This window comes from Paenibacillus sp. CMM36 (assembly GCF_053570945.1).
The window spans coordinates 1-57671 of the sequence record NZ_JBSEDY010000021.1 but is presented as its reverse complement, the minus strand read 5'-3'; the positions used below and the strand labels follow the sequence as shown (position 1 = coordinate 57671).

At 44.6% G+C, this 57671-nt stretch carries 36 protein-coding genes and 1 pseudogene (1 of these 37 running past the window's edge); 31 read left to right on the top strand and 6 right to left on the bottom strand.

The genetic code is table 11. The annotated features are described in order from the left end of the window. Together ACWA2B_RS25425 and ACWA2B_RS25420 are read right to left on the bottom strand one after the other, a co-directional pair. A protein-coding gene (locus tag ACWA2B_RS25425; protein ID WP_029518500.1) for an alpha-galactosidase crosses the window boundary here: on the bottom strand, positions 1–363 show its start. It extends 1914 nt beyond the left edge of the window; the window shows 363 of its 2277 coding nt (coding positions 1–363); the start codon lies at positions 361–363; its stop codon lies beyond the left edge, outside the window. Positions 364–446: 83 nt separating this feature from the next. Then, positions 447–1433 carry a LacI family DNA-binding transcriptional regulator gene (locus ACWA2B_RS25420; RefSeq protein ID WP_209950343.1) on the bottom strand — a complete coding sequence of 329 codons (987 nt, stop codon included), beginning with the start codon at positions 1431–1433 and terminating at the stop codon, positions 447–449. Positions 1434–1610: 177 nt separating this feature from the next. On the opposite strand from ACWA2B_RS25420, the gene ACWA2B_RS25415 reads away from it, so the two are divergent. The 16 genes from ACWA2B_RS25415 (at position 1611) to ACWA2B_RS25340 (ending at position 20920) form a co-directional block, all read left to right on the top strand. Then, complete coding sequence (locus tag ACWA2B_RS25415; RefSeq protein ID WP_449292778.1) at positions 1611–3419, top strand: cache domain-containing sensor histidine kinase; 1809 nt, start codon at positions 1611–1613, stop codon at positions 3417–3419. Continuing rightward, positions 3412–4518 (top strand): response regulator transcription factor, encoded by a 1107-nt coding sequence (locus ACWA2B_RS25410; RefSeq protein WP_029518497.1) that lies wholly within the window; start codon positions 3412–3414, stop codon positions 4516–4518. The genes ACWA2B_RS25415 and ACWA2B_RS25410 overlap by 8 nt, the downstream gene beginning before the upstream one ends. A gap of 199 nt (positions 4519–4717) precedes the next feature. Then, positions 4718–6019 carry an ABC transporter substrate-binding protein gene (locus ACWA2B_RS25405; protein ID WP_342446484.1) on the top strand — a complete coding sequence of 434 codons (1302 nt, stop codon included), beginning with the start codon at positions 4718–4720 and terminating at the stop codon, positions 6017–6019. A gap of 79 nt (positions 6020–6098) precedes the next feature. Continuing rightward, positions 6099–6977, top strand: a complete 879-nt coding sequence (locus ACWA2B_RS25400) for a carbohydrate ABC transporter permease (RefSeq protein WP_029518495.1) — start codon at positions 6099–6101, stop codon at positions 6975–6977. A 28-nt stretch (positions 6978–7005) separates the two neighbouring features. Further along, positions 7006–7848, top strand: a complete 843-nt coding sequence (locus ACWA2B_RS25395) for a carbohydrate ABC transporter permease (RefSeq protein ID WP_029518494.1) — start codon at positions 7006–7008, stop codon at positions 7846–7848. Between the two features lie 491 nt (positions 7849–8339). Next, entirely contained in the window at positions 8340–9041 is a 702-nt protein-coding gene (locus tag ACWA2B_RS25390; RefSeq protein WP_069011312.1) for a response regulator transcription factor, read from the top strand. After that, on the top strand, positions 9038–10024 hold the full coding sequence (locus ACWA2B_RS25385) for a sensor histidine kinase (RefSeq protein WP_449292777.1): 987 nt from the start codon (positions 9038–9040) through the stop codon (positions 10022–10024). Before ACWA2B_RS25390 ends, ACWA2B_RS25385 begins: the two co-directional genes overlap by 4 nt. 100 nt (positions 10025–10124) lie before the next feature. Next, a complete protein-coding gene (locus tag ACWA2B_RS25380; protein WP_029518491.1) occupies positions 10125–10904 on the top strand; it encodes an ABC transporter ATP-binding protein in 780 nt (259 codons plus the stop codon). Then, a complete protein-coding gene (locus tag ACWA2B_RS25375; protein ID WP_449292776.1) occupies positions 10870–12882 on the top strand; it encodes an ABC transporter permease in 2013 nt (670 codons plus the stop codon). Before ACWA2B_RS25380 ends, ACWA2B_RS25375 begins: the two co-directional genes overlap by 35 nt. A 183-nt stretch (positions 12883–13065) precedes the next feature. Continuing rightward, the gene (locus ACWA2B_RS25370) at positions 13066–14175 is read left to right on the top strand and encodes a TolC family protein (protein WP_449292775.1); all 1110 of its coding nucleotides are present in this window, start codon (positions 13066–13068) and stop codon (positions 14173–14175) included. Positions 14176–14210: 35 nt separating this feature from the next. Further along, the gene (locus ACWA2B_RS25365; RefSeq protein ID WP_449292774.1) at positions 14211–15671 is read left to right on the top strand and encodes an efflux RND transporter periplasmic adaptor subunit; all 1461 of its coding nucleotides are present in this window, start codon (positions 14211–14213) and stop codon (positions 15669–15671) included. Beyond that, positions 15668–16405 carry an ABC transporter ATP-binding protein gene (locus tag ACWA2B_RS25360; RefSeq protein ID WP_039274993.1) on the top strand — a complete coding sequence of 246 codons (738 nt, stop codon included), beginning with the start codon at positions 15668–15670 and terminating at the stop codon, positions 16403–16405. Before ACWA2B_RS25365 ends, ACWA2B_RS25360 begins: the two co-directional genes overlap by 4 nt. Beyond that, the gene (locus ACWA2B_RS25355; protein WP_341040505.1) at positions 16402–17616 is read left to right on the top strand and encodes an ABC transporter permease; all 1215 of its coding nucleotides are present in this window, start codon (positions 16402–16404) and stop codon (positions 17614–17616) included. Before ACWA2B_RS25360 ends, ACWA2B_RS25355 begins: the two co-directional genes overlap by 4 nt. Before the next feature lie 66 nt (positions 17617–17682). Then, positions 17683–18624, top strand: coding sequence for a polysaccharide deacetylase family protein (locus ACWA2B_RS25350; RefSeq protein ID WP_342435116.1), 942 nt, complete (start codon positions 17683–17685; stop codon positions 18622–18624). A 40-nt stretch (positions 18625–18664) separates the two neighbouring features. Next, entirely contained in the window at positions 18665–19141 is a 477-nt protein-coding gene (locus ACWA2B_RS25345) for an RNA polymerase sigma factor (RefSeq protein WP_449292773.1), read from the top strand. A 177-nt stretch (positions 19142–19318) separates the two neighbouring features. After that, entirely contained in the window at positions 19319–20920 is a 1602-nt protein-coding gene (locus ACWA2B_RS25340; protein ID WP_029518483.1) for an alpha-amylase family glycosyl hydrolase, read from the top strand. Between the two features lie 243 nt (positions 20921–21163). Here the strand turns inward: ACWA2B_RS25340 and ACWA2B_RS25335 are convergent, their stop codons facing one another. The 4 genes from ACWA2B_RS25335 to ACWA2B_RS25320 all read right to left on the bottom strand — a co-directional run bounded on the left by ACWA2B_RS25335 (position 21164) and on the right by ACWA2B_RS25320 (position 25702). Then, a complete protein-coding gene (locus ACWA2B_RS25335) occupies positions 21164–21946 on the bottom strand; it encodes an HAD family hydrolase (RefSeq protein WP_340932183.1) in 783 nt (260 codons plus the stop codon). A gap of 30 nt (positions 21947–21976) precedes the next feature. Then, positions 21977–23026 (bottom strand): 2-amino-2-deoxy-D-mannitol dehydrogenase GutB1, encoded by a 1050-nt coding sequence (gutB1, locus tag ACWA2B_RS25330; protein ID WP_029518481.1) that lies wholly within the window; start codon positions 23024–23026, stop codon positions 21977–21979. A 34-nt stretch (positions 23027–23060) separates the two neighbouring features. Further along, positions 23061–24329 carry an aspartate aminotransferase family protein gene (locus ACWA2B_RS25325; protein ID WP_238438022.1) on the bottom strand — a complete coding sequence of 423 codons (1269 nt, stop codon included), beginning with the start codon at positions 24327–24329 and terminating at the stop codon, positions 23061–23063. Between the two features lie 164 nt (positions 24330–24493). Then, positions 24494–25702 (bottom strand): MFS transporter, encoded by a 1209-nt coding sequence (locus ACWA2B_RS25320; protein ID WP_029518479.1) that lies wholly within the window; start codon positions 25700–25702, stop codon positions 24494–24496. Positions 25703–26212: 510 nt separating this feature from the next. Here ACWA2B_RS25320 and ACWA2B_RS25315 point away from each other — a divergent pair. The 15 genes and pseudogenes from ACWA2B_RS25315 to ACWA2B_RS25245 all read left to right on the top strand — a co-directional run. After that, on the top strand, positions 26213–27121 hold the full coding sequence (locus ACWA2B_RS25315; protein ID WP_029518478.1) for an AraC family transcriptional regulator: 909 nt from the start codon (positions 26213–26215) through the stop codon (positions 27119–27121). 115 nt (positions 27122–27236) lie between these two features. Further along, the gene (locus ACWA2B_RS25310; protein WP_039275006.1) at positions 27237–28301 is read left to right on the top strand and encodes a Gfo/Idh/MocA family protein; all 1065 of its coding nucleotides are present in this window, start codon (positions 27237–27239) and stop codon (positions 28299–28301) included. A gap of 634 nt (positions 28302–28935) precedes the next feature. Next, on the top strand, positions 28936–29964 hold the full coding sequence (locus ACWA2B_RS25305) for a helix-turn-helix transcriptional regulator (RefSeq protein WP_069011330.1): 1029 nt from the start codon (positions 28936–28938) through the stop codon (positions 29962–29964). Positions 29965–30099: 135 nt separating this feature from the next. Next, positions 30100–30894, top strand: coding sequence for an SDR family NAD(P)-dependent oxidoreductase (locus ACWA2B_RS25300; RefSeq protein WP_069011331.1), 795 nt, complete (start codon positions 30100–30102; stop codon positions 30892–30894). Between the two features lie 92 nt (positions 30895–30986). After that, positions 30987–31289, top strand: a complete 303-nt coding sequence (locus ACWA2B_RS25295; RefSeq protein WP_029518474.1) for a putative quinol monooxygenase — start codon at positions 30987–30989, stop codon at positions 31287–31289. 638 nt (positions 31290–31927) lie between these two features. Next, complete coding sequence (locus ACWA2B_RS25290; RefSeq protein ID WP_449292781.1) at positions 31928–32410, top strand: GNAT family N-acetyltransferase; 483 nt, start codon at positions 31928–31930, stop codon at positions 32408–32410. Positions 32411–32578: 168 nt separating this feature from the next. Then, positions 32579–33346 (top strand): S-layer homology domain-containing protein, encoded by a 768-nt coding sequence (locus tag ACWA2B_RS25285; RefSeq protein WP_449292772.1) that lies wholly within the window; start codon positions 32579–32581, stop codon positions 33344–33346. 1005 nt (positions 33347–34351) lie between these two features. After that, positions 34352–35572 carry an ACP S-malonyltransferase gene (gene fabD, locus ACWA2B_RS25280; protein ID WP_318628383.1) on the top strand — a complete coding sequence of 407 codons (1221 nt, stop codon included), beginning with the start codon at positions 34352–34354 and terminating at the stop codon, positions 35570–35572. Then, positions 35547–37013 (top strand): AMP-binding protein, encoded by a 1467-nt coding sequence (locus ACWA2B_RS25275; protein WP_449292771.1) that lies wholly within the window; start codon positions 35547–35549, stop codon positions 37011–37013. Before fabD ends, ACWA2B_RS25275 begins: the two co-directional genes overlap by 26 nt. Then, positions 36976–38154, top strand: coding sequence for a beta-ketoacyl synthase N-terminal-like domain-containing protein (locus tag ACWA2B_RS25270; RefSeq protein ID WP_318628385.1), 1179 nt, complete (start codon positions 36976–36978; stop codon positions 38152–38154). The genes ACWA2B_RS25275 and ACWA2B_RS25270 overlap by 38 nt, the downstream gene beginning before the upstream one ends. A gap of 4 nt (positions 38155–38158) precedes the next feature. Continuing rightward, positions 38159–38560 carry a hypothetical protein gene (locus ACWA2B_RS25265; RefSeq protein ID WP_449292770.1) on the top strand — a complete coding sequence of 134 codons (402 nt, stop codon included), beginning with the start codon at positions 38159–38161 and terminating at the stop codon, positions 38558–38560. A 542-nt stretch (positions 38561–39102) separates the two neighbouring features. Then, positions 39103–46540 (top strand): annotated as a pseudogene (locus tag ACWA2B_RS25260) (amino acid adenylation domain-containing protein); the annotation flags it as partial. Between the two features lie 6 nt (positions 46541–46546). Next, a complete protein-coding gene (locus ACWA2B_RS25255) occupies positions 46547–48010 on the top strand; it encodes a condensation domain-containing protein (protein ID WP_449292780.1) in 1464 nt (487 codons plus the stop codon). A 23-nt stretch (positions 48011–48033) separates the two neighbouring features. Further along, the gene (locus ACWA2B_RS25250; protein WP_449292769.1) at positions 48034–52659 is read left to right on the top strand and encodes an amino acid adenylation domain-containing protein; all 4626 of its coding nucleotides are present in this window, start codon (positions 48034–48036) and stop codon (positions 52657–52659) included. 31 nt (positions 52660–52690) lie between these two features. Next, positions 52691–57671: amino acid adenylation domain-containing protein (locus ACWA2B_RS25245; protein ID WP_449292768.1), on the top strand; the 4981-nt coding region annotated here is incomplete at its 3' end.

Sequence of the window (57671 nt, the reverse complement as noted above, 5' to 3'; positions counted from 1 at the left end):
AGGAAGTCCCTCGAGCTTGGGTTTACCTGGTTCAATACGGTAACCACTATATTTTAGCTCAGTAGTTCGAGTACCGTCCGCAAGTGCAACCTGGTAAGCCGGTTGACGAAAGTCGCTTGTTCCATACTGGGGGTATTCCTGAGGAAGCGTGTCCAAAGAAATTATACGACTGGAAGAAACGGGAGTGGGAGAGAAGGAGCAACGCTCCCTAAGTTCCAATATACTTGCGAGACTTTGGTCATGATGAAGTTGAGCTCCCCAATAGACATGTGCGGGATATCCTTCTACAAGCTGGATAATATAGCTGCAATCCTTGGACTGCAAATGAAACAAACCAAGCGCTTCGTTAACATGAATGTTCATGATATTCACTCCTCAGGGGTTATCATATTGATTGTTTTACGAAAGGATATTAATCAATGACAATAAGACTCTCAAGTACTAATTTAGCCTTTTTTGCATGAGCTTTCTCGAATGACAAGCTTAGTCCCGATCACGCTATACGCAGGTGGTTCACGCCCCTCAAACCGTTCAGAGAGCAGTTGCACGGCAGCCTTTCCCATCTGTTCGGGATATGCACGGATAGTGGTTAGCGGAGGCTGCACGAAGGCTGCCATCTCAATGTCGTCGAAGCCAACAACAGCCATATCCTCTGGTACTTTGACTCCAAGTCCATGAAGGGCGCGGAGGGCACCAATAGCGAGCGGATCGCTTGCGACGAAGCAGGCTGTCGGTCGTTCCTGTTGGGCTAGGAGTTCGTTCATCATGAGATAACCATCCGCGGTACTCCAGGAACCTATACGGACGAATTGAGGATTGTACAACCCTTGTTCCCGCATGAATCGTTCAAAATAATGCGCCCTTCGCTCACCGTCGCTCTTACCGCCGATAAATCCGATTTGTCGATGGCCAAGCTCAAGTAGATGTCCGAGTGCCTGATCAACAGCTTGTCTGAAATGAAGTCGTACAGAATCATACTCCAACTGTTCATGGTACTGGTCGACAAGGACAATGGTGTTCTTGTCAGGATGAAGCTTGAATACCTCTTCAGGATCAACGCCGCCCACAACAATCAGACCATCCGCCTTCTGTAAGGTGCCGATGGACGAGCGGCCTCGCAAGGTCTGGCCCAACGTCAGGCCAAGCTCTTCACAGCGCAGTTCGATTCCACGGCGGATCGAGGCGTAATAAGGATCGTCTCTTTCCTCCTCAATAGAACACCACAGCAGGAGGGAGACCGTTTTCCCGGCCCGTTCCGTATTCTGCTTTAATTGCCTCAGCCGGGTAGGCTTATACCCGAGTTGCTCGGCAACCAAAAAAATTCTGTTTTTGGTGTCTGAGCTTACGGACAGTGACAGATCGTTATTTAAAACCCTTGAAACGGTTGCGGCAGACACACCCGCTTCGCGGGCAATGTCTTTAATGGTTGCCAAAAGAGCTCACACCTTTTTAGTTAATAATTTTACTAAAAATCGACTTTATCCTAACACATCTCTAAAGTACTTTCAAGATGGACGGTTGAATTTTTTAAACTTTATTTTTGATCTACTACTGTAGAGATTGTTTGTGTTAACATGATGAATATTCTCTTGATGACGGAGGGGTTCTAGTTGAATATTCTGTCACTAGCTCGTAAGTGGTTTGGTCGACTTCGCTTTAAGAGCAAGGTTATAACGGTATTTCTTCCGCTAATTATTATTTCTCTGCTTATTCTTGGACTGTTGTCCAACCAACTTTTCAGCCGTTCTTTGATAGATCAAACCACCAGCAATGTGGTCGATGAGTCTCAGCTTATCTTGTCTAGGACCGATTACATTTTCAGGAGTGTGGAAACGGCGGCCAATATTATGGTCACAAATATTAACCGGATGTACGATTCAAACGGCGCCAAACCTGATACTGCCATGGAGCCTATCCAATTTGGAAACTTGATGCAGAGCCGACTATCCATTGATTTGTCAATCTTTCGTGAGGTGGATGCCGCTGTATTCATTGATAACGAAGGGACAATTTTCGCCTCTTATACTGAAAGCGGGAATGATTACAAGATCTATAGCATGCTTAAGCGGGTAAGGGAATCTGAAAGTTATGGACAGGCCCTCTGGTTTGATATGGAGAAGAGGGATTTCCTAACACCAGATCCGAGCTCTCCCGTTTTGACGCTGGGGAAGACGGTCATTAATATAGACACCGGCGAACCATATGGAACGCTTTTTCTGTTAGTGAAGGAAGAAGGTTTGTCCGATTACTTTCGTTCCAGCGATCCAGATGCGCCTAAATCTTATTATTTTTTAGATAACGAAATGCGCGTGGCTGTGGCAGAAGACAATGAGATGCTGATGAATCCGGTGAATCCGCAGTTGGGTGAGGCCATCCAACGTTGTGCCCCTAATGCATCCCATGGAACGTGTTCATTCGAGTATGAGCGCAACCTGATAACGGTCACTGATTATAACCGTATGGAATGGAAGTTGGTCAATATTGTTTCTCTTAGCCTGCTTACAGCTGATGTCCGGCAAAATGTTAGATTGTCGCTATTAATCGGCGTGTTATGCCTTGTTTTTTCCTGGCTGGGTGCCAGCTTTCTGTCCAGAATGGTCGTTAGTCCTCTCGAACAATTGACTAAGGCCATGCGAAAAGTAGTAACTGGTGATTTGCAACCTGTTGCGACAGTCCGTACTGAAGATGAAATCGGTACCATTGCGGAAGCGTTTAACTTTATGGTAAGACGGGTTCGGGAACTGCTGGATGAGGTAAGGCAGGAACAGAACCGTAAGCGTGAATATGAGCTTGCACTGATAAGCGCCCAAATTAAACCGCATTTTCTGTACAACACTTTGGATACCATTTATGCACTCAATGAGTTAGATCGTAATGAGGAGGCTAGAGATACTACAAAAGCGCTGGCAGATTTTTATCGAATGGTGCTGAACAAGGGACGGGAACTAATCACTTTAGAAAAGGAAGCTCAGATTACTGATGATTACCTGACGATTCTGCAAATCCGTTATCCCGATGTGTTTCGCTATGAAGTGGATATTCCTCCCGAGTTTGAAGGTACACCGATCCCGAAGCTCTCGCTTCAGCCGCTTGTCGAGAATTCGATTTACCATGGCCTTAAGAAGAAAGGAACAAAAGGTTTTATCCGCATTTTTGCCTTTAGACAGGGCGATAAGGTGGTCGTTAGAGTGGAGGACAACGGTGTGGGGATGAACGAAATACAGGTTCAGACCATTATGTCCAGACATTTGCCGGAAGAAGGAATACGATCAATCGGCACCTACAGCGTTCAGCAGCGGCTGAGCCTGTATTTTGGCGAGGAGTATGGGATATCCGTGCAAAGTGTGCTCACGAAGGGAACAACTGTTGACCTGTCGCTGCCGATGCTGCCAAAGGGGAGTGAACACCAAAATGTATAAAGTGATGATTGTCGATGATGAACCGCTGTTCCGAGACTTTCTGCGTATGAAGATAGATTGGGAAATTCATGGTTTTCGGGTTTGCTGCGAAGCAAGGAACGGACAGGAAGCACTTCAGGAAGCCGAGCGGCATCAGCCACATCTCGCCCTCGTAGATATCAATATGCCCTTCATTGACGGAATTGAATTAGCCAAGAGGTTGAAAGTCAAGTTCGAACGCATCGTTATTGTATTCATATCTGGACATAACGAATTTGAATACCTACAGAAGGCGGTTCGAACCGGAGTACAGGATTATTTGTTGAAGCCGTTCAATGCAGAAGAAATGCTCTCGATGTTGGAACGCATTAAGCCGAAGCTACCGGTGCTTCCACAGGAGAGCGAAAGTGCAGAGTTAAGGGGACAGGGCGGCGAAGTGTTGCATAGCAGAGCAGGTATGCCTGATTTGGGCCATCTACGCGATGCGGTTGTGCTTGACCTCCGAATGAAAGACAGTGAAACGCTAGAGGAGGTCCGTAAGGCAATCCGTCAGCTTAGTAAATATAAATGGGGAGACGAATACGCAGATGCGATGCTTATGGGAATCGTATCTTTAGCCCTTTCCTTTGCCAGTGAACGAGGCATTCCTTATGACCGGCTATGGGAAAATGGAGGAGACAATTCTCCTTACGAACGGCTGCGAGAGTTAGATTCCTGGGAGGCTGCTGAAGGTTGGATGCTCGCTCTATACCGCAAGCTGATCCAGCTGATGGAGAATATGCGTCCTACGAAGGCTTCCAATTTATTTGTGGCGGCGATCAACTATATTGAGGAACATTATGCAGACTCAGAGCTGTCTGCTGAGCAGGTTTCGTGCGGAGTATTCGTCGATCCCAGCTACCTGCGCCGCGTATTTCGCAAGGAGTCTGGCTTTTCCATAGTGGATCATATTACACACATCCGAATGAAGAAGGCTAAGGAGCTTTTGCTGAAAGGAAATCGGAAGCTGTCAGAAATCGCTGAAAGTGTAGGATACAGTGACCCCAATTATTTTGGCAAATGCTTCAAGAAACGCTTTGGCATGACACCCACTGAATATGAGCAACTCAAAAAAAGGTAGCGCCTGTCCTGCGAGGCAGGACAACTTTGATTTAAGCCTGGCGGTTTTCCTATATACGGAGAACCGCTGCTCTATTTGTCCCGTTTTTTACTGGTTATGCCCGTTTTATTCCTTAATCAAGAATAGAAGCGGCAGTATACTGTAGTCATGCAAATGAAAGCGTAAACATAAAACACACTGCATGAGGGGGATTAAGCAAATGAAAAAAACTTACAAAAGTTGGAGTGCAGCTTTGCTAGTGCTCACTATGTCGATTGGATTGGTTGCTTGTGGGGAAGATAACTCGACCTCTTCCAAGAGCGAGGCAGGGGACGGTACGATCAAATTAAAGGTGTATGCACAACATTTTGATGACGATACCATAAAGCCGTTCGATTATGCGGTGGAAGAGCTTAAAAAGAAGATGCCAAACGTAGAAATTGAACTGGATCCTGCCGTACAGGACGGAGGACAGAAGCTTAAAACCTATGCGGCAACGGGCAATATGCCGGATGTCTATTTAGCGGATTGGGCTGTCCTGCAAACTTTCGCAAAATCGAAAAATGTTGAGGTGCTGGACAGCTATGACACAACGGCCGAATTCAAGAAGAATCTTAACCCGGGTGTTGAATCGCGTTTGATAGCTCCAGACAATCATGTGTATGCTTATCCCGAAACCGGCATTGAATTCCAAATGATCTATTACAACAAGTCGATTTTCGAGAAGGTAGGAATTAAAACACCGCTTAAGACGATTGACCAGATGGCCGATGCAGCGAAAAAGTTGAAAGCTGCTGGTTACGTACCTATGTCAATTTTTGCCAAAGAAAAATGGATCACGACCGCTTTCTATAATGGGCTGGTTACAAGGGAGCAGCCGCGTGGGTTCGGAGCACTTGATGAGAAGGGTGTAAAAGCATTGCCGGAAGCATTCGTAACAGCGGCACAGCAGATGAAGCAACTGCAAACAGCCGGATTATTCGATGCAAACGCGACGAACACCAATTATGATCAGGCTTCGTCCCTGTTTTATCAGGGCAAAGCTGCCATGTTCGTGAATGGACAATGGGAAATTTACAGCTCACAGGAAAAGCTGGGCGACCAGGTCGACTGGATGTACTGGCCTGCAAAGGATGAAGCAACCTACGAGAAATCCAAATATTTCATTGACGGCTCAGGTTCTCCACAGGGCTACGCAGTATCATCGAGTAGCAAAAATAAGGAAACAGCCGTAAAGGTAGCGGCATTCCTTGCCACAAAGTCAGCCGAATACAGATACACTCAACTTGGAAGCCCAATTGTTTCGCAGAAAGTGGATAAGCCAATCGCCTCCAATGTTCCAGCAATGATGCAGCGAGTTGTCAAAGAGTTGCTGCCAAATGCGCAGGAATATGCTCAACTTCTGAGTAGTACAAAAATTCAGAACACTATTAATGACAATACTCAGAATTTGATGGTAGACAACTTTTCTGAAAACGATTTTGTGAACAATCTGAATAGCACATTGGATAAAGAAAACTGAGAATTCAGGAACTCGGCTGCCCTTGGCGGCATAAGTCGCTAGGGGATGCTATTCCGAAGATAAGGGGTGGAAGCAAGACATGAATAAATATTTGGGGAACAAACCGGCACTCGCACTGTTTCTCCTCCCTGCTTTGATACTGTATAGCGTGATTTTGATATATCCCGTTCTGCAAACCGTTCTTCGCAGCTTTTATGATTGGGATGGCCTGAGTACGCTGACCTTTTCGGGACTGAGTAATTATCGGGAACTGTTCTCCGATCCTCTACTTGCTACTTCGCTTAAGAACGGATTAATATTTGCCATTGTTCTGGCGGTCTTTCAGATCGGGCTGGGAACACTATTAGCGCTAATCTGTGCTGACCCGCGCACACGCGGGCGAAAAATACTGAAAACGTCTTATTTTATCCCAGTTGTCCTATCGGTAACCGTGGTGTGCCAGCTGTGGATCGCAATCTATGACCCAACTAACGGATTGATCAACCGACTGTTTGATCTCTTGAACATCCCGTACCAGCAAAATTGGCTGAGCTCCCCGACAGCATCGATTATTGCCATTGCCTTCGTTAATGCCTGGCAGTTTATGGGTTATCAATTCGCGTTGTTATATGCGGGAGTTAAGTCAATACCCGAAGACTACTTTGAAGCCGCTACGATTGACGGTTGCAGTAAATGGAGAGCGCACTGGCATGTCACGCTTCCACTGATGAGGGAAACGTACAAATTCTGCTTCATTATTGCGATTACATCTGGAATAGGGGCCTTTGTGCAGATGCTGATTATGACAAACGGAGGGCCCGGCACTACAAACTATACATTGACATTCATGATTTACCGCTATGCTTTTATGGAAAGCAATTATGGGTATGCGTGTGCTGTATCCGTGCTGCTTGTACTAATCTCACTACTGGCAACTGTAGTTATCAATAAGCTGTTCGACCGCGGACAAACCGCCTGATAAGGCGTGTATTGAAAAGGAGAACGAAATGAGTAAAACTGCTTTGAGCAAGTTCAGACAAGCTGTTCTGCAGATACCGCTGTGGTTGTATTTTATTGTTTCGGTCTACCCGTTGTTCTGGATGGTTTCCTACTCGTTCAAGAACAACGATGAGATCTTTGTCTCTAACCCATTTGGACTGCCAACGCATTTTCGTTACGAAAATTACATCAATGCGTGGACGCAATTTAATATTCCCCGTTACTTTCTGAACAGTCTGGTCGTATCAACGATTTCGACTTTGTTCATTCTTTTGCTGGCTCTGATGTTTGCCTTCGCAGTGGCTCGTATGAGATGGAGGTTTCGTTCAGCTGTCCGGACTTATATGATCATAGGAATGTTTATGCCACTGCAGGTTATCATGATACCGCTGGCGATTCTGGTTCGCGATTTTCATCTTACGAATACGTACGGAGCTCTTATTCTTCCTTATATCGCAATTGGGCTTCCTTTCTCGTCAATGATTTTCTATGGATTCCTAACAGCAATTCCTAAGGAGATTGAAGAGGCGGCATGCATGGATGGAGCTAATATTTATAGACTGTTCCTGAAAATCATTATGCCACTTGCATTGCCTGCAATTGCGACGGTAGCCATTTTTCAATTCTTGAACAACTGGAATGAGTTCACTTTGGCCTATATTCTAATTTCTGATGAAAATATGAAAACATTGCCTCTAGGCTTACTTTTCTTCCAGGGTTCCTACAGTACGGATTGGGGAGCCATGGGAGCTGTTATGACTATGGCCTCCTTACCGATGGTACTTGTCTACCTGTTCTTGAGTGAACAAGTGGAGCGGGCGATGACGGTAGGTTCTGCTGTAAAAGGGTAGAAAGGATAAAATGCCCGGCTAGAGAATCAGAAAAAGATTCTCTAGCCGGGCATTTTTGATATGTCCATACGTTAATTCAATCCGACGATGGTTTGTGGCTAATCAGAAACCTTACAGTAAAATAAAGGTTTTTGTAAGTTTAAACTGTTGTTCGTTATGTAGAAGCTGTTATGCTGGTAAACAGCTAGGCAAGGAAAGAAGTGAAGCAGACTTTGAAAGATCCAAAGCAAAGTTTCCATGAAACATTAAAAAATCGTAAAAGAACTATTATAACAGTCACAGTTATCGTTATTATAATTATATTGTTAATCACTCTGGTGCTCGGCACCATGTATATAATTCGGGATTCAATATACACCACCATGAAAAACTCCTAATCATCTACAACCAAAGGGGGTTAGATTGTTGTTATTGCTTGAACGATCAAATAAAGGCATTATATAGAGAAATCAGTTGTTAAAAATTCAAGCACTAAGAAGGTAGAAAACACGATGCAGAAGATATTAATAGTAGAGGATGACCCTCAAATCAGCTCCTTGCTCCAATCCTATCTTGAGAAATATGGTTATCAAGGAATTATTGTTTCAAATTTTGATCAAGTTCTGGCTATCTTTGAAGAGGTAAAGCCTGATTTGGTACTACTTGATGTGAATCTACCTCGTTTTGATGGATTTTATTGGTGCAGGCAAATACGGACTCAGTCTACATGCCCCATCCTTTTTGTGTCTGCACGTGATGATAAAATGGATCAGGTCATTGCTTTGCAAAACGGAGCAGATGATTACATTACGAAACCATTTTATCCCGAAGTACTACTGGCCAAAGTAGAAAGTAATTTACGGCGTGCCTATGGTTCCTATGCCGTTGCTCCACCATCACGATCCTTAACGGTGTCAGGCTTGACTTTGTATCCCGACATTATGGAACTTGTATACCATGACAAGCAGGTAGAGATGAGTCATAAAGAAGCGGCCCTCCTGGAGCTATTGATGACATATCCTAAGCAGGTTGTAGGGAGAGTTCATATCTTAGAGGCTTTATGGGATGATGACCAATATGTAGGGGAGAACACACTGAATGTTTATGTCACACGTGTCCGCAAAAAACTGAGCGAGCTGGGACTAGGGGATATCATAGAGACGGTTCGAGGGGCTGGCTATCGGCTTCACTTGACTGAGGAGGAAGAACGGTGAAGCTTTTTTGGCGCGACCATTTTTCGCTGGTCATTTTTAATATCATCCAACTTTTTCTTGTGTTAAGTATCTATTGGATGGATGGTTACCGTAACTGGTCGACGGCCCTATATTCCGTCTTTTTTGGGTCCATCCTATTGGGGGTCTATTTGCTGTTCCGGTTCGTTATGTATTCTGGTTTATATCGCATATTATCCACTACAAACATTAAAGATTTAGATGAGCTTATTCAGATGAAGGTACTTAATCCGTTAGCCGCTTCTTTACAACATTTGCTTTTACAATATTATCGATTGTATCAGTCCCGAATTCATCAGTTAGAGCATCAGCAGCGCGATCATATTACGTTTATCAATCAGTGGGTTCATCAGATGAAAACTCCTCTTTCTGTTATTCATTTAATTCTCAAAGGAAGAATAGACCCCGAATCGGATCAGATTCACGATGAGATTGATCGAATGGGAAAAGGACTGGACATGATTTTGTATATGTCACGATTGGAATCCTTTGAACCTGACTTTCATGTGGAGCCTGTTGTATTACGAAAGCTAGTTAGTGATGTGATTTATGATAACAAAAGATTATTGATCCGCAACGAAATTTATCCTTCCAATGAAGTGGACGAGCAGTTGAGTGTGATTACCGATGCCAAATGGCTAAGATTTATCATTAATCAATTGGTGACTAATGCGATAAAGTACTCTTCAGGTCATACTCACAGTCTGAAGCTGATGTCTGACGTAAGAGAGCATGTCATTGTGTTGGAAGTAAAGGATGAGGGGATTGGTATCCCTAAAAAAGACATAGAACGGGTATTTGAGGCTTATTACACAGGTGAAAATGGGCGGAAGTATCGTGAATCAACCGGGATGGGACTCTATTTGGTGTCTGAAATCTGCAAAAGACTGAATCATGATATTCAATTGAAATCGACGGTTGGTAAAGGGACGACGGTTCAAATCCTGTTTTCCATTGGCAAATGAGAAACCTTACAACACATTTAAGGTTTTTGTAATGTTAATCGGTCGCTTCACTTATCTGGATGGATTATGATCATAGCATAGGAAAAGAAAGGAATGAACGATGGAGATTGTACGAATGGACCAAGTTACCAAAATATACTATGGCAAGGTTCCCTACCGAGCTCTTAACAATATCCATTTAACGATCAAACAAGGCGAGTTTGTTGGTATTATGGGGCCGTCTGGTAGTGGGAAGACTACATTATTAAATATGATTTCGACCATTGATATGCCGACTTCTGGCGAGGTTAGCATTAAAGGAGAAAATCCACATCTGCTCAAGAAGGATAAGCTGGCTTTATTTCGCCGCAAAGAACTGGGCCTTGTATTTCAAGATTATAATTTGCTGGAAACCCTCACTTTGGGAGAAAACATACTGTTTCCTCTGATGCTGAATAAAAAAGGGTTAAAGGAAATGGAGCACAAACTGGAAGAGGTAGCGAAAAAACTGGATATTACAGATGTTTTGGACAAACGGCCTTATGAGGTATCGGGGGGACAAAAACAACGTGCAGCCATAGGCAGGGCTATGATTCATTCTCCTTCGCTCCTGCTTGCAGATGAACCAACCGGAAATCTCGATTCCAAGTCTTCGCGTGTTGTAATGGAAATGCTGAGCCTTGTCCACCGTGTAGACTATTCTACAATTGTGCTGGTAACACACGGCGCCTTGGAAGCCAGCTATTGCGACCGGGTAATTTTTATTAAAGATGGTGAGTTATATAATGAAATCCGTCGTAGTCATAGTCAGCAAATATTTTTTCAGGAAATCATAGATATGCTCTCCTTTTTGGGGGGAAGTAGACATGCACATGAGCTTTCGTCTGTTAGCATGGAATAATCTCAAACGCAATGCGCGTGCTTACGTTCCTTATTATTTAAGCAGCTCCTTGATGATTACGATATTTTTCGTATATGCGGTATTTATTTTTCACCCGGATGTCTCGAATGTAATCACAGCAACTAATGTAAAAAAGGGATTACAGGTTGCGGATCTGTTGATTTTTGTATTTTCCTTTTTTTTCGTATTATACACAAATAATATCTTTGTTGCTGCACGTAAGAAAGAATTGGGTATACTCACCATTTTAGGAGTAAGTCATAGGCAAATTTATTTTTTGATAGCTATTGAAAATCTAATTATAGGCTTTTTATCATTGGTTACTGGTATGATTGGGGGATTTGTTTCAGCGAAGTTTTTTCTGCTTTTGGGCTCCAAAATCACAGGAATATATTTAAGATTTTATTTTCCCTGGAAGGCACTGGCTTTTACAGGAATCGGCTTTATGTTTTTGTTTATATTGATCTCACTTGTGTCTGTTTTCTTTATCCGACGTTTTAAACTACAGCAGCTTTTTAGCAAGGCTCCTCAGCTCAACAAAGAACCTAAAGCTTTTTGGAGTCTGTCCATTCTTGCCATAGTATTAATCGGAGCGGCTGTATATTTAATGAAGCTTGATTTTTCACCCTACATTTATCTGGCACCGTATCGTTTAGGGACCCTTTCCTTTTATATATTGCACTATTCGGTTGGAGACACCTTTAAATATACAATTATAATGGGATCTCTGGGTATTTACTTATTTTATACTCAATCATGTGTATTATTCATTCAATTGCTTAGAGCTAACAGGAAATGGTCTTGGAGCGGATCGCGTTTGTTATGGTTATCTGAGATCACATATAAAATGAGGAATAATGCCGGGCTTTTTTCATTGATTACCCTCATTTCTATCATTTCCTGTGTAGGAGCAGCATCAACTTTTGACTCCATGCAGCAGCAAAAAAGATTTCTTAGGGAGCAGTCTTATTCATTTGCATTTACTTCTGATGTTGTAAGTTCTAACGAGCTTGAAAAAGAGATTGACCAAAATCTGTATACGGCTGGGGTGGATTATGGGAAAGGTGAAGTGTTAGTCTTCCCTTTTCGGGAACAGATTGCACCAGTGATGAAACAATCCAACTATGAAGCACTTGCTTCCAAGTTTAAGAAGCTAAAACAGGTTCCTACGCTTCGGGAGAATCAAGGTTTTTTCATTATCGATCCAAACGAGATGTCTCTCGAAGAAAAGAAAACCTTTTTTGAAAAAAAGCTAACTTACAAGCAAGGGAAATCTCATATGATGAATCTTGAGATTATGGATACTAAGACAATAGATCATAACCTGAAGTTTGATGGAAATATCGTCTCTGAACTAGGAAGGCTACTTGTTGTTTCTGATCGAACTTACGGCTATTTAATTGAACATCGGTATTTCAATGATCCGTTGGCATATAAATCTACTTATTATTTTGTGCCCAAATGGAAGATTGGCCAGCTTTCCTTAGAAACTTCTGAAACTCAACAAGAGGTATGGTTGTATTCCGTGTTGGCCAACAAGGTGAATAAAGGAGTGCTTAACTCTAGGGCCGTAGACTATTTGACATCGGAAATGGATCTGGTTATTAGTGAATTTATTGGTGGATTTATCGCCATTATTATGTTGGCAAGCACGGTAAGCCTGCTGTATTTCAGATTGTATGTAGATCTTCAGCGGGATGAGGAAATATACCGAGCTTTATCGAAAATTGGACTAAACTCAAGGGAAATGAGACAAGCTGCCTCCAGACAAATTGCATTTCTATTTCTTTTACCATTAGTCGTATCATCTATAGGAATAGTGCTTTGTTTAGTGATGTCAGAACCGTCTGGAATATATGGATTACCCGTTCATCTTACGCTGATTCAGATTATGCTGTGCTTCTGGTCCATCCAGTTTCTTTCCTTTCTTATTGTACGTTCCCTGTATCTTCGTCAATTAGATTTAAAGATACTGTAAGGAAGGATAAGTTGTGTGTAAAAATTTGCAGAAGGGTAGGATGAAGTTCCTCCTTTCTGGAATTTTGCACTGAAAAGAAGATAAAGTCTCAAGTGGGATACAGAAGAAAACACATAATTCGTATAACAACGTAATTGTAAACTATATTTAAATCGATACCATATTTTTAAAGTGGGGATATCTATGAAAAAACGTATGTTCATTTTATTGCTGCTCGCCTTGTCGGCCAGTTCTTTATCAGAGTCCTTTGTTCAAGCAGAGGAGGCACAGCAGCAGGTTACCAAAGCAAGTGTGAAATTAACATTGAGTCAAGCCCAGCAGTGGGCACGATCCAATAGTTTTAGCTTGAAGGAAGCCCAGCAAACGATAGATCGCAACCGGATTATGCTGAAAAATGCAGGCAAGAATCTGGATTTCATTCCGGCAGGTCAAGGCAACGGTGAAGAAGATGCGGCTAGTAGTTCAGCATGGAAGGGGTATGCCTCATCGACAGTTTCTTATTTGGAATCCAAAAAGCAAATCGAACTTGCCCAGGATCAGACAGACTACACTGCCATGAAAAACTATTATGACGTACTTCTGGCTGATAACAAAGTCAAGAGTAGTGAGGATGCACTTTCGCTCGCGCTATTGGAGGAAAAAGCTGCTGAAGCGAAGGCTAACCGTGGAAAAATTTCTCCAGGTGATCGAAGTACGATTATTCAGACTCGTATAGAGGCTCAAAAAAATGTAGACATTGCAAAAGCTGCGCTGCAAAAAGCGCTAGATTCGCTTAATACACAAATGGGGCAGTCCCAAGGAAATTTATATGAACTGGTGGACCGACCCGTTTACCGGAAGATGGATAACACGAATCTGGATACGCTGGTGACGCGTGCCATCTCGGCGAGTCCTTCAGTATGGAGACAGGAAGAGGCAGTCAAGCTAGCAAAAATGGAAATTAAATATTACACATGGAATTCGGGAACGGATGACTATGAAATTAAGCAGATTGATATAGATTCAGCAGAAGGTGGACTGGAAAATACCAAGGATCAACTAGCAGAAACACTGAAGAGTATGTACTTTAACTTACAGCAAAATGAAGAACAATACGAGCAAATGCGAAGTAATCTACAGAACCTTAATAAAGTGTTGGACATTTCTCGCAAAAGAAAGGAACGTGGATTTGCTACGGGCACGGAGGTCGCCACGAATCAGTTGAAAGTAAAGCAAATCGAACGGAATATGGATGAACTCATTGTTCAAATGACGCTGCTGCAACATGCTTTAAACAAGCCGTGGAGTGTATAGGATTTAGCAAAAATACAATTTAAGGGGATATAACATTGTCGGAAACAGAAAAGAAAGATAAAGATTCATTACAAGTATTAAGAAAAAAAAGAAGAGTGAAAAGGAGCATAGGTATTCTGATCTTGCTCATTATAGCGGGAATTGGCGGTACGCTCTACATGAAAAGGGGTCAGGAAAAGCCTGTGGAGGCTCCGGCGAATCAGGTCGTACAGGTACAGAAAGCTAACATAACCGAGTCGCTTAGCGTGACTGGAACCGTTCAGGCTTCCAAGGAAGTAAATATTAATTTTACAAATGTCGAGGGTGCCAAGCTCGTCGCTGTCAATGTCAAAGCAGGAGATAGCGTCAAGGCAGGTCAGGTTCTAGCACGATTAGATGATTCGGACGCTAGGCTGCAAATTAAGGATGCCGAATCCAATGTCGCGGTTGCAAGAGCCAAGCTGGAAGAAGCCAAGCGCGGACCCAAAACGAATGATATCGAGCTCCAGAAAGCAAATGTCTTAAAGGCACAGATGGCGATTAAAACAGCCAAAAACGGGATGGAATTAGAGGAAGCTGCTGCGCAAAAGGAGGCAGCCAAGGTGACTTTGGATAAAGCCCAGAAGGATTATGATGACCAGGCTTATCTGGTTCAGAATGATGCGGCAGCAGAAAGTGACCTGGCGACAGCCAAGCAAAATCTGGATAAGGCAAAACTGGATATGAGCAATGCAGAGCTGCAGTACAAGAAGGCACAGACCAAGCAAACTGAGGCGATCGAAGAGGCGGAAATGGGCTATAAAACAGCATTAATACAATTAAAGGCTGCACAGTCCCCACCTGAAGCTTCCAACATCCAATCTGCACAAGCTTCTTTATTGCAGGCTGAGACGGCATTAGAGCAGAAGAAAAGTGTTCTAAGTAAATTACAGGTTACGGCGCCGTGGGACGGGATTATTTTGAAGGTCAACGGCGATGTGGGCACTAGTCCTACTGCACCTTTTATTGTCATGAATAACTCCAACACAGGGGTTATGAAGGTTCTTGCCAAGGTGAACGAAAGTGATATTGCTAAATTAAAGACCGGACTTCAGGCGACAATGCACTCGAATTCATTCCCGGACAAACAATTTAAAGGCGAAGTACGCTTTGTTTCTCCAGAGCCGGTGACGGAAGCCAATGTGACTACATACAAAATTGAATTGTCTTTAGATAGCCAAAACATAAGGCTGCAACCGGGGATGAATATGGATGTATCTCTACTGTTAGCTGAACACAAAAATGCGCTGTCTGTGCCATTGTTTGCCTTGAGGTCTGAAGGCGGTGTGGATGGAGTATATGTGGCGAAGAACACAGCGAATCCGGCCGATTATGAGTTTAGACCCGTGAAACTGGGCGTCTATACAGCGGATCAGGCCGAAATCAAGTCCGGTGTCAAGGAAGGTGAAACCATTGTGATTCCTCCTCAGAACAGCAGTGCTGACCCGAATGGCAGTGGAGGGGGGCAGACACAATGAGTGAAACTCAATCCAATAACACTGTTATTGAAATTAAAGAGCTGAAAAAAAGGTATGAAGTAGGCGGTCAGGAGATTCAGGCTCTACGAAGTGTGAACTTATCTATTAACGAAGGTGAATTTGTTGCTATCATGGGGCCCTCTGGTTCAGGCAAGTCCACCATGATGAATGTTATTGGTTGCCTGGATCATCCGGATACCGGTAAATACTATCTGGATGGTTACTCCATATTGGATGCTCGTGAGAACGAACTTTCAGAGATTAGAAATCAGAAGCTAGGATTTGTGTTTCAGAAATTCTATCTCCTGCCTCGTACTACAGCTTTAGCAAATGTGGAGCTGCCTATGATGTATGCAGGTGTTCCTGCCAAGGAGCGTCGGGAAAGAGCTATAGAGGCGCTTCGGATGGTGGGTCTTGCAGAACGGATGTATAACAAGCCTAACGAGCTTTCTGGCGGTCAGCAGCAGCGGGTTTCCATCGCCCGAGCTTTGGTGAATCATCCGGTCATTCTGCTGGCAGATGAGCCTACGGGTGCACTGGACACGAAGACGAGCATCGAGATTATGGAGCTGTTCCAAGGCTTGAATGAGCAAGGAAAAACCATTGTCCTGGTTACTCATGAACTGGAAGTAGCGGAATATGCCAAACGATTGATCAGCTTTCGGGATGGTAACATTGAGCGAGATGAGCCTATTGCAAATAGACGAATTTCATCAAGGGTGGTAAGTCTATGAATCTGATGGAAACGATCCGTGTATCGATGAACAGCTTAACTACCAACAAGATGCGCTCATTTTTAACGATACTCGGTATTATTATCGGGGTGGCAGCGGTGATTGCCATTATGGCCATCGGGAATGGCTCAAAGGCCAGTATTAAGGAGGAAATCAATAAGTTAGGAAATAACGTACTTTTGGTTGCTCCCGTCATGCCAATGACTGAGGAAGAAATAAATCAGGATACCTTGCCCTCATTTACGTGGACAGATGTCGAGGCATTGGAACAAAAGAGTTCGATTGCAGCAATGATGCCCCGTATTTCAAGCAGTTCAAAAGCTGCATGGGGGCGATATAACTATAATGCAACCATTGTAGGGACATCTGCTTCATTTTATAAGGCCAAAAAGTTTTCCTTTGCCGAGGGCAGAACATTTACCAACGATGAGATGGATAAACGTAGGAATGTTGCCATTCTGGAAAGCCAAGCGGTTGTGCGTCTTTTTGGTGGAGATACCAAAGGCGTATTGGGACGAACGTTTCAAATCAAACAGATCCCTTTCAAAGTAATCGGAGTATTGAATTCTCAGCCTGTTACGAATTTAAGCTACAGTACAAATGATCAAATCTACATCCCGGCTACAACCATGATGAACCGTTTGGGTGAGAAAAACATTACTGGTCTGGAGGTATCCGCCAAGTCACCAGGCTTGATGGGTCAGGCTCAATCAGACATATTGGAAAGCTTGCGTGTGACGCATCAGCTAAAACCTTCGGAACCGGATCAATTTCAAGTAATGAGTCTGTCCGAAGCAGCAGGTGCAGCATCCGGTGTAGATAATATCATGACCAGCTTGCTGGGAGGTGTAGCTGCGATCTCACTTGTGGTAGGGGGAATCGGAATTATGAATATTATGATGGTGTCGGTTATAGAGCGCACGAAAGAAATTGGTATTCGAAAAGCTATTGGTGCCAAGCCAAGAGATATTATGATTCAATTCCTGTCCGAAGCGGTCATTTTTGGTCTGCTAGGGGGGATGCTCGGGGTTGTTACAGGCGTAGGCGCCTCCAAAATAATCGAAGCAACAGCACACATGACCATTGAATTTACAATCTCGCCGATCCTATATTCGTTTCTTAGCTCTGCAGGTACAGGCATTCTATTTGGGGTATATCCGGCTTATAAAGCAGCAAGATTAAAACCAATAGATGCATTGAGATACGAATAATTGAATGGGCACATGGTCGCAACATAAAACGTGAACTGCTTCTAGATTTTTGGAGGAATATATACTATGGAAAAAAGCTATGTGCAAAATAGAACCAGAGCTCATCGAATGAAGAGGAAGAGAAGAAGACTACTGTTTATTATTCTCATTTGTATGGTTCTAATGATTATAAAACTCTTTGACATCTTTAGTAGTAAACCACAGCCAGTAAAAACGATTGAATATGCAGAAAAAATAGAATCAGTATCAACCGACAAACTAAATAACAAATCCAAAGGGAGCGAATCTTCTCTACAAAATGTTTCGGGTGTTGAAGATGCAGCATTTGTTGAAAAGTACTTAAATCAGCAAATGCAAGGGCAGCGACCTGAGGGGATTGACGGTAAAAAAGTAGTCTATTTATCTTTTGATGATGGTCCATCGGTTACCGTAACGCCTAAAATATTAGATATTCTTAAAAAAGAAAGTGTGAAAGCAACGTTTTTTGTGGTAGGAAAAGCAGTAGAGGAAAATGAAGTGACTAAAAAAATAACAAAAAGATTGGTTAAGGAAGGACATGCGATCGGAAATCATACCTACTCACATGACTACAGTTATTTGTATCCGAATCAGACTGTGAATTCGAGCAGTTTTATGAATGATATTGAAAAAACAAATCAAGTTTTAAAGCAAATATTGGGGCAGAATTTTTCCACAAGAGCGATTCGATTTCCAGGCGGCCACATGACATGGCAGAGAAATGATCCCGATGGTATGGAAGTACTGGACAAAGCACTACAGGATAAGGATTACCATCAGATTGACTGGAATGTGTTACCTAAAGATGCAGAGGGTGCACGTAAGAATGCTGAGCAATTAATTAGTGAATTCATGAGAAATATTGGGACTAGAGAAAAAGCAGTGGTACTCATGCATGACACTTATGGGAAGGAAGAAACAGCCAAAGCCTTGCCTGAAATCATAAGATATTTAAAAAAGCAGGGATATGAATTTAAGACTATCAAGTAACGTACCGATTTCAATCAAAGCAGAAGGGATACGCAATAATATGGATGTTAAAGATCTGGAGGATCTATATTTATCTTGCAAATCAGACCTCTTTGGCTATCTATTGAGGATATTGCATAACAAACAGGATGCTGAAGATTTGTTGCATGAGTGTTTTATTCGGTTTATAAGAGCTTCGCCTGACTTGCCCCAAGATCGTATTCGGTTTTACCTTTTGAGAATTGCCAAAAATTTAGCTATAGATTTAATGAGAAAACGAAAAAAGATGGAGGAATACATTTTACGTAAGGGGCTGCTCCACTATCACTGGGATATCCTTGATTTTGAAATTCAGGAGGAGGTCAATCAAATTCTCTTGATGGCAAGTAATACCGAGCAAAGAACGGTACTTGAATTGCGATTAGTCCAAGGATACTCCATAAAGGAAACGGCTAGAATTTTAAACAAGAGTGAGAATGCAGTGAAGTCTTCGCTTCACAGAGCTTCCCAACGTATTAAATTGAGATATATTTCTTGAACTGATTGGATGAAAAGAGGAGTAGACATAGAGTCTGCTCCTCTTTTCGCTCAATACAGAGATAAAACAATAAGATCGATATTTTCCACCATAATAGATAATAAATATCCCCTTTTTTTGGATTGTTTCTATTTATAATGAAAGCGCACCCATAACAATCAAAGGAGCTGATTTGTTTTGACACGTAACAAACGCTTAAGAAGATTGTCCACCGCCATGTTAACGGTGCCTATGCTCACGATGTTCGCTTCAAGCGCAATGGCAGAGCAGGAATCGAACGGACATAAGCCTCCGGTTTCTACTGGAAGCGGCGTATTTTATGAAATTTATATCAATTCTTTTTATGATTCGAATGGAGACGGACATGGTGATTTGAAAGGAATCACACAAAAGCTTGATTACTTAAACGATGGAAAACCCCATTCGGGTAGGGATTTGCAGGTCAGCGGCCTCTGGCTTATGCCCCTAAATCCATCTCCAAGCTACCATAAATATGATGCAACTGATTACTATCAGGTGGACCCACAGTATGGGAGTCTAAATGATTTCCGCACCTTGATGAAAGCAGCGGACCGAAAGGGCGTTAAGGTGATCATGGACCTTGTTATCAATCATTCAAGCAGCGAGCATCCATGGTTCAAGGAGGCCAGTGCCAACCCGCAAAGCAAATTCCACGACTATTACGTATGGGCGGATGAGAACACAGATTTGGAAGAAAAGGGCTCGTGGGGTCAGCAGGTATGGCATAAGAATCCGAATGGCGAAGGGTATTTCTACAGTACGTTCTGGTCGGGCATGCCGGATCTGAACTTTGACAATCCCGAAGTCCGCAAAGAAATGATCAAAGTCGGCAAGTATTGGCTGCAGCAAGGTGCAGACGGGTTCCGACTTGACGCGGCGATGCATATTTTTAGAGGACAGACGAAAGATGGTGCGGATAAGAACATTGCCTGGTGGAGTGAATTTCGTTCCGAGATGGAGAAGGTAAATCCAAATGTATATCTGGCAGGAGAGGTATGGGACAAACCGGAGACCATAGCTCCTTATTACGGACAGCTCCACTCCTTGTTTAATTTTGACCTGGGCGGAACGATTTTGAAGTCCGTGAAAAACGGCCGAGATCAGGGTATCGCGGCATTCGCCGAGAAAACGCTGCAACTGTACAAATCATATAATAAGGCGGCACTCGATGCTCCGTTCCTGAGCAACCATGACCAGACTCGTGTCATGAGCGAGCTAGGCGGGGATGTGCGAAAAGCCAAGCTGGCCGCTTCCATTCTTTTAACGCTTCCGGGTCAGCCGTTCCTCTATTATGGCGAAGAAATTGGTATGAAGGGAGAGAAGCCTGATGAGTTTCTTCGTGAGCCTATGCGCTGGTACAAGGGAGAGGGCCCTGGTCAAACGACATGGGAGAAACCCAAATACAACAAAGGCGAGGTATCAGTGGAAGCGCAGCTGAGAGACGATGATTCCCTGCTGGAAAGCTATCGCACACTCATCCGTCTGAGGGAAAAACATGAAGCTTTACGCAGCGACAGTCTGCAACCTATACAAGCAGGCTCTGCCAGCGTGACCGCATTTAAACGTACTTCAGGCAAAGAAGCACTGTATGTATATCATAACCTGTCTGGAGAGCCGGTTACCTTGCAGATGAAAGATTCCGATAAGGGTAAATGGAAAGTGGTCTTCTCCACCTCAAAGGATGTGAAGGTGAAGAAAGGAACAGTTAAAATTCCGGCTTACAGTTCTCTGATTACCGAAGAAGACAGAAAGAGCTGAATATACGCAAAATTACCGTTCAGATGAAGCAGGGCATATATCGTTGAATCCAGTTTGGGGTGTTAACAGCACCCCTTTTTTCTATTGAACCGGAAACGTACGTGTTCTAACTATACCGATTTGACGTAAAGCACGCCCCTTAGAGTACACACAGGGAAGGAAAAATGACATTCTCCAGTGTATATTCCAAGGGGCATTATTTAATACCCTCAATCATAGTAAAGATCGGACGATTCCATATGATTATAAAGGGGGTATGCCTTCCGGTATGTTTCGACTCTTGCTCTTGGCAAGCAACTGCTCATCAAACGGCAAATTCTCTTTGATCGCCCACAGATCGTCATAGCTGAGAATACAGCGATCAGCTCTGGACAGATCCTGCCGGCCGGAGCCGGGGTTATGGAAGCCGATACAGTACATTCCTGCACTTTTGGCTGCCTGGACCCCGTTATGTGAATCCTCAATAACGAAGCAATGGGCCGGTGCAATGCCTAGCTGCTCGGCGGCGTATAAGAAGATGTCCGGTGCCGGCTTACCCTGCAGTACCTCTTCACCGGTGATTCGAATGTCAAAGTAACGGCCAAGTCCTGTCTTTTCCATAATGAGATCAATCAGCGCCCGCGGAGAGGAAGAGGCCACCGCGACCGGAATCCCTTTCTCTTGCAGCCAGTCCAGCCACCGCTCCAGTCCATCGATCGCCGCAAGGCCCTCGTGTGCAATCATTGTCTGCATCACATTTTTTCGGTGATAGGACAAGGCCTCTTCCACCGTATTGGTGAGCTGATGCCTGTCCAGCACTTGACGCCACATGGATTCGAGTGTCACTCCGACATAGGTGTGATGCTCTTCTTCCGTCATGGGCGCACCGAAATGGGCAAAGGAGCTGCGTTCGACCTCAAAGTAGATCGGTTCGCTGTCTACTAACACCCCGTCCATGTCGAAAATGACCGCTTTGACTGGAACGGACGCGGATAGGTCTCCTGTACATTCATTATTCGTCGGTGTAACATGATGGATGCTCGTCATGTCCATTCTCCCCCTTGTTAGTAGCTAAATTTAGTTGTCGGAGCCACTAGATTGCAGCACAATCTTGATCGCCTGAGACGAGGGCTGAAGTGTCCGCTCGCTGATATTGCATCCAAGCGTCTTAAAGGCTTCATGGTAGTCATCCAGCGGATACGAGTGGGTAATGATTTTTTTGGCGGGAATGATTTGCTGCTCAATCAGGTAATGCGCCGTGGAGAACGTGCCCAGAGAATCAATCGAACCGATGATTTTAAGGCTACGGTCAACTACCTCTTTCGGATTAAACGAGCTTATCCCATCTCTCAGCCCCACCAGCATCAAATACCCGCCGCTCGCAAGCTGGCTTAGTACCTCAGTGCCGACCACTCCTGTGGTGTCCACAATCATGTCCACCTGATTTTTTAACGGAGCCAGCTTATGAATGGCCGATTCCAGTGTGGCGTGCGCGGACCACCGTTCGGGGGCAATAGAATCCGCTATGGCGAGCCGTTCCTCCGAGATGTCAACAAGGCAACCAGTTACGCCTTTCGAAGCAAGAGCATAGCTGTACAGAATCCCGATCGGACCTGCGCCTATAATAACGGTTGTGAAGTTCGGCAGCAGGTTAATCTGGTTGATTCCGGTCAGCATACAGCTCAGCGGCTCGGTCAGCGTCGCTTCTTCGTAGCTGATATGGTCCTTCAACTTGTACAAAAAACGGTCCTCAGTCACATAATAATCGGTGAACGTACCGTCTGCGCTGACTCCGGTCTCTGTTACGGATTTGTGTGTGCAATGATTTTGTCTTCCTGTCCGGCACATTTCGCATTGGCCGCAGTAGTAAGTTGGATCAATCACCACTCGGTCTCCAGGCTGCAGTGAACTGACAGCTGGTCCTACAGCGATCACATCCCCCGCTGATTCGTGCCCCAAAATCGTAGAAGGCACGGCATGATATTTGCCACTGATGATACCTAGATCCGTACCGCATACGCCAGTCGCCCGAATCCGGACGAGTACATCGTTATCTTTTTTTATCTCCGGGATAGGTCTTTCCTCAAGTGCGACATCCCAAGCTGATTTATATACAAGTGCGAGCATGTATAATTCCTCCTTTTGCTTATTGAGCAGATCGTTAGTGAAGGGTAGCAAGAACGGCGTCAAGCCGTTTAACAATTTCGGCAATCTCATCTTCGGTAGCCGTGAGGGAAGGTCTGACTTTGACCACATTCCCATAACCGTAACGGGAACCTCTCAGAATTAATTGTTGTTCCTCAAATGCGCGATCGATAATCCCGTTGCTTTTCACTGCATCCGGGGCATCGTCCTCGTCTACAATTTCCAGTCCCCACATCAGTCCGACGCCACGAGCCTCACCAATGCAATCATACTTGTCGGCCATCTCCGTCAGTAGGGATCCGAGCAGGCTTCCTTTGGACCGGACGGCTTCCAGAAAACCGGGCTCGGTTACAACCTCCAATGTGGATTTGGCTGCCGTGACCGAGATCAGATTGCTGCCCGAAGTAAAGGAATGTTCGTGCTTCTCCAGGACATCGAGACGAGACTGCATCAATACCGCCGCAACCGGGACTCCAATACCACCCAGACCCTTAGCGAGAGTAATAATATCCGGTTGGATGTCAAACAGTTCACTTGCGAACATGTAACCTGTCCGCCCGATTCCGGTCTGCACTTCGTCTGCAATCAGAATCATCCCATGCTCGTCGCATAGCTGACGGAGGCGCTTGAAATATCCTGCAGGCGGGATGATATTACCTCCGTTGCCCAGAATGGGTTCAATAATCATGCAGGCCACAGACCCTGAGCTTCCATACTCAATGGCGTCCGATATAGCGTCAATACAATGATGACCACACTTGTCTGGTGAAGAATTAAAAGGACAGCGATAACAGTAGGGGGCAGGCACATGCAGAGAATTTGCTGCAACTGAGTTAGGGAAATTCTTGCGACGAAAGGCATTACCGGAAATGCCTGTTGCAAACTGGGTTTGTCCATGATGTGACAGATGCAGACTGATGATATCGGTTGCTCCGGTGTATTTTTGGGCCAGCTTCACAGCACATTCGTTCGCTGTGGAGCCGGTAATATCTCTCATCCATCCGGCGTCTATGCCGTTCGGGGCATACTGGATTAGATGATCTAGGACTTCTTCGACATAAGGCTCTGTAAAAGTAGAAGACATGTGTGCAAGATTGCCGACTTGCTCCTGTACTTTGCTTACGACATGAGGGTGGTTATAACCGAGCGACAAGTTGAAGGTGCCGGATACGCCATCCAAATACTCCTTACCCGAATCGTCAATTAGAGTAATGCCTTTACCATATCTGAAACGTTCTTTGGTCAACGTATGCACGATATTTCCCCTCCATATCAGAATATACATTCTTATTAAGTCATCTTTATAAAGTCTACCACCCTATCAGAGCATATCGAGGCTGAACTCACCTCCCCAAAATAAGAAATCCACCTTCCTTGCCCTCATGGACAAGGGAGCATAATCCGGTGCTTCTGCGATAGGCCTCACCTCCCCTAAGAACTAAAACAATATCATCCTTCCTTGCCCTGATGGGCAAGAGAGTCAACGACTCGGCTGCCCCGATCATTCCACAGATGCGTGAGAATAAGTGCCAGCAGCAAAATCAGAGTAAACCCTCCTAAAATCCAGAGGCTAGCCGCCACTGGCCATTCGCTCATGCTCCAGCCAATTACATATTGAAGCACCGAGCCGCCAATTCCGCCCGACGCAATCAGAATGCTGGTCGTCCGCTCGGTCATTCCTGGAATCAGCACGTTGGCATAGACAAGCGCGATACAGAAGAGTCCAGACATGAATAGACCTGCACCGAAAATTATAAGGTATGTAGCCCATTGGCTGGATATAAACACCATGGCAACTAGGAAACAGAAAGTACCGATTGCACTCCATAGCAGGTAAGGAATATATCCTGCTGACTCTGCAATCCTTCCTGAGAACATACGACCAATGATCATTGCAATCCAAAGCACGCTGACACCCAGCGAGGCTACGGATCCTTGAAGATGTAGCGTCTCTGTCAGAATAGAAGGTAGGAAGTTCATGAGCCCCAGTTCAAGACCCATATAAACAAAGAAGAATATAATGAAGATTCCTAGCAATACACGATGCTGTCCAGAGTAACGGGCTTGTTCAACTGAACGTTCAGTAGTTCGGATGTCTGCTTGGGTAAGGTGAGAGGAGGCGGATGTAGGCATGGTAAGCCACAACAGCGCTAAGACAAAAGTGAGAAGGGAGATGGTGTAAAAGGTTAGATTCCACATTCCAAGCCAGATATACAGGCTAACGATCGCCGGAATAAGCAGTGCACCAAGTGCAAAATAGACATCCAGCTTAGACATGGCCACGGCTTTTTGCTCCTCCGTGAACTCAATGGTAAACGCTCCGATGGACGATTCAATGATGCCTGAGCCGAAACCAACCCAGATGGCCATTGCGATGACCCAATTCCATGAGGGTAGTACACCCAAGATAATGCACGCTGCCACGATACTACCCAGGGCTATGGATAACATGGACTTGCGACCCAGATGCAGAGCCATGAAGGGGGTGAGCAGAACACCGACAAGAAATCCGAAAAACTGCAGGAACAGCAGTAATCCACCATCGCTGTACCCCCGTCCATAGTGAGATAGTAAAGTCGGCAGTAATGCCCCAAGCACCACACTGGTGACGCCGATTAACAGATAGAAAGCACAACTTAAAGCGAATAGTCTCTTCAAGGCCTGTCCCTCCAGTAGGTCATATTTTTTATATGAGTATTTTTTTTACTAGAATATACCATCACATTGGAAATGTATATATATTTTTATATAGAAAATGTAAAAAATTAATTTGACAATTTTACACGTATTTAACTTCAATTATGTTTAATCCAGTTAAGGTGAAACCTTTATCTAAAGAAACTGCAAGCGGCAGGAGGGAATAAGATCAGTCCAAATTGTTCTCGAACGCCAAACGGCTCATAATTAAGTCATAACTTTGAGTTTGCAATAATGTTAGTAAGGATACCTAGTAAAGATGCCTAACAGTTGCTTTACTTCATAGCAACTATGATTGATAGGGTAGAAAAACGAATGTTAAACGCTTACAATTCAAAAGGGAGAGGGAATTTTATTCGCTAGTTGAGAAGGAGAAGCATGAAGAAGGGAAGAAAGGAATGCAGTGCAGCATAATTATCATTAGTCATGTGCACGGCTTTTTGAACTTTACTGCAAAAGGAGTCTACCAAAATGAATTTTTATTTAGAAATCCCGGAGCTTGACCGACATTTTCCTTTCCGGAGTTTTATTAATAAAGGCGACGTGCTTTGCTATCCTCATTGGCATAAAGAAATTGAAATTATTTATGTGACCCAGGGAACCTTGGATCTGGGAATTAACGATATTTCGATACGCATGAAACAAGGTGAAGTTCAGTTTATAAATGGGGGTGATGTTCATTATTTCTTGGCCTCTCCCGACAGCGAACGGGTGGTTATTCAATTTGATCTGAGCTTTTTTCAAGAGGTTTCCACATTAAGTGATCAGAAACGCCCTCTAAGATATATATTTACGGAGATGGAGCAATCAAGCTGGAACTGGCCAGAAGAAACAGCAGCTAAAATGCTTCCTCTGATTCAAAGCATTTATGATGAGAACGTCAACCGACACGAAGGCCATGCTTATATGATCAAAGCCAAGGTGTTTGAGATGTTGACTCTTATTATGCGTGAAGTGCCGAGAAGCATAACCCCAAGGCTTCCTGAACTCTCAGAAAGAACCTTAACACAATCCAAGGACACTCTTTATAAACTGGAACGTATTTTTGAGTATGTGGAATGTCATTATCATGAAACCATCTCGCTGAAGAATGTCGCTGATTATATGGGGTTCAGTCCTTATTATTTCGCCAGGCTGTTTAAGAAGAATACGGGGATGACCTTTGTAGCATTTTTGAATGATTACAGACTAAATAAGGCAAAATGGATCTTGTTGAATGAAAACAATCCGATTACTGAGGTCGCAGAGGCGGCAGGGTTCAGTAGTGTAAAGACGTTTCATCATCTCTTTAAGGAAGCGACAGGAACATCACCATTGAAATACCGCAGGACAATATTCGGGAATAAAACAGCAAGAAATGAGGAGGAAAGCTTTTCATGAGATTTGTATGATAGAGCTATCCGACGAAGTTAAGGGTGAGTTACGAGGACATTAAAATTTATTGACATGAGCACCCACTTGATAGGCGGTGGGCTTAAATCAGGAGTGGAGGAAGATGAAAATGGACAATCGTATATACAATGTAGTCATCATCGGTTATGGAGGCATGGGAAGCTACCATGTTCAATTGATCGAATCTAATCAGCAACTTGCCGTTGGCGGTGTATATGATATTGTCGATTACCGGATGGAACTGGCTGCGGCTGCCGGCTATAAAACCTACGCGAGCCTGGACGCCGTTCTGGCCGATGAGGCCGTCGATATTGTTTTGATAGCAACACCTAATGATGTTCATAAGGAAATCGCGATCCAGGCGCTACAAGCCGGAAAGCATGTCATCTGCGAAAAACCGGTTACGATAACGAGCGCGGATTTCTTGGATATTGTTGAGGTGGCAAAGAAAGAAAATCGTGTGTTTACGGTACATCAGAACCGTCGATGGGATGAAGACTTCCGAATTATCAAAGATATAATTGGCAATAAGACCGTGGGCGAGCTCTTCCAGCTGGAATCGCGAGTTCAGGGAGCTAATGGCATTCCAGGTGACTGGCGGCAACTAAAGGCGTATGGAGGAGGAATGCTACTGGATTGGGGAGTACATCTGTTGGACCAGCTGCTTCAGATTACGGACAGCAAAATAGAAAGCGTAGCTGCTACCCTAAGCTATATTTTGGGGACTGAAGTGGATGACGGCTTTGCCAGCTTTATTGAGTTCAAGGACGGCCTGACAGCAGTCATTGAAGTGGGTACAACCAATTACGTAAAGCTGCCACGCTGGTATATTAAAGGAACCGAAGGAACCGCAGTGATTCGAGATTGGGATTTGAGCGGAGAGATCGTCACCCGAAATCCCGATGTTGCTCACGTGGAACCCAAGCCGATTCAAGCAGGTCAAGGATTGACGAAAACGATGGCGCCGCCGTCTGAGGAATCCACCCTTAAGTTCCCGATTGAGAAAATACCTGCTGCTGCAGAAAGCTTTTATGAGAACTTTGTCTCCACCATCGAAGGAAAAGCGGAGATTGCGATCAAAAATGAAGAAGTACACCGTGTATTGGTGCTAATTGAAACGATTTTTGAGGCGGCAGCAACCAAAAGCGTGATTCGAAGAACTATTTAGATTTGCTCTATTTTTCGATCCATCATAAGAGAGATATATAGGAACCTGGAGAGAACCAAACAGATTTATTCAATGAAATTTTGGGATGCATTTAAGTAATCAGTAAACCTTTGAAATGGTGAGCAAAATAGTTTTGCCCACCATAAAACTCAAGCGGGTATCGCTCCACAACCGAATTCTATGGCTTGATCATTTTTAAGTTGCTTTTTACATAAAAATTAAATCCGCTATTTCCTCCTTATAAATCAACACATTTCACTCTAAATCTTCCATGAAAACATAAAATAATCCATGAAAGAGCTAGAATAATCAGTATTAAGGGAATGACATTCCTAGGAGTGTCGGTGATTTGGGGTTTTAAAAACACACTCATAAACATATGGGTGTGTTTTTTGGTGTTGAGAATGAGTCGTTCATGCATTAACAGAATTTTATCATGATTAAGTAATTCGCCAAATCACTCATCATTGATTGAAAGTAGCCCAGATAACAATATGATGTAACATTTTCCACAGCTTATTACATTAATGTAGACACCTTAACGTACTTAAGAGTATTCTTATGTGTACTTAAGAGGGACCTCATCGCAACCAAAACCAATGAATATGTAAGTATATAAAGGAGGCCCATATATATGAAGTCTCATACCTCTGAGCGTATTAAATTCCCGCCAGGATTGTGGGCAGGATTATGTCAGTTAGGGTTTGGCGCCCACGACGTAGCACGCAAAGCACGACTGCCGATCACCATTATTACTGAACCAGTAGTCACCACCGCCCAATATTTCGCGATCTGGCAGGCATATTCTGATCTCATTGGTGACACAGCCCAAGGAATCATCAGGCTTGTGACCGTCTTTGATACAGCAAAGTACCCACCGACTGTCTTAGCGACTTACCACGCTCGGGACTATCGCGACGCTCTAAACCGAATGGCTCGGTACAAACAACTGTGTCCCCCGGAAAACCTACATATCACGGAGGAGGGCGAGCACTGTACAATTGATCTGGAGTGGCTATCTCCCGAGCAGTCTGGTCCGCCGATGCTGGTTGGTAGCACGCTGGCTTGTCTTCTGGAGATTGGGCGCCGGGGCACAGGTCAACCTTTGAAAGCGCAGCTTGTTGAATTTTCGCACTACATGGGCGATATACAAGCCCTTGAAGCTTATTTCGGCTGTCGTATCCGGATTGGTGCAAAATGTAACCGATTGACGCTACATCGAAGAGACCTGGACCGCCCCTTTGTCTCGTACAACGAAGAGTTGCTGGAAATCTTGACTCCTGTTCTGGACCGATCGTTGGATGAACAGCAGCGCAGCCGTTCAATTACCGAGATGGTCAAATGGATCATGAAACGCAGCCTTACAAGAGGGCGCCCCGACATTCAGGCTGTGGCGAAGGAGCTCAGTATGAGCGATCGTACCTTGCAGCGCCGTCTTACTGACGAAAATACGAGCTTCAAGATTCTATTGACAAAAGCTAGACATGAGCAGGCACGAGAGTACTTGGCAGACCCCTCGCTCGATATTAAAGAGGTAGCATTCCTGATTGGGTACGAAGATCAAAACTCGTTTTACCGCGCCTTCCGCCAATGGGAGGGGGATACGCCTTCAAATTGGCGGACTGAACATTTAGGTACAAACTCGATATCAGGAGCACGCTAGGACTGCCTAATGAGTTTTGTCATTTGGCGTGTTAAACAAGAACTTTGGCGCAATATGCTAGTTACTGGACATTCCAGACAAGATAATATAATCACTATCCGGAGCACAATTGTTTTAAAAAAGGAGAAGTGTATTATGGATATGGGATTAAAATATAAAACAGCTTTAGTTACAGGATCAACGAAAGGCATAGGTAAAGCAATTGCCATTGAACTAGCCAAAGAAGGTGTTAATGTACTAATTAATGGACGAAATTATGAAGAGGTAGAACGAACTGTAAATGAAATTAAGTCAGATTTCCCAGCTACCTCCCCTCAAAATGCTACAGCCGATATTGTGGATATTGGACAAAGAGAAGCCTTATTTGAAAAATGCCCCGAAATTGATATTTTAGTTAACAATATGGGTATTTATGAAATTATGCAATATGTGGACGTAGACGATGAAGTATGGGAAAAATACTTCCGCACTAACGTTCTTGCTGCAAATGGATTATCAAAATTTTATTTACCTAAAATGTTGAAAAATGATTATGGTCGCCTTATTTTTATTGCGAGTGAAGAAGCAATTATGCCTTCAGGACAAATGCCTCAGTATGGTATGACAAAATCTATGTTGTTGTCATTGTCAAAAAGCTTATCTAAATTAACAATAGGAACAGAAGTTACAGTCAATACGATCATGCCGGGACCAACGCTCTCTGAGAATGTGCACCAAATAATTGAGAGTATGTATCCTCATGAAGATATGACTTTTTCAGAAAAAGAGAAAGATTTTATGGTTACAAACCTGCCTCAATCTGAAATACAGCGATTTATCAAGCCTATTGAAATAGGAAGACTAGCTACATTTGTATGTAGCCCTTATGCATCTGCATTTAAAGGTTCTCCAATCCGTATGGATGGAGGAATGGTACCGACTATTTTTTAGCGTTTGTGGAGAAACTTGCTGAAATTACGCTGACATTGCGGAACATTATGATAAGATGAAGTCAAATTTCACTCGAGGGTAGGATGAGGATCATGAACCATTTTGCTATGTATGGAAAGTTGATGGCACTTCCAGGGCAAAGGGATGCTCTTGCAGGCATCTTGCTAGAAGCGGCCGATCTGTTGAAGTCGAATACTGACTGCTATTTGTATATAGTCAATGTGTCAGACGACGACCCGAATGCGGTGTATGTGACCGAAGTGTGGAAAGATGCAGATGCTCATGCAGCCAGTCTTAAGAACGAAGAGGTACTGGCGTCGATACAACGCGGCCGACCGTTGATTGTCGGAGCGGAGCCTATTAAACTGCGTGCCCTAGGCGGAAAAGGCCTGTAGGGTTATCACTCAATAACGAGTATTCTAATCACATTAATGAAAATTATTGTTGCATATTACGCTGAAGGAGTTCAAGCAGCTAAGTTATGTTTTTAGATATTTAAAGGTCGGAGGCTACATTCGATGTGCAATCCCAGATGGTTACTTTCCGGATGAATGGTATCAAAATATAGTCAAAATCGGAGGACCTGGGAAAACGCTTTTGTAACAAGTGAAAGGTCAGCAGATAAAATTGGCCTTGGTATAATAAGGGTAATTCACTAAGGAGAGATTTTATTGTCTAGAGCTGTTCTTTACTAATCCAATTCCATAAAAAGGGGTTTTCATGTACTTACTATTTCTCTGCCCAATTTTTGTATTACGGGTGGGATTTGAAAGCTTCGGAATTAGTTAAGAACAACGGATATTACCAGATCCTTAGGGATACCTGTTATAATGAGTCCAATCCGTGTTGTTTCAGCGCGGATTTTTTTGTGGCCCAAATAGCAGTTGATATGAGGGTAGGAATGACGTATGTTCATTCCTACCCTTTTCCAATTTTTAGCAAAGTGGGATAGAAGGGAATTACTTCAATTGGATCAAATACAACCAGATTTCTTGAATGAAAGATTCAATCTAAGTAAATAGAAAGGTGGACAATATATGAACTTCAAACGAATCGGCTCTTATTAAAAACACTTGATCTTAATTTAATCGAAGCAGCAGCCCGACGTGATATAGGTGCTATTGAAGCTTTGGGTTATAAAACCAGTGATGAATGGCCGGGGCCTGATAAAAATAATGGCACTAGAGGTTTTGATTCTTGGATCATTGTAGATAAGGATAACCAAGAAATTGTTGGAGGGATTGATTTTTTAGGAGATCCTGACCAGAACGGTATGATTGAGATCGGTTTTGCAACGAATGAAAGCCATCGCCGCAAAGGCTATTGCTATGAAGTCGCTCAAAAAATAATAGAGTGGTCATTAAATCATGAAGAAGTCCAAATCATAACGGCAAGATGCGTACCTGACAATATCAGCTCTAAGAATTTGTTATTGAAGTTAGGATTTCAAATTTGTCACAAGGATGAAGAATTGCTTTATTGGAAATATCAAATGAAGAAAGTAGGAGGGGTTTAGCAGAAAAGAATGCGAATACTGGAGGGTGAAGTTCGCTAAAGTAACTGAGAACGATAGTTCAACGCTATTTTCTCATTAATATCATCATTTTCTTTTGAAATGCCGATATAAAATTGAGTCTAGAGAACTATTTTATACATAAATTTTACCTAAAGGAAGTGGAAAGAGATGTTGAAAAAGAAATGGCTTATCGCCCCGTTGGTTGCGACGACACTGTTTTTCGGTCAATCTGCCTTCGCGGCAAACACGTTTTCTGATGTGGAAGGAACAAAATATGAATGGGCTGCCGAATCAATTCGTTCCATGGTCGATAAGGGCATTGTCAAGGGCTATGAAGATGGGACCTTCAAGCCAAGCAAAACCATAACGAAAGCGGAATTTGTACATATGTTTCACAAGCTTTTTCTAGAAATTGATCGTTCTTCCGGCGAATCTTCCGATTTTGTGGATGCGCGTAAACACTGGGCGAATAAAGATTTTGCAGCAATATTCAACGGGGACTATGTTTGGCCGTATGCTGAAAGTGTTGGGGGGAAATATCCAAACTATCAATTCTATGTCAAGCCTGACAAACCACTGACCCGCTGGGATGTGATGATGATTGCCTCTCTTCGGACGAATTATACCAATCAGACGCTTCATCCTGAGATTGAGGAAGTGATCTCAGCAGCTGCGCAGTACAAGGATATGAAAGTTCGTCAAGCCAATTACAATGATAATTTCTCGACCTACTATCCGGTGCTGTACATCGACAAGACTGGAGAAGAGTACTCCTATGATGGAGATTCCCAGGATCAAAAGGCAGAAGCATTCTACACCCTAACCAAGATGGGGGTCCTTACCGCTAATGAAGGATACCTTCACCCAAAAGCGCTAGTCACACGGGCTGAAGCTGTTACCATTTTACAGCGTTTGTACGAGGCCACAACGAAGTGATTTTTAGATCAATGATGATCAGATAAAAGCAAAAAAAGATTCAACAAATGGCTTAATTTACACCTCAAAGGGTAGTGCTGTTAGGTTTTGATAAGCCGAATTCAGAAAATAAACAAATCTAAAAGTATGTTGATGAATATGTGGGAAAATTGAGATTTCAAACCGCTGATCTGAACAAATCTGAACTGAATATCTACCTGCAAGAGGCTTGTCATTTTCGGACAGATGTTCAGTTTGACGCTGTGTTCTCCAATGCACCTTGCACTGGATCAAGGATGCTCTTGGATGTCACATCTGCTTACAAAGAGTCCATCTACCCGCTATTGAGGCAAAGGTTAAGCCAAATCTTAACCAAGGAGGTCTGTGGATGATCGACACTACTCGCTTGCGCATTGTAGTCATTAAGGAAACTACATAAGGAGATAAACGGCTTTGCAGTTTTCTACTTATTTAGCTACGTATCTATGACGATGCCTAAACGTCGATTACTGTCGAAGGACAATAACTATGTATATGAAGTCGCCAAATTGGCGGCTTTTTTATTTTAACGACAGATGCCAGTTATTAGCTTTCACGAAAAAAGCATCCGCAGTTTCGCGCGGAATGACTGCAACGCATTACAAGTTGGTTGCCAAGCAAGAAATATAATTCACAATCTATTACTTGCGTTTATAAAATATATGTATTATATATCACTGTACTTTAATTCATTTTAATGTTTATATTAAATTAATAGCCTTAATCTATATTTTACTACACTCATCTATGATGCTGAAGTTTCTAAGTATCAAGTCTGAACTTCCAGCACACTCCAGTTTTTTTACACTTCCCAGACTACAAACACACTTTTATTTCTAACTACATCTTGAAACTCAAAAACGATTCACTTTTACATGTCGATTACTGTTTTGCTGTATCTATCTTAAATACATAGGAATGTGAACATCTGAACCCCCAAAAACATTTTTGTTTTACCGCCTTTTATGTTGAGGAAAGGGGTTAGACATGAGTAGCATGACTTTGCTTTTTTCGGGACAAGGGTCTCAGTATGTCGGGATGGGAGCGGCATGGCAAGGAGGTTTTTCAGAGGCAGATCTCATCTTTGAAGAAGCTGCTGACATTTTGGGATATGATTTGAAAACTTTATGTATGGAAGGACCCATCTCTCAATTATCAAGAACATCCTACACCCAGCCTGCACTACTCACGATCAGTGTAATCGCATTCAGACGTTACATGCACGATGTTGGGATTATTCCCGAATTTTCGGCAGGGCATAGTTTGGGTGAGTATTCTGCATTGGTAAGCAGCGGAGTCTTGTCGTTTGGCGATGCTTTGCGGGTGGTACAAGAACGGGGGCGCTTTATGGAAGAAGCCTCAGAGGCCGGAGTGGGTTGCATGATTGCTGTTCGGGGAGCTAATTTAAAGCTGTTAGAAGATCTGTGCGATCACTATGCAGTAACCAGTCATCCTATTACCATCGCTTGTTATAACTCTACTTATCAATACGTCGTTTCTGGTCATCATGACTCTGTTGCTACGGTGGCAGGACAATTAGAGCAACGTGGGTTCCAAATTACCCGTTTGCAGGTAAGCGGCCCTTTTCACAGCCCGCTTATGCAGCATGCTGCTGATCGATTAGCATTGGAACTGCAAAAATATACGTTTCATGAACCGCTGTGGCCTGTCATTTCTAATGTTACAGCAATGCCATATACGGATGCCAACAGCATTCATCAAGGTTTGCATTTGCAAATGATCCATCCAGTGCGTTGGATACAAACGATGCAGTATATGGAGAAACATGGGGTGAAGCAGGGAATTGAATTAGGACCGCGAACGGTGCTGAAAAACTTGGCGAAGGAAACCAACATCGCTTTTGAAGTTCTTTCCTTGGACAGAGACTTGGATCGGATTGAACTGGAACGTCGTTTTTCGCTCCGTGATTGGTTGGTCAAACCACTGGCGGTGGCGGTGTCTACACCCAATGCCAATTGGAATGAGGATGAGTATCATAATGGGGTTATTTTACCTATTCGCAGGTTGGAGGAGTTACTCAAAAGCATAGAATCGGGCAGATCTTCGTCTGCTTATAAACTAAGACGCGAAGCGCTGGAGTGTATTCGCCTGATATTGCAAACCAAACAAGTATCTGCAGGAGAACAGGAGCAAGTTTTAGACCTTTTGAGGAGGGATCAGGATGGAACAGTTTCAAACTTTAATTGAAATCATTCAGGACCGAGCCAGTATAGCTGAAAATGGGATTATTTTCATTTCAGGTGATACACAGGAGGAGTATGTAAGCTACAGTCAGCTTCTGGAGCAAGCACTGCAGGTGCTTCATCAATTGCAGGAAAAAGGAGTACAGCCTGGTAATAAGCTAATTATGCAAATTGAAGACAATCATACCTTTGTGAATGTGTTTTGGGGCTGTCTGCTCGGGGGAATCGTCCCCGTACCTGTAAGTATCGGAAATAATGATGAACATAAAATGAAGCTGTTTAAAATCTGGAGTACCCTTACTTGTCCTTACATGATTGCGGATCATAAAGTATTAGAGCAGCTAGAAAAGTATTCTCACCAGCATGAGATGCTGGATTTCTTTGATTCTGTAAAAAAAGCGACCTTTTCTAGTCATGATTTTAATTATTCCGATCAGAACAAAGGGACCATACATGAATCCAGACCGGAGGATTTGGCGTTTATTCAATTTTCCTCTGGTTCGACAGGTGATCCCAAGGGAGTCATGCTGACGCATGAGAATCTCGTATACAATATTCGGGATATCGCCAGTCAAACGGGAATGACTTCAAGTGACGCGTATCTAGGCTGGATGCCGCTCACACATGATTTGGGATTGATCGCTTTCCATTTAACCTGTGTCATTGCTCATGCTAAGCAGCTTATTATGCCGACAGCACTTTTTATAAGACGTCCGTCTTTATGGCTAAAAAAGGTGTCGGAACATAAGGTGACTCAAATCTGCTCTCCTAACTTTGGCTTTAAATTTTTCCTGGATCAATATAAATCTAAAACGGCGGATAACTGGGATTTGTCAAGTGTTCGCATGATTTTAAATGGGGCTGAGCCCATATCGGTGGAGCTTTGCCATGTGTTTATGGAAGCCATGAGTGCACATGGATTAAAAAAAAATATCATGTATCCTGTATACGGCTTGGCAGAGGCAAGCGTAGGTGTTTCTACTCCACCTTTGGATAAAGATAATTTTGTTACTATTCATTTAAATCGGCAGCAACTGCATGTAGGTGAACCTATAGAAGAAGTAGATTCATCCGATAAACGTTGTCTTACATTTGCGGATTTGGGCTACCCCATGGCCAGCACCTCTGTTCGTATTTGTGATGAGCAAAATCAGGTGCTAAAGGATGATGTAATCGGATACACCCAAATTAGCGGCAAAAATGTGACTGCCGGGTACTATAACAATCCCGAGGCTACCGCAAAGGTCAAGACAGAAGATGGCTGGCTCATTACCGGAGATTTGGGTTTTATGAGAAACGGACGATTGGTGATTACAGGCAGAGCCAAGGATATTATTTTCGTGAACGGCCAGAACATTTATCCGCATGATATCGAAAGGATTGCGGAGGAACTGGACGGGGTGGATCTTGGATCTAGGGAAAGTAGCCGTCTGCGGTGTACATGATGCACAAACTAGACAGGATCGTATTGTTGTTTTTGTGATGCACACGAAAAAAATAGAGTTATTTTTGCCACTAGTCCAAAGGCTGAAAAGCCATTTGAATTATCGGGGAGGATGGCATATTCAAGATGTAGTTCCAATCCGCCGTATTCCCAAAACTACTAGTGGAAAGGTTCAGCGCTACAAGCTGGCTCAGAGCTACGAGCAGGGAGAATTTGATGTAGTTTTGGCATCCCTGACCGAGGCCGCTCGAAATATACAGGAAGCCAACTATGCCCCTGTGCCTCAGGGTGAAATCGAGCAAAAACTGATTGGGATTTGCCAAGCTATTTTAAATGTACAATCAATTGGGAAGGAAGACAGCTACTTTGATATCGGCGTAACTTCCTTACAACTCGTTCAGATCGTGGACCAATTAGAGGAACAACTCGGGATTCATATTGAGGTAACGGACTTCTTCTCTTATCCGACTATCGCCAAGCTAGCTGGATATATATCCAGTCAGAATTTAGGTCATAAGGTGATTACAGCACCGCAACTGGGATCCAAAGAGGAGTCGGAGGACCGGGATATCGCCATCATCGGTATGTCAGGTAAGTTTCCTCAAGCGGAAACATTGGAGCAGTTTTGGACGAATGTGGCATCAGGCGTTGACAATATCGGCCCGTACAGCGACGAAAGAAGAAAAGATGCCGAAGATTTCATTTCCCGTCTGAATACGGAAGGAAGGAATACGCAAATCGCAGAAGGCGGTTATCTGGATGAAGTAGACAAGTTTGATTACTCCTTCTTTAAGTTGACTCCACGGGAAGCCTCACTCATGGATCCGAATCAACGTTTATTTCTACAAACAGCCTGGAGTACGATTGAGGATGCGGGGTATGGAGGGAAGCAGCTGGCTGGCAAAAAGGTCGGTGTGTATGTCGGTTTTTCCAAAACCAGCTTTGAATATGAGCGTTTGTTGTCCGAGGTGGAACCAGGCGCGCTGCCGAACTTTGCCATTGGTAATTTATCGTCCATTATTTCCAGCCGGATTGCGTATTTGCTTGATTTAAAAGGCCCAGCACTGACCATTGATACGGCATGCTCCTCGTCACTCGTGGCGATACATCTGGCGTGTAAGTCGATTTTGAATGGAGACTAACGAGATGGCTTTGGCAGCAGAGTTAAATAGTTACTTTACCGATGAGCAGATACCCATAAAAATTGTTCACTTTGGCTCACTATTTCGCTTCGTACTCAAGGGTGATCTGGAGCTTTTCTTCTATCACATGCTGGAAAAGGGTATTTACATCTGGGAAGGGCGGAACTGCTTCTTGTCAACCGCTCATACGGAGGAAGATATTGCGTTGATCATACAAGCTGTCAAGGACAGTGTAGATGAACTGCGTAAAGGGGTCTTCTTGCCCGATCTGACCCCAAACGGGAAAGGCCCAGGTACAGGTAAGCAAAGATTGCCTATATCCGACCCTTCAGAAGCATCGACAAGGGACGCGGATGAAATGGTCATCCCACTAACCCCGGATCAAAAGCAGTTCTGGTTCGCTTAATGCCAAGAAACGAAGTGACTCCCGTTCTGACACGCGAACACATTAATGTGAGACGTTAAGGTGAGACGTTAAGCAAACTGTCCAATCCCGCATTTATTTTGCTGAAAAATCGGGTAAAGTGCACCTTGGCGTCTTTACGCTCCAAGTTTGATAAAATGTCAGGTTCTATTCTTTGGACTTGACATTTTTAGTAGTACACCCAGTATGGGCATCAGTTATGTCATCGAATTCAATTGTCATAAATTGACGCATGTCAATGAGTAAACGAAAATATTTGGTTTTTTTGGGATCATTACTGGAAAAAACTATATCCTGCATAATAAGTTAGATAAGCGAATTTAGCCATTGATGGTTTAATAAAACAAATTAGATCCTCGCTTTACCAGATGGATAATTATATTTTATTAGTATGAGGATGGTTTCTTTATACAGTGGACCGTTCATATTTACCTTCTTATGAGAACTTTATCTTGTACCCCTAGCTAGGTTATATCGTGTTTTTTAGGCTAGCCCATAGTTGGAAAGGATAAAATTAATTCCTTGAATACCCCATAGTAAAGGAGTCTGAAAAGATGGTGAATGAGTATTTTTCGACGGAATCTGCTTCCAATCCGCAAAAATCTACGATTACTAATAAACTGTCAAAAATAATCGAAAGTGTATCCCAACTCAGTCCAGACGAATTAGAGCCGCAAAAACATTTTTTAGAACTGGGTTTAGACTCTATTCTTCTGTCTCAGGTGAGACACAGCATTAAAAGTACGTTTGGCTTGGATATCCCGATGAACGAGTTTTTTGAATCACTGACTACGCTGGAGTTGCTGACAAACTATATTGCTGATAGGGTAGCCTCGACCTCTGAAGAATTGACCCGGAATTCGGAGGAGCTTCAGTTGACTGCGTCGTCCAGTGTCACCTCTTCGGTGCCTTCCGTCTTGCCGGGCTGGAGTCAAAAATCCACTACCCCTATAGAAGATCCCGCATCCCATGAAAGCAAGCTATCAAATGAGGATATATTTGCGGGGAGAGAACGAATTTTAGAAATGCAACTTCAACTTATGTCGCAGCAAATGGAAATACTGTGTCAATCTCGGCTTACACCAGTGGCAATGCTTGAATCGCTTTCACTACAAACTGCTGTCGAGCCTCAGACATCCGCGATGAAGGAGATAGCTGCCACAGTTACTTCTGTTTCCCCCGTACAGGCTTCCGTGTCAACTGTTTTGCCAGACGGAAAAGAATCAAAAGCATTTGTTCCCTATCAAAAAATAAATGTGCAAGCCCATAATTCACTTTCACTTAGGCAGGAAAAGCATCTGCAAAAGCTGATTGAACATTATACGATGCGCACACGAAAGACCAAAGAGTATACTCAGCAATACAGGTCTGTATACGCCAATAACCGGAATGTGGCCGGATTTAGGCCTGCTCTCAAGGAAATGGTGTATCAGATTATATCTCAGCGTGCAGAGGGTTCTAAAATTTGGGACTTGGACGGTAATGAATATATTGATTTGACGATGGGGTTTGGGGTCAATTTGTTTGGTCACAACCCATCCTTTATTCGTGAATCGATAGAAAAGGAAATACATAACGGAATGTGCCTTGGACCGATGTCCAATATGGCCGGGCAGATTGCCGAAAAGATTTGCAAGATGACAGGCATGGAACGAATGGCGCTATATAACTCGGGGACAGAGGCGATTATGGTGGCTCTTCGGTTAGCTCGGGCTGCCACTGGGCGGGATAAAGTGGTGATTTTTTCTGGTTCCTATCACGGTACTTTTGATGGAATATTGGCATTGGGGGGGGACAACGGATGACAGGGAACAACATTCCACTCCCCTGGCACCTGGTGTACTACAGCACATGGTGGACGATGTCGTTGTGCTCAGTTATGGAACGGACGAGTCACTCCAATATATCCGCTCCCATGCCCATGAACTGGCTGCTGTTCTCATAGAGCCCGTGCAGAGTCGTCGCCCTGATTTCCAGCCCGCAGCTTTTCTGAAGGAAGTACGACAGATTACGGAGCAATCCGGGACCGCGTTCATTTTTGATGAGGTAATTACAGGCTTCCGTATTCAGCCGGGGGGCGCGCAGGCGTGGTACGGGATTGAAGCCGACCTTGTAACTTACGGTAAAATCATTGGGGGCGGGCTTCCCATCGGTATCGTGGCAGGGAAAGCATCGTTCATGGATGGAATTGATGGAGGAGTGTGGAGCTTCGGAGATGACTCTTATCCACCGCATGAGCAACAGCGGACGTTTGTAGCGGGAACTTTTTGCCATCACCCCCTGGCTATGGCAGCTTCCCTGGCCGTACTAGAGCAGTTGGAGAAGGACAGGGGGCAATTGCATAACGAGCTGAATAGTCGTACGAAGGCGTTCGCAGTAGAACTGAGTCACTATTTTATGGAGGAACAGATACCTATAAAGGTCGTTTACTTCGGTTCCTTGTTCCGTTTCATCCTTAAAGGTGACTTGGAACTATTCTTCTATCACATGCTGGATAAAGGAATTTATATATGGGAAGGCCGGAACTGTTTTTTGTCAACGGCTCATACTACGGAAGATATAGAGCGGATTGTACAGGCAATTAAAGAGAGTGTTAATGAGCTGCGCAAAGGAGGATTTCTGCCGGATCTGTACCCTCATGAAAACCATCTAAACAAGCCTTTTATTCCTGAAACTGCAACTGCAGACCTTAAGGAATCGACGATTATGCTGACTCCGGATCAGAAGCAGTTATGGTTCGCCTCGGTCTCGGATTCAAAGGAATCGCAGTCGCTTCATGAGACTGTTTTACTGCGTTACCGGGGTCCGCTACATCTTAAGGAATTTAATGAAGCTGTCCATCGCATTGTTAAACGTCACGAAGCCTTACGCACCTTCATGGGAGATGATGGAGAAACGCAGATCATCGCCCCGGCAATGACCCTCAGCATTCCGCTGCATGATATCAGCAGTCTTTCTGTAGAGGAGCAGAAACACGATATTCGTGCTTGGATGGAGAAGGATAGGGAGACCGTATTCCCAATAAGTACGGGCGAACCTTTATTCCGTATCCGGCTTTTAAAAACGTCGAATGAGAAGCACATCGCTGCATTTACATTTCATCATCTGATTGCAGATGGCTGGTCCATCGGAGTGTTTTTCCATGAATTGGAACAATTTTATTCCGCTTGTGTACAGGGGGAACACTGCACGCTTCCCGACCCTGTTCCGTTTCGAGATTTCGCAGCATGGCAGCAAAACCAGTTAGAGGCAGGTGGAGCGACTGCCCTTGCTTTTTGGTCAGATGTACTTGCGAAGCCATTGCCCGCCCTTGACTTGCCGTCTCTCCAACGCAACATCAGCTCTCCTTCTTCGCGCGGAGCACGGCACACCATTGTGGTGGATGCACCTCTGGTGAAGCAACTGAAATCAGTCAGTATTCGGCTTGGCAACAGCATGTTTGTGACTTTATTATCTGTTTTCCAGCTTTTTTTACACAGAGTGACAGGCCAAAATCAAATCATGGTAGGTATTCCAACCGCAGGGCAATCTCATATGGGTGTGTCCCCGCTAATTGGCAACTGCGTTAACTTGCTCCCAGTGATTTGTGAGGTAGACTCTGGAGCAACGTTCACGGAATTCACACAGACGGTCAAGCGAGTAATGCATACGCTGGATGCTTATCAGAAATACAGCTTTGCCGGACTTGCCCAGATAGGATTAAGGCATTTGCCCGTCCTTAACGTGTTGTTCAATATGGATAGGCCCATTCCAGAGTTTCACTATTACGGACTGGAAACAGAATTGTTGGAGCATGAAATATTGTCCACTCAATATGAGTTGTTTCTGAATGTTACGGAGTCTGGTCAGCAGTTGCGGCTTGATTTCGACTATGCTGCGAGTCTTTTTCAACAAGACACTCTGGAAGTATGGGCGCAATACTTTTTACATCTGCTGAGTTCGGTTGTGCAGGAAGACGGAATGCGGATATCTGCGCTGTCTTTGCTTCGAAGTACGGAAAGGGAGCGGCTTTTGGAAGTGTGGGGGACATACGCGGATGCTAAAGGGAATTATCCTTGTGTCCTTGACAAATATAAACATCCGTCTCCTACGGGTACCATCGGACAAGTATATTTGGCCACATCCGCTGGTTTACTGGGAACGACGCTGGAATGGGCTTATATCGAGGTTGGAGGGAGAATTCGACATCTCGGTGCAGCCAACCGAGATGTTCTTATTCGCGGTCATCAAGTGAATCTTGAGCAGATAGAGAAACATCTTTTGCGAGCACTGGATTTGGATGCCTGTGTTTTGACGGCACGGAAAGACGGTGAGAGCAGTAACTCTTCGTATCTAGTGGCTTATATAGTGGACAATAATTCTAATTCGTGGGATATAGCGAAGCTGAAAGAGAGTGTTAGCTCAATACTTCCTGATTATGGGCAACCTCGCTTTTGGGTTCTGATGGATAGTATCCCTCTTTTGGCTGATGGGAAGCCGGATTTTCAATTATTGCCGAAACCAGAAGATATCAGGATAGAGGACTCGCAGAAGCAGGTTTCTGACAGCAATATGACTGAGGACAAACTGATATCCATATGTAAGGAAGTTTTGAATGTATCTGATATCAGATACAATGATAATTTTTTTCAAATGGGTGGAGACTCCTTAAAAGCGACTGTTCTTCTAAGCAGAATTAACAAGGAATTCGAAGTATATATTCCGCTGGTACAAATTTTACATTTGCAAACGATTGCACAACTGGCGGCACATGTAAAAGGAGGACAAAAGCGAAAGTTTGAGCCGCTTGTTCCGGCAGATTTACAGCCCTTTTATCCGGTATCTCCCGCTCAAAAAAGAATGTATGTGCTGGATCAACTGGGTGGAGGTGCAGCGTATCATGTATCGGGTCAACTGCATATAGAGGGAGAGTTACACGTTTCCAGGTTCATTGATGCAGTGAAGGAGGTTTTTTCACGGCATGAATCCTTTCGGACGTATTTTGAGATAGTAGACGGGGAAACCGTGCAGAAGGTACAGGATGTGCTTTTACTGGACATTCCTGTTACTCCAATTTCCGAAGAGGATGCTAATCACGCCCGTGAACTGTTTATTCAGCCATTTGACCTCAGTAAGGCTCCTTTAATTCGTGCTGAGCTGTTCGCAATCCATCGTGACCAATTTATGTTGCTGATCGATATGCACCATATCATTTCAGACGGCTTCTCAATGGCAGTATTAATGGATGAGATCAGCACGCGGTATCAGGGTATGCCACTTGCCCCCATTGACGTTCACTACAAAGACTATGTCGTTTGGCAAAAACAACATTATGCCGGAGACAGCCAAGCAAAGGATGAAGCATTTTGGTTAGACACGTTGGACGGCGAGCTCCCTGTATTAGACCTGCCAACTGACTTTGCTCGTCCGTCAAGTCAGAGCTTCGCAGGGGACAGCCTTACCTTCATTGTGCAATCCAAGCTGACGGATAGACTTAATCAATTGGCAAGAGACACGGGAGCAACGCTCTTTATGGTGCTTTTGGCAGCTTATAATGTGCTGTTAAGCAAATACTCCGGGCAAGAGGACTTCCTCGTAGGTACACCGGCAGCGGGTAGAGGGCATGCGGATACGGAAGCGATGATCGGCATGTTTGTGAATACTTTAGTTCTCCGTAATCGACCGCTGGCATCTCAGCCATTCAGTGCTTTTCTGGAGGACGTAAAACATAACACTCTGCTTGCGTTGGAGCACCAGGAATATCCATTTGACCAACTGGTCGACAAACTGGATCGAGTACGCGATGTAAGCCGCAATCCCATCTTTGATACGATGTTCAGTCTGCAAAATAAGGGAACAGAGGTCATTGAACTCAGCGGACTTCGTTTGCAACCGAATGAGTTTAATGCAGGTGTATCGAAGTTCGATCTTTCATTACATGTAACGGAAACTCAAGACCAGTTAACTTTCACCTGGGAGTATGCGACCAGCCTGTTTAAGCTGGAGACAATTGAGCGATTTGCCCTCCATTATATAAAAGTGTTGGAAATCGTAACTCAAGATGTCGGAATTCGCTTGGCTGACATGGATATGCTGACAGAAGAAGATAAGCACTTATTACTATATGAGTTCAACAACACCTCCGCCTATTTTCCGCGGGATGCAACGATTCACGGAAGGTTTGAGCAGCAGGTTAGCAGGACTCCAAATGACATGGCAATCATATTTGGAGATAAGTGTATGACTTACCAAGAGTTGAATGAGCTGGCGAATCGTTTAGCGCGAACGTTGCGGGCGGAAGGAGTGGGACCGGATCAGCCGGTAGGGATTATCGCTCAGCGTTCACCTGAGATGATGATTGGCATCTATGCAATTCTAAAAGCAGGTGGAGCTTATGTACCCATTGACCCGGGATACCCACAGGAAAGAATTCAATATATGCTTGAAGATTCGAAAACACAACTGGTGCTGACACAACCACAGTTTGCAGAAGAGCTGGAGCAATATGCGGACTGCAAGGTAATGGTGTTGGATTATGCTTCCACGATCATGGCTTTGCAAGCATCCAGGTCGACGGAGCCTACGACCGACTGCATGAGTAGCTGGCATGAAGATGCCTCCAACCTTGAACCTATAGCAGAACCCAACCATGCGGCCTATATCATTTATACATCCGGTTCTACAGGGAAACCGAAAGGGGTTATTGTTGAACACCGCTCAGTCGTGAATCGGCTCTGCTGGATGCACAATAGATACGGCCTAAGCGCAGAAGATACGATTTTGCAAAAAACTGCCTTTACTTTTGACGTATCCGTATGGGAGTTGTTCTGGTGGTCGATGGTAGGCTCTAAAGTAAGCTTATTGCCAATCGGCGGAGAAAAGTCTCCCGAACAGATCTTGAACACGATTAATGAAGACAAGGTAAGCACCCTTCATTTTGTACCCGCGATGCTGCATATTTTTCTGGAATATCTGGAGCAGCAGCCAAGGGAAACAGTGCAAGCAAAATTGAAAACGTTAAAACATATATTTGCCAGCGGTGAAGCATTGCCTCCTCAGCAGGTGGCGCGTTTCTATCGAATTATGTCAGGGATTGGAAGCGCAAAACTAATTAACTTATATGGTCCAACAGAAGCTACTGTAGACGTTTCATTCTTTGAATGCGAGCCTGTGGAAGAGCACTCGGTGATCCCGATCGGTAAACCGATTGACAATATTCATTTGTATGTTGTACAGGAAGGTACGGAGCGATTGCAGCCGATTGGAGTGGCGGGAGAACTTTGTATCAGTGGTATAGGAGTAGCCCGTGGCTATCTTAATCGACCGGAATTGACCAAGGAGAAGTTCGCTACTAATCCGTTTAACAGCGGAGCGGAGGGTTATGAGCGGATGTACCGCACAGGAGATTTGGCGCGTTGGATGCCTGACGGCAACATTGAATATTTGGGGCGGATCGATCAACAGGTTAAAGTAAGAGGATATCGTATTGAACTGGGCGAGATTGAAGCGCAGTTGCTGTCTGTAGACGGAATCCAGTCAGCAGTAGTCATAGCACGGGAGAACAAAGACGGCTACAAGGATTTGTGTGCATACTTTGTGGCTTCTGAGCCATTAAGTCCGCTGAACGTGCAGAATGCGCTCAAGCAGAAGCTACCGTTTTATATGATTCCAGCATATGTGGTGCCTATGCAGCAGCTTCCCCTTACGGCCAATGGAAAAACGGACCGAAAAGCTTTACCTGAGCCGGACCGACATGACTCTTTACAGACGGATTATGTTGCTCCGAGAACAGATGTGGAAAGGGCGCTGGTCGTGGTATGGCAAGACGTTTTGGGAAGTGATCATATAGGCGTTCGAGATCATTTTTTTCTGCTTGGCGGCGATTCTATTAAGGCCCTTCAGGTTGCCTCACGTCTGCGTCAGCATGGTTATTCCCTTGACATTTCTCTCTTGATGGAGCACCCGTTCATTGAGGATCTCAGCAAGCTTGTGACAACTTTATTCCGCTACACAGACCAGAATTCAATACATGGAGAGATTCCAATAACATCGATTCAACGGCAGATGCATGAACTGGGTACATTTTACACCTTACGGACGGCAACATCCATGCTATTTGCAGGCAACCCGCATTTCGATGAGGCTCTATTACGGTCTGTGCTGCAAACATTAACTACTCATCATGAGGGATTACGACTTGGCCTGGCGTCGATCGACGAACCGTCTGCCCTTGTATACCGAGATGAAAATGAAGAATTGTTCACGCTTGATGTGTTTTCACTTGTAGATGATGACCATGAGGCTAGCAAGCAATTACAGAGCGAATGCTTCCGAATTCAAAATAGTTATGGAATGTTTGAGGGACCCCGAGTACGCGCAGGCTTATTCCGGATGTCGGGCTCCGACCAGTTCTTCCTTTCTGTAGATCCGCTAGTGGCTGATCCCACATCTTGGCGTATCCTGCTTGAGGATTTCACAACTGCCTATGAACAAGCTCTTCACGGGGAGCTGATAGTGCTTCCTGACAAAACAGATTCTTACCGCTCCTGGATGCGGTGGCTAGAAGACTATGCAGACAGCAAAAAGCTGGCCAAAGAGAAACTCTACTGGCTGGATAAAGTTAATTTCGATGGCGAATTTATACCGAAGGATCATAAGGCACCTGCACATTCAGAAGCACTTCGTCCAGTAGAGCATTGCATCATACAGCTTTCGGACGAGAAAACAAGCCAGCTGTTAACACGGGCTAACCAAACCTATAATACGGTGACCGCTGAGTTACTGCTTGCTGCATTGGGACTGACTATAGTGGAATGGTCTGGACAGTCTAAGATTGCCATTGGATTTGAGCATTATGATCGGGATCAACAAACTGTGACTTCGGACAAACCGGACCTTTCAAGAACCGTAGGTCAATTCGGTTCCATATATCCGCTTGTTCTGGATATGGAGCCTGGAGAAGACAGTTCTCTTTTGCTCAGAAACGTAAAGGAGACGGTCCGGCAAGTACCCAACCAGGGTTTAGGATATGGATTACTAAAATATGGAGCTGCATCCTCTGGCAGATCAGAATTTAATGCTCAGTATTACCCGGAAATTGGCTTCCGCTTGATTCATTCTGAACCGGTCAGTTCCTCTCACTTTCATACTTCGCCTATGGATGCTGAATTATGGTCCGGCCAGAATTGTAGCGTTTCTGATTTAGCCTATCCCCTCTATCTGGATGGGCGGCTGAAAGACGGTAAGCTTTCCATCTGCATGCTTTATAACCGTCACGCGTTTGAAGCAGATACTATCCGAATGCTTCAGTTGCGTTTTGAACATCATTTGTCGGGCATTATTCAGCATTGTCTGGACCAATCCGGACGGCAACTAACACCATCGGATGTGGGAGCACGTGGTTTGGATCTGGATGAGTTTGAAGACATGAAGCAGTTTTATGAGAATCTATAACGATTCGTACGAGGAGGATATCCATGATCGAAGGACTTGAAATTGAAAAAGTGGTCAACTTGACTCCCTTACAGGAAGGAATGCTCGTTCATGCGCTGATGGAACCAGAATCACAGGCTTATTACGAGCAATTACGTATTTCTATTCGGGGAGATCTGGATTGGAATGCCCTGCAAGAAAGCTTTCAGCTGTTGGTTCAGCGTCATGAAACACTGCGCTCGAACATTTATCATAAATCCGCTTCTCGTTCGCGGCTGATTGTCTTTAAGAAGCGAAACACGGCGATTACTTACGAAAATATGACAGAGCTGACCGGAAAGGAGCAAGCCGATGCTATTCGTAGATTTATGGATGTGGACCGTAACACCCATTACGATTTGAGCAGGGATATGCTCATCCGGATGGCTGTACTTCAAACGGATAAAGATGCTTATACGTTACTTGTAAGTTTTCACCATATTATTATGGACGGCTGGTGTCTTGGCATCATAATGGACGAGTTGTTAACGGCCTATGAGGCTTATCGTACAGGCCGTCCCGTTCAATTGCCTGAACCACGACCTTACACCGGGTATGCCGACTGGCTTGAAGAACAGGATCAGGAGGCGGCCAAGGGCTACTGGAGTTCTGAATTACAAGGTTACGAACAAACGGCTGGACTTCCGATGCTAAAAACTCCAGCTACAACTCCTGAAAAAGGCGGCTATCTGCTGCAGGAATATAGAACGACGCTGACGGAAACAGAGACCAGCACTTTGCGGGCGATTGCTGAATGCAATGGGACCACGCTCAGCAGTCTTTTTCTGGCCGCCTGGGGAATTGTACTTGGTCGTTACAACGGAAGCAAAGACGTAGTTTTTGGCACGGTGGTATCTGGCCGGCCGTCGGAATTGGATGAAGTAGAGCGAATTGTCGGATTGTTCATTAATACCATTCCATTACGAATTAGATTAAATGAAGAAAAGAGTTTTGTTGAATTATTGCGCGATGTCCAGAGAGCCTCTGTCCAAGGAAGGAGGAACGGATACTGTTCACTTGCTGAAATCCAGTCGCAATCTGCACTCAAGCAACGCTTGCTTGATCATATCGTTGTATTCGAGAACTATCCGCTGGAAAACATGATCGGGAGACGGGACTGGCAAGACAAACTCGGATTCATTATTGAGGACGCTCGGTTATTCGAAGAAATACCGTATGACTTTAATATTGAGGTTGAAGATAAGAAGGCAATGAGTTTCATATTGTCCTATAACGGCAAGGTCTATAGCAGTGAAGCGATGAAGCATCTGGCCCATCATTTGAAGCATGTCTTCCTGCAAATTGCCAGTAATGCAGATGTTTGCCTCCGTGACGTTCGGCTGTTAACAACCGAAGAAGAGGCTAATATGACGAAATTATGGAGCGGACCCGTTGTCCAGTTTCCTGCACTTACTTTTCACGGGATATTCGAAGCGCAGACGGAGCGTACACCAGAACAAGCGGCCGTCATATATGAAGATACGATGCTCACTTACAGACAACTTAATGATAGAGCAGACGCTCTTGCCCATCTTTTGCAGAAGCGTGGAATTACACGGGAGAGTCTGGTCGCTGTCATGGTTGACAGGTCTGTTGAAATGATAGTGGCGGTGCTGGGCATTATGAAAGCCGGAGCTGCCTATGTGCCAGTAGATCCCGTGTATCCAGAAGAACGTATTGAATATATGCTGCGTGACTGCGGAACGACGATTGTGCTTACGCAATCTCACCTGAAGGGCTGGCTGAAAACAATGGATTTTATGGGCGAGGTAGTCGATCTCGCTACCTTGCCACTCCAGTCCGAGATGGATTCGAACAAGCAGTATATCTCCACATATGAACCCGGCTCTTTGGCGTATGTCATTTATACATCGGGTACCACAGGTAAGCCCAAAGGCGTTATGGTTGAACATCAACAATATGTCAACACCGCACTCGGTTACAGACACAGCCAAGGATTTAAAGATTTCCCTGTTAAGCTACTACAAATTGCCAGCATGTCTTTTGATGTGTTTGCATGCGATTTGGCCAAGGCATTTGTCAATGGTGGTACCTTAGTCATTTGTCCTGAAAACGTGAGAAATGATCCAGCTGCCCTGGCTACACTGTTGGAGCAGCAGGAGATTACTACGTTTGAGACGCCTCCTGTGCTTTTAGCTCTGCTATTGAATTACGTTTATGAGCATGGTACAAATATCAGTTCCCTAAAGCTGCTTACTACTGGAGCGGATAGCTTGGCTGTTGCAGATTACCGTAAGATGTTGACCCGCTTTGGCAGCAAGATGCGGATTATTAATACGTATGGAGTTACCGAAGCCGCAATCGAATCTAGCTTTTATGAGGACGAGCTGGAAAAATTGCCTCTGTCCGGTATTGTCCCTATCGGCAGAGCTCTACCGAATCATAAGTTATATATTGTTGATGAGAGGATGCGTCCGGTCCCTGTCGGTGTAACGGGCGAGCTGTGTATTGGTGGAGCTTCTGTAGCGCGGGGATATTTGAACAGGCCGGAGCTTTCGGCTGAGAAATTCGTGTCTGATCCGTTCTTGCCCGGTGGACGCTTGTATCGTACGGGGGATCTAGCACGCTGGCAGCCAGATGGGAATATTGATTTTATCGGGAGAGCTGACTACCAATATAAAATTCGCGGATACCGGATTGAGCCTGGAGAAATCGAATCTATTTTGCTCGAAACGGAAGGAGTACGCCAGGCGGTTGTTGTTGATCGACTGGACACAGCGGGACAAAAGTATTTATGTGCCTATGTTGCAGGTGCAGCTGAGAAAGACATGCTGCGGGATAAACTGGCTCGGCAGTTACCAGTCTACATGGTTCCAGCCCAAATCATTGTATTGGAACAGTTGCCATTGACCCATAACGGGAAAATAGACCGATCCAATCTGCCCGAACCGGATGAAATAGCACCGTTGGATACCGTATATGAAGCACCACAGGATGAATTGGAAAAAACAATTGCTTTGATCTGGGAAGAAGTGATTGGTGTTAAACCAATTGGATTACACAACAACTTTTTCGAGCTTGGTGGGGACTCGATTAAAGCATTGCAAATTGCAATCCGCTTAAATGCCAAAGGCCTGAAAATGGAAGTAAAGGACTTATTCCGTTACCCTGAAATTCACCTGATAGCGCCGTTTATAAAAAAAATCACCCGTATCATTCCCCAAGGGATTGTAGAGGGTGAGGTAGAATTGACACCCATTCAACTCGATTTTTTTCAGCATCATCGGAGAGATCGTCACCATTATAATCAGGCGGTCATGCTGCAAAATGATGAAGGATGGAGTGAATTATGGCTGAAAAACGCCATGGACAAGCTGGTAGCCCATCACGATGCATTACGGCTCATTTTTGTGGAAGAGGAAAAGGGAGCCTCCGCCTATAACAGGGGAGTGAACGAAGGTGAGTTCTTTACATTAACGAGCTATGATTTGACACAATCAAGCCAGCCTGAAGAAGAAATCCGACACATTGGTGATGAGCTGCAAAGCAGTTTGGATCTGCAACGAGGTCCTCTCATACGTTTAGCTTTATTCCATTTATCCGGTGAAGATCATCTGATGATCGTTATCCACCATCTTATTGTAGACGGTGTGTCTTGGAGAATTTTGCTGGAAGATTTGGGCACCGCCTATGATCAGGTAGCTCGGGGTGAGATGCCGAATTTGCCTGCCAAGACTGATGCTTACAAAGAGTGGGCTTCAGGACTGACCACTTACGCCGAAAGTGTACAGGTACGCCAAGAAATCAGCTACTGGAACAATGTAGACTCACGCAGGATACGTCGATTGCCAAGGGATCATGAAATCGCGGTTAGCCTGATACAGGATCGACGCCTAGCGGAGGTGGTACTCAGCAGGGATGAGACGGAAAAGCTGTTGAAGCATGTACATCATGCCTATCATACGGAAATGAATGATCTGTTACTTACAGCCTTGGGTCTGGCTTTTTATGATTGGAGCGGTTATAACGAAATCCCGATTTTGCTGGAGGGGCACGGTAGGGAGGAGATCATTAAAGATTTAGACATCTCTCGTACAGTCGGCTGGTTTACCTCCCTGTATCCTTTTGTAATCGAGGTCAACAGACCCGAAAATTTGGCCTATCAGATCAAAATGGTTAAAGATAAGCTGCGGCGGGTGCCTAATAAGGGCATTGCTTATGGTATTTTACGTTATTTGACCAAAGACCAGACTAAATCCGCTTCTCTAGTCGCAGCACCATTCCCGGAAATTAGCTTCAATTATTTGGGGCAATTCGACGAAGAAAACAGCGCAGACATGCTTTGGCGTATTTCCAGATTAGCAGACTTAGCCAATGGTGAGAGAAGCCCGCGTGCGGAAAAGACGAATACATTTGACATTAACGGCATGATAACGAACGGAATCCTTCGGTTTGGATTTGAATATAACGGGCTTGAATATGGTGCAGCAACGGTAGAGCGATTAACGATCGGCTTTAAAAAACATCTATTAAATCTTATCCATCATTGTTGCACTAAGGATCAGGCGGAGCGCAGCCCTACGGATTTTACATATAATCAATTGTCTATGGGGCAATTTGAACACATATCGAGCCGATTATCGGATAAGCTGGGAAATCTGTTGAAATAAAGGATATCCGCAAGTTGAAACTCAATTCTGCATGGATAAAGGAAAGGTGAATGATTTGACACAGGTAAATATTAAAGATATCTATCCACTGTCCCCAATGCAGGAGGGAATGTTGTTTCATTCCATCCTCGACGCAAAATCAGAAGCTTACTTTGAGCAGACCGTTATTACCTTTAATGAAGTGCTGGATGTTCATCTGGTTCAGCAAAGCTTGCAGCAGCTCATGAATCGATATGACATATTCCGTACCATTTTTATGTATAAAGAAACAGAACGTCCGCTTCAAATTGTCCTGGAGGAACGTGATGCGTTGCCTGTTCATTTCGAGAATATCAGTGCTTTTCCCGCAGCTGAGAAAAGGGAGCATTTTACGGCCTTTTTAAAGGCAGAGCGCCAAGCTGGTTTCGATTTGGAAAAAGATGTTCCGATTCGGCTTGCCCTGTTTGAATGGGATGATGAGTCTTCCAGACTTGTCTGGAGTGTTCATCACATTATAATGGATGGTTGGTGCATGGGAACGGTGGCCCAGGAATTTTTTACTATGTATACTTCCCTTCGGTCTGGAGTGCCTGCGCAATTGGATACGGTATATCCGTACAGCAGTTTTATTCAGTGGCTGGAGCAACAGGACAAGGAAGAAGCGACAGCCTATTGGCAGGGGTATTTAAATGGGCTGGAAAATGAAACGATTTTACCGGGCTATAACCGTCCATTGAATCCAATCTTCGAGGCAGACCGTTACACATGCAAGCTGGGAAAAGAACTAACTCAAGGAATGGAGAGAATATCTAAACACTACCACACGACAGTCAGCACTGTATTTCAAACGGTATGGGGATTATTGCTTCAAATGTACAACAACAGCCGGGATGTTGTGTTCGGGTCTGTAGTATCCGGCAGACCAGATGAAGTTCCGGGAATTGAAAATATGGTTGGATTGTTCATTAACACAATACCAACACGCATAACCAGTTATGCGGACCAGAGTTTTTCGAATCTGCTTATATCTGTGCAGAACTCCCACATCGAGTCTGCTCAGTACTCTTATTCTTCCCTAGCAGATATTCAGAATCACACGGATTTGAAACAAAATTTAGTCCGTCATATTGTTGTTTTTGAGAACTATCCTTATTCAGAGGAGCTTATTCATGCGGAAAAAGGGCCTGATACACTTCAGGTTACCGACGTAGAGGATATTGTACAGACCAACTATGATTTTAATGTGATTGTCGTTCCTGGATCACAGTATGAAGTTACATTTAGTTACAATCGTCTGGTTTACGATGAAAATTGGATTAAGCTAATTGCAGCTCATCTTAAACGGGGACTGGAGCAGATTGTTCAACAGCCGGATCTACTGATTTCCGATTTGGAATTTCTGACGACAGAAGAGAAAAGTCAGGTTTTATCCGAATTTAGCGGAGTACAGATCTCATATCCTTCTAGTGATACCATCCATCTTTGTTTTGAAAAACAAGTAGAAAAGACACCGAAGACAACAGCAGTTGTCTGTGAGAACTCCAGTCTGACTTATGCTGGGCTGAATGAACGTGCTAACCGATTGGCTCGTACCCTGCGTAGTTACGGCACAACAACTGATCGGCTGGTTGGGCTCATGACTGATCGTTCTATAGATATGGTGGTCGGCATCCTCGCTATTCTTAAAGCAGGAGGGGCATATGTACCCATCGATCCGTCATATCCAGAGGAACGTATCCGTTATATATTGGATGATTCCGGTGCAGACCTGCTTTTGACGCAAAGCCATCTTGTGGAAAAGGTCAAAGAGGCTGCCTTTGGAGGAAAAGTCCTAGTATTGGATGAAGATCCAACTGTGTATCACATGGAAGGATCAAATCTAGAGGCCGTATCAGGAGCAAACGATCTGGCATATGTCATCTACACGTCCGGAACGACGGGTCAGCCTAAGGGAGTGATGCTTGAGCATCACGGTCTTAGTAATCTTAAAACCTACTTCGAGCAAAAATTGAGTATTGGCTTGTCTGATCGGGTTGTCATGTTTGCCAGCTATTCATTTGATACATCATGCTCGGAAATAATCCAGTCATTACTGTGTGGAGCGACATTGTATATCCCTTCCTCAGAGACTATTTTGAATTTTGAACGTTTCGAGCAATACATGGCAGCATGTCGAATTACAATTGCAACGCTGCCGCCAACTTATGCTGTATACCTGAACCCGGACCGCATGCCCGATTTGCGTGTTCTGCTTACCGCAGGATCGGCCTCTAACGCGGAACTGGTGTCCAAATGGAAGGACCGGGTGGATTATTACAATGCGTATGGTCCTACCGAGAATTCCGTTGCAACATCTCTTTGGCCGGTATCGAGAGAAAATTCTGAGCTAGGTGGAATCATATCCATCGGACGGCCTGTATCTAATCACCGCGTGTATATGGTTGATGCTCTCGGTCATCTTTTACCTGCAGGAATAGCAGGCGAATTGTGTGTATCCGGTCCAGGCTTGGCGCGCGGTTATCTGCACCGTCCAGAATTAACGGCTGAACAATTTATAGCCAATCCCTTTGCAGGCGGGGAAACAGGCTATGAACGCATGTATCGGACAGGCGACCTGGCAAGATGGATGCCGGACGGCAACATTGAGTACCTGGGCAGGATCGACCAGCAGGTCAAAATTCGCGGTTACCGGATTGAACTGGGCGAAGTTGAGGCGGCTATGCTGAAGGCAGATCGCATGCAAGAGGTCATCGTACTGGCACATGCAAACCGCCAAAACCAACACGAGCTGGTTGCCTACTACGTGGCGGAACGCGAAGTGACGGGGAGCGAGCTTCGCAAGCAGCTGAGTGAAGAACTCCCGAATTATATGGTTCCCTCTCACTTTGTTCAGATGGAGCAAATGCCGCTCACACCCAACGGCAAAATCGACCGTAAGGCAATGCCGGCACCGGAACAGATTTCCCGTTCCACGCAGGAATATAGGGCTCCGCGGACAGCAGAGGAGCAGGCTCTGGCTCATGTGTGGGAGGCTGTATTGGGCGGCGGTCCGGTCGGATTGACGGATCAATTTTTTGATCGGGGCGGGGACTCGATCAAGGCGATTCAGGTATCCTCACGCTTGCTGCAGGCAGGATACAAGCTGGATATCAAAGACCTGTTTAAGTACCCTGAGGTTGCCGAGCTAGCTACGCATCTGCGTGTGCCGGATACCCAATTAGCTGATCAGGAAGAGGTTAGCGGAGCCGTGCTGCTGACACCAATTCAGCAGTGGTTTGTGGAACAAGGTCAGCCTGTGCCGGACCACTTTAATCAGGCGGTTATGCTTCACCGGGAGCAGGGATTCGAGGAAGAGTCGCTACGCCAAGCACTGAAGCAGTTGGTGGTACACCATGATGCGTTGCGGATGGTGTTCCGCAAGGCGGAGCAAGGCTGGGAAGCGTGGAACCGCGAAGTGAAGGAAGGTAAGCCGTATGATCTGGAAGTGGCTGATTTCAAAGACGTGCCGATTGGTCCCGCTTTGGGTCAAGCTATAGAAGCCCGGGCCAGCGCTATTCAGAGTAGCATCCGACTGGATGAAGGACCTCTGCTGAAAGTGGGCCTGTTCCACTGCGCTGATGGGGACCATCTGCTACTGGCTATTCATCATATGGTGGTAGACGGCGTATCGTGGCGGATACTGTTGGAGGATTTGTCGAATGCCTATGAGCAGGCTGTACGTGGAGAAGTCATACAGCTCCCGGCCAAAACAGACTCTTTCCGAGTCTGGTCGGAGCGGTTGTCGGCTTATGCCGACAGCCCTTCCATGGAAAATGAACACCACTACTGGGAGCAAGTTAACGAATTGGCAGCATCCGAGTCTTTAAGGCTTGCAGAATTGCCGGAGTCTAAGAACCCATTGATCATAAATAACACGGCTACTTTGACCTTGAAATTCACGAAGGAAGAGACTGACCAACTACTGAAGCAAGCCCACCGCGCGTACAACACAGAAGTGAATGATCTGTTGTTGACGGCACTCGGCAAGACGTTAAGCGCTTGGACTGGCAGTGAAAAGGTTGCGATTCTTCTCGAAGGCCACGGCCGGGAAGAAATCATGAAGGATACGGATATATCACGGACGATTGGCTGGTTTACCAGTCAATACCCGGTACTGTTGCGGATTAACCGGGAAGATGATATCTCCGGGCACATCAAACGGATGAAGGAGATGCTGCGCAGCATTCCACATAAAGGGATTGGGTACGGCATCTGGAGATATCTCAGCCAGAACGTAGCATCTAGAGGGGCATACGCCGAGCCACAGATCAGCTTTAATTATTTGGGCGAGTTTGATCAGACGCTGCGGTATAGTGAAACTCGCATGTCCCCGTACTCCAGTGGAACAGATGTTAATGAACAGACAAAAATGCAGTGCTCTTTGGATGTGGGGGGCATTGTAAAAGATGAGATGCTTGAGCTGGATATCCGTTATAATACAGGAGTTTTACAGGAAGAGAACGTAATAAAACTGGCCAAGGAGCTCAAGCAGAACGTGCTGGACGTGATCCGGCACTGTGTAACGCGTGAGCATCCGGAATTGACGCCGAGTGATGTACTGCTTTCGGGCTTAAGCCTTGAAGAACTGGACCGGATGGTGGAGCACCTTCAGCCTGACGGAGAGCTGGAGAATGTGTACCCCATGACGCCGATGCAAAAAGGCATGCTGTTTCACAACTTGCTGGATTCTGGGTCGAGCGCCTATGTGGAGCAGTCCACCTTTAAACTGAAGGGAACGCTGGATCTCGCTGTATTCGCCGCCAGTCTGGATTTACTGGTGCAGCGTCATTCAGCACTGCGGACCAACTTCCGTAGTGATTTGCAGGACGAGCCCTTGCAATTGGTGTACCGGAATAAACGCGGAGAGCTGTACGTAGAGGATATACGTGAGAAGGAGAAGTCGGCGCAAGAGCAGTATATCGAGGAGTTCACGCGTGGAGATCAGCGGAGGGGCTTTGATCTGGCCAAGGATGCACTGATGCGTGTATCTATCT

Excerpts from the sequence above, each read along its gene's own strand:
- ACWA2B_RS25360 (WP_039274993.1), top strand. The coding sequence starts at position 15,668 with ATGAGTGAAACTCAATCCAATAACACTGTTATTGAAATTAAAGAGCTG.
- ACWA2B_RS25315 (WP_029518478.1), top strand. The coding sequence starts at position 26,213 with ATGAATTTTTATTTAGAAATCCCGGAGCTTGACCGACATTTTCCTTTC.
- fabD (WP_318628383.1), top strand. The coding sequence starts at position 34,352 with ATGAGTAGCATGACTTTGCTTTTTTCGGGACAAGGGTCTCAGTATGTC.
- ACWA2B_RS25410 (WP_029518497.1), top strand. The coding sequence starts at position 3,412 with ATGTATAAAGTGATGATTGTCGATGATGAACCGCTGTTCCGAGACTTT.
- ACWA2B_RS25310 (WP_039275006.1), top strand. The coding sequence starts at position 27,237 with ATGAAAATGGACAATCGTATATACAATGTAGTCATCATCGGTTATGGA.
- ACWA2B_RS25370 (WP_449292775.1), top strand. The coding sequence starts at position 13,066 with ATGAAAAAACGTATGTTCATTTTATTGCTGCTCGCCTTGTCGGCCAGT.
- ACWA2B_RS25350 (WP_342435116.1), top strand. The coding sequence starts at position 17,683 with ATGGAAAAAAGCTATGTGCAAAATAGAACCAGAGCTCATCGAATGAAG.
- ACWA2B_RS25355 (WP_341040505.1), top strand. The coding sequence starts at position 16,402 with ATGAATCTGATGGAAACGATCCGTGTATCGATGAACAGCTTAACTACC.
- gutB1 (WP_029518481.1), bottom strand. The coding sequence starts at position 23,026 with ATGCTCGCACTTGTATATAAATCAGCTTGGGATGTCGCACTTGAGGAA.
- ACWA2B_RS25380 (WP_029518491.1), top strand. The coding sequence starts at position 10,125 with ATGGAGATTGTACGAATGGACCAAGTTACCAAAATATACTATGGCAAG.
- ACWA2B_RS25275 (WP_449292771.1), top strand. The coding sequence starts at position 35,547 with ATGGAACAGTTTCAAACTTTAATTGAAATCATTCAGGACCGAGCCAGT.
- ACWA2B_RS25390 (WP_069011312.1), top strand. The coding sequence starts at position 8,340 with ATGCAGAAGATATTAATAGTAGAGGATGACCCTCAAATCAGCTCCTTG.
- ACWA2B_RS25345 (WP_449292773.1), top strand. The coding sequence starts at position 18,665 with ATGGATGTTAAAGATCTGGAGGATCTATATTTATCTTGCAAATCAGAC.
- ACWA2B_RS25405 (WP_342446484.1), top strand. The coding sequence starts at position 4,718 with ATGAAAAAAACTTACAAAAGTTGGAGTGCAGCTTTGCTAGTGCTCACT.
- ACWA2B_RS25265 (WP_449292770.1), top strand. The coding sequence starts at position 38,159 with ATGGCTTTGGCAGCAGAGTTAAATAGTTACTTTACCGATGAGCAGATA.
- ACWA2B_RS25375 (WP_449292776.1), top strand. The coding sequence starts at position 10,870 with ATGCACATGAGCTTTCGTCTGTTAGCATGGAATAATCTCAAACGCAAT.
- ACWA2B_RS25285 (WP_449292772.1), top strand. The coding sequence starts at position 32,579 with ATGTTGAAAAAGAAATGGCTTATCGCCCCGTTGGTTGCGACGACACTG.
- ACWA2B_RS25395 (WP_029518494.1), top strand. The coding sequence starts at position 7,006 with ATGAGTAAAACTGCTTTGAGCAAGTTCAGACAAGCTGTTCTGCAGATA.
- ACWA2B_RS25300 (WP_069011331.1), top strand. The coding sequence starts at position 30,100 with ATGGATATGGGATTAAAATATAAAACAGCTTTAGTTACAGGATCAACG.
- ACWA2B_RS25335 (WP_340932183.1), bottom strand. The coding sequence starts at position 21,946 with ATGACGAGCATCCATCATGTTACACCGACGAATAATGAATGTACAGGA.
- ACWA2B_RS25250 (WP_449292769.1), top strand. The coding sequence starts at position 48,034 with ATGATCGAAGGACTTGAAATTGAAAAAGTGGTCAACTTGACTCCCTTA.
- ACWA2B_RS25295 (WP_029518474.1), top strand. The coding sequence starts at position 30,987 with ATGAACCATTTTGCTATGTATGGAAAGTTGATGGCACTTCCAGGGCAA.
- ACWA2B_RS25325 (WP_238438022.1), bottom strand. The coding sequence starts at position 24,329 with ATGTATATTCTGATATGGAGGGGAAATATCGTGCATACGTTGACCAAA.
- ACWA2B_RS25400 (WP_029518495.1), top strand. The coding sequence starts at position 6,099 with ATGAATAAATATTTGGGGAACAAACCGGCACTCGCACTGTTTCTCCTC.
- ACWA2B_RS25305 (WP_069011330.1), top strand. The coding sequence starts at position 28,936 with ATGAAGTCTCATACCTCTGAGCGTATTAAATTCCCGCCAGGATTGTGG.